General features: G+C 72.0%; 55 protein-coding genes and 1 pseudogene (1 of these 56 running past the window's edge). 17 read left to right on the top strand and 39 right to left on the bottom strand.

Annotation, left to right across the window (positions count from 1 at the left end):
* Positions 1-207 precede the first annotated feature (207 nt).
* Complete coding sequence (locus ADK66_RS15565) at positions 208-1077, top strand: PAC2 family protein (protein ID WP_053655841.1); 870 nt, start codon at positions 208-210, stop codon at positions 1075-1077.
* A gap of 164 nt (positions 1078-1241) precedes the next feature.
* Positions 1242-2033 carry a GntR family transcriptional regulator gene (locus tag ADK66_RS15560; protein WP_053655862.1) on the top strand — a complete coding sequence of 264 codons (792 nt, stop codon included), beginning with the start codon at positions 1242-1244 and terminating at the stop codon, positions 2031-2033.
* Between the two features lie 741 nt (positions 2034-2774).
* Here ADK66_RS15560 and mshC read toward each other — a convergent pair.
* The 16 genes and pseudogenes from mshC to ADK66_RS15480 form a co-directional block, all read right to left on the bottom strand.
* A complete protein-coding gene (gene mshC, locus ADK66_RS15555) occupies positions 2775-4013 on the bottom strand; it encodes a cysteine--1-D-myo-inosityl 2-amino-2-deoxy-alpha-D-glucopyranoside ligase (RefSeq protein ID WP_053655840.1) in 1239 nt (412 codons plus the stop codon).
* Between the two features lie 67 nt (positions 4014-4080).
* A complete protein-coding gene (locus tag ADK66_RS15550; protein WP_053655838.1) occupies positions 4081-4899 on the bottom strand; it encodes an SCO1664 family protein in 819 nt (272 codons plus the stop codon).
* Positions 4896-5480 carry a DUF3090 domain-containing protein gene (locus ADK66_RS15545; protein ID WP_053655837.1) on the bottom strand — a complete coding sequence of 195 codons (585 nt, stop codon included), beginning with the start codon at positions 5478-5480 and terminating at the stop codon, positions 4896-4898. Before ADK66_RS15545 ends, ADK66_RS15550 begins: the two co-directional genes overlap by 4 nt.
* A gap of 257 nt (positions 5481-5737) precedes the next feature.
* Positions 5738-6451 carry an MSMEG_4193 family putative phosphomutase gene (locus tag ADK66_RS15540; protein ID WP_053655836.1) on the bottom strand — a complete coding sequence of 238 codons (714 nt, stop codon included), beginning with the start codon at positions 6449-6451 and terminating at the stop codon, positions 5738-5740.
* Between the two features lie 61 nt (positions 6452-6512).
* Positions 6513-8207, bottom strand: a complete 1695-nt coding sequence (amt, locus tag ADK66_RS15535) for an ammonium transporter (protein ID WP_053655835.1) — start codon at positions 8205-8207, stop codon at positions 6513-6515.
* 26 nt (positions 8208-8233) lie between these two features.
* Positions 8234-9259: an urea transporter gene (yut, locus tag ADK66_RS15530; RefSeq protein WP_053655834.1), complete on the bottom strand. Its 1026-nt coding sequence runs from the start codon at positions 9257-9259 to the stop codon at positions 8234-8236.
* Between the two features lie 17 nt (positions 9260-9276).
* Entirely contained in the window at positions 9277-10194 is a 918-nt protein-coding gene (locus ADK66_RS15525) for an urease accessory protein UreD (protein ID WP_053655832.1), read from the bottom strand.
* Positions 10191-10820, bottom strand: coding sequence for an urease accessory protein UreG (ureG, locus tag ADK66_RS15520; protein ID WP_053655830.1), 630 nt, complete (start codon positions 10818-10820; stop codon positions 10191-10193). The genes ADK66_RS15525 and ureG overlap by 4 nt, the downstream gene beginning before the upstream one ends.
* Before the next feature lie 47 nt (positions 10821-10867).
* Positions 10868-11545, bottom strand: a complete 678-nt coding sequence (locus tag ADK66_RS15515) for an urease accessory protein UreF (RefSeq protein WP_209273235.1) — start codon at positions 11543-11545, stop codon at positions 10868-10870.
* Between the two features lie 22 nt (positions 11546-11567).
* Positions 11568-12131 (bottom strand): urease accessory protein UreE, encoded by a 564-nt coding sequence (gene ureE / locus ADK66_RS15510; RefSeq protein ID WP_053655825.1) that lies wholly within the window; start codon positions 12129-12131, stop codon positions 11568-11570.
* Positions 12132-12193: 62 nt separating this feature from the next.
* Positions 12194-13912 carry an urease subunit alpha gene (locus tag ADK66_RS15505; RefSeq protein WP_053655821.1) on the bottom strand — a complete coding sequence of 573 codons (1719 nt, stop codon included), beginning with the start codon at positions 13910-13912 and terminating at the stop codon, positions 12194-12196.
* 174 nt (positions 13913-14086) lie between these two features.
* Positions 14087-14422: pseudogene (locus ADK66_RS15500) on the bottom strand (urease subunit beta); the annotation flags it as partial.
* 42 nt (positions 14423-14464) lie between these two features.
* Positions 14465-14767, bottom strand: coding sequence for an urease subunit gamma (locus ADK66_RS15495; RefSeq protein ID WP_053655816.1), 303 nt, complete (start codon positions 14765-14767; stop codon positions 14465-14467).
* Between the two features lie 204 nt (positions 14768-14971).
* Positions 14972-16405, bottom strand: a complete 1434-nt coding sequence (locus ADK66_RS15490; RefSeq protein WP_053655814.1) for a sugar porter family MFS transporter — start codon at positions 16403-16405, stop codon at positions 14972-14974.
* A 185-nt stretch (positions 16406-16590) separates the two neighbouring features.
* Complete coding sequence (locus tag ADK66_RS15485; protein ID WP_053655812.1) at positions 16591-17427, bottom strand: undecaprenyl-diphosphate phosphatase; 837 nt, start codon at positions 17425-17427, stop codon at positions 16591-16593.
* Positions 17424-18476 carry an LLM class F420-dependent oxidoreductase gene (locus tag ADK66_RS15480; protein WP_053655809.1) on the bottom strand — a complete coding sequence of 351 codons (1053 nt, stop codon included), beginning with the start codon at positions 18474-18476 and terminating at the stop codon, positions 17424-17426. The genes ADK66_RS15485 and ADK66_RS15480 overlap by 4 nt, the downstream gene beginning before the upstream one ends.
* Positions 18477-18663: 187 nt before the next feature.
* On the opposite strand from ADK66_RS15480, the gene ADK66_RS15475 reads away from it, so the two are divergent.
* On the top strand, positions 18664-19635 hold the full coding sequence (locus tag ADK66_RS15475; RefSeq protein WP_053655807.1) for an aldo/keto reductase: 972 nt from the start codon (positions 18664-18666) through the stop codon (positions 19633-19635).
* A gap of 111 nt (positions 19636-19746) precedes the next feature.
* The gene (locus ADK66_RS15470) at positions 19747-19938 is read left to right on the top strand and encodes a DUF5703 family protein (RefSeq protein WP_053655860.1); all 192 of its coding nucleotides are present in this window, start codon (positions 19747-19749) and stop codon (positions 19936-19938) included.
* Between the two features lie 80 nt (positions 19939-20018).
* On the opposite strand, the gene ADK66_RS15465 is transcribed toward ADK66_RS15470, so the two are convergent.
* Both ADK66_RS15465 and ADK66_RS15460 read right to left on the bottom strand, forming a co-directional pair.
* Positions 20019-20681 (bottom strand): hypothetical protein, encoded by a 663-nt coding sequence (locus ADK66_RS15465; protein WP_053655805.1) that lies wholly within the window; start codon positions 20679-20681, stop codon positions 20019-20021.
* A gap of 58 nt (positions 20682-20739) precedes the next feature.
* Positions 20740-22068 carry a M20/M25/M40 family metallo-hydrolase gene (locus ADK66_RS15460; RefSeq protein ID WP_053655803.1) on the bottom strand — a complete coding sequence of 443 codons (1329 nt, stop codon included), beginning with the start codon at positions 22066-22068 and terminating at the stop codon, positions 20740-20742.
* A gap of 278 nt (positions 22069-22346) precedes the next feature.
* Between ADK66_RS15460 and ADK66_RS15455 the strand changes: the two genes are divergently transcribed.
* The 3 genes from ADK66_RS15455 (at position 22347) to ADK66_RS15445 (ending at position 24311) form a co-directional block, all read left to right on the top strand.
* On the top strand, positions 22347-22949 hold the full coding sequence (locus tag ADK66_RS15455) for a hemerythrin domain-containing protein (RefSeq protein ID WP_053655801.1): 603 nt from the start codon (positions 22347-22349) through the stop codon (positions 22947-22949).
* Positions 22950-23024: 75 nt separating this feature from the next.
* Positions 23025-23996 (top strand): LysR family transcriptional regulator, encoded by a 972-nt coding sequence (locus ADK66_RS15450; RefSeq protein ID WP_053655800.1) that lies wholly within the window; start codon positions 23025-23027, stop codon positions 23994-23996.
* Between the two features lie 69 nt (positions 23997-24065).
* The gene (locus ADK66_RS15445; protein WP_053655798.1) at positions 24066-24311 is read left to right on the top strand and encodes a hypothetical protein; all 246 of its coding nucleotides are present in this window, start codon (positions 24066-24068) and stop codon (positions 24309-24311) included.
* A 59-nt stretch (positions 24312-24370) separates the two neighbouring features.
* On the opposite strand, the gene ADK66_RS15440 is transcribed toward ADK66_RS15445, so the two are convergent.
* Genes ADK66_RS15440 through ADK66_RS15430 form a run of 3 tightly spaced genes read right to left on the bottom strand, consistent with a single transcriptional unit; the run spans position 24371 to position 27479 of the window.
* Positions 24371-24721, bottom strand: a complete 351-nt coding sequence (locus ADK66_RS15440) for a DUF3140 domain-containing protein (RefSeq protein WP_053655796.1) — start codon at positions 24719-24721, stop codon at positions 24371-24373.
* Complete coding sequence (locus ADK66_RS15435) at positions 24721-24927, bottom strand: hypothetical protein (protein ID WP_053655795.1); 207 nt, start codon at positions 24925-24927, stop codon at positions 24721-24723. Before ADK66_RS15435 ends, ADK66_RS15440 begins: the two co-directional genes overlap by 1 nt.
* Positions 24924-27479, bottom strand: coding sequence for an ATP-dependent Clp protease ATP-binding subunit (locus ADK66_RS15430; RefSeq protein WP_053655793.1), 2556 nt, complete (start codon positions 27477-27479; stop codon positions 24924-24926). The genes ADK66_RS15435 and ADK66_RS15430 overlap by 4 nt, the downstream gene beginning before the upstream one ends.
* Positions 27480-27617: 138 nt before the next feature.
* Here ADK66_RS15430 and ADK66_RS15425 point away from each other — a divergent pair, with 138 nt between their 5' ends.
* The 7 genes from ADK66_RS15425 to ADK66_RS15395 all read left to right on the top strand — a co-directional run bounded on the left by ADK66_RS15425 (position 27618) and on the right by ADK66_RS15395 (position 36046).
* Positions 27618-28010 (top strand): hypothetical protein, encoded by a 393-nt coding sequence (locus tag ADK66_RS15425; RefSeq protein WP_053655791.1) that lies wholly within the window; start codon positions 27618-27620, stop codon positions 28008-28010.
* Between the two features lie 152 nt (positions 28011-28162).
* Entirely contained in the window at positions 28163-28423 is a 261-nt protein-coding gene (locus ADK66_RS15420; RefSeq protein ID WP_053655789.1) for a hypothetical protein, read from the top strand.
* 6 nt (positions 28424-28429) lie between these two features.
* Positions 28430-29527: a hypothetical protein gene (locus tag ADK66_RS15415; RefSeq protein WP_053655787.1), complete on the top strand. Its 1098-nt coding sequence runs from the start codon at positions 28430-28432 to the stop codon at positions 29525-29527.
* Entirely contained in the window at positions 29520-32195 is a 2676-nt protein-coding gene (locus tag ADK66_RS15410; protein ID WP_053655858.1) for an FtsK/SpoIIIE domain-containing protein, read from the top strand. Before ADK66_RS15415 ends, ADK66_RS15410 begins: the two co-directional genes overlap by 8 nt.
* Positions 32192-32854, top strand: coding sequence for a hypothetical protein (locus ADK66_RS15405; RefSeq protein WP_053655785.1), 663 nt, complete (start codon positions 32192-32194; stop codon positions 32852-32854). The genes ADK66_RS15410 and ADK66_RS15405 overlap by 4 nt, the downstream gene beginning before the upstream one ends.
* A gap of 99 nt (positions 32855-32953) precedes the next feature.
* Positions 32954-35494, top strand: coding sequence for a CHAT domain-containing protein (locus ADK66_RS15400; protein ID WP_053655783.1), 2541 nt, complete (start codon positions 32954-32956; stop codon positions 35492-35494).
* 42 nt (positions 35495-35536) lie between these two features.
* Complete coding sequence (locus ADK66_RS15395) at positions 35537-36046, top strand: trypco2 family protein (RefSeq protein WP_053655782.1); 510 nt, start codon at positions 35537-35539, stop codon at positions 36044-36046.
* A gap of 92 nt (positions 36047-36138) precedes the next feature.
* On the opposite strand, the gene ADK66_RS15390 is transcribed toward ADK66_RS15395, so the two are convergent.
* Both ADK66_RS15390 and ADK66_RS15385 read right to left on the bottom strand, forming a co-directional pair.
* Positions 36139-37413, bottom strand: a complete 1275-nt coding sequence (locus tag ADK66_RS15390; protein ID WP_053655781.1) for a cupin domain-containing protein — start codon at positions 37411-37413, stop codon at positions 36139-36141.
* A 9-nt stretch (positions 37414-37422) separates the two neighbouring features.
* Complete coding sequence (locus ADK66_RS15385; protein WP_053655780.1) at positions 37423-37728, bottom strand: hypothetical protein; 306 nt, start codon at positions 37726-37728, stop codon at positions 37423-37425.
* 157 nt (positions 37729-37885) lie between these two features.
* On the opposite strand from ADK66_RS15385, the gene ADK66_RS15380 reads away from it, so the two are divergent.
* Positions 37886-38653, top strand: coding sequence for a DUF72 domain-containing protein (locus ADK66_RS15380; protein ID WP_197281527.1), 768 nt, complete (start codon positions 37886-37888; stop codon positions 38651-38653).
* Between the two features lie 42 nt (positions 38654-38695).
* Here the strand turns inward: ADK66_RS15380 and ADK66_RS15375 are convergent, their stop codons facing one another.
* From ADK66_RS15375 to ADK66_RS15335, 9 genes are all read right to left on the bottom strand, one after another.
* Positions 38696-39124 carry a DUF2267 domain-containing protein gene (locus tag ADK66_RS15375; RefSeq protein ID WP_053655778.1) on the bottom strand — a complete coding sequence of 143 codons (429 nt, stop codon included), beginning with the start codon at positions 39122-39124 and terminating at the stop codon, positions 38696-38698.
* A 295-nt stretch (positions 39125-39419) separates the two neighbouring features.
* The gene (locus ADK66_RS15370; protein ID WP_053655777.1) at positions 39420-40292 is read right to left on the bottom strand and encodes a DUF72 domain-containing protein; all 873 of its coding nucleotides are present in this window, start codon (positions 40290-40292) and stop codon (positions 39420-39422) included.
* 48 nt (positions 40293-40340) lie between these two features.
* The gene (locus tag ADK66_RS15365) at positions 40341-40739 is read right to left on the bottom strand and encodes a TraR/DksA C4-type zinc finger protein (protein WP_053655776.1); all 399 of its coding nucleotides are present in this window, start codon (positions 40737-40739) and stop codon (positions 40341-40343) included.
* A 166-nt stretch (positions 40740-40905) separates the two neighbouring features.
* Complete coding sequence (locus ADK66_RS15360; RefSeq protein ID WP_053655774.1) at positions 40906-41553, bottom strand: uridine kinase; 648 nt, start codon at positions 41551-41553, stop codon at positions 40906-40908.
* 41 nt (positions 41554-41594) lie between these two features.
* Positions 41595-42200: a winged helix-turn-helix domain-containing protein gene (locus tag ADK66_RS15355; protein WP_053655773.1), complete on the bottom strand. Its 606-nt coding sequence runs from the start codon at positions 42198-42200 to the stop codon at positions 41595-41597.
* Positions 42201-42460: 260 nt separating this feature from the next.
* Positions 42461-42994: a winged helix-turn-helix domain-containing protein gene (locus ADK66_RS32625; RefSeq protein ID WP_053655772.1), complete on the bottom strand. Its 534-nt coding sequence runs from the start codon at positions 42992-42994 to the stop codon at positions 42461-42463.
* Between the two features lie 51 nt (positions 42995-43045).
* Positions 43046-43534 (bottom strand): rhodanese-like domain-containing protein, encoded by a 489-nt coding sequence (locus ADK66_RS15345; protein ID WP_053655771.1) that lies wholly within the window; start codon positions 43532-43534, stop codon positions 43046-43048.
* 47 nt (positions 43535-43581) lie between these two features.
* Complete coding sequence (locus ADK66_RS15340) at positions 43582-44037, bottom strand: cysteine dioxygenase family protein (protein WP_053655770.1); 456 nt, start codon at positions 44035-44037, stop codon at positions 43582-43584.
* 112 nt (positions 44038-44149) lie between these two features.
* Complete coding sequence (locus ADK66_RS15335; protein ID WP_053655768.1) at positions 44150-44527, bottom strand: hypothetical protein; 378 nt, start codon at positions 44525-44527, stop codon at positions 44150-44152.
* A gap of 112 nt (positions 44528-44639) precedes the next feature.
* On the opposite strand from ADK66_RS15335, the gene ADK66_RS15330 reads away from it, so the two are divergent.
* Together ADK66_RS15330 and ADK66_RS15325 are read left to right on the top strand one after the other, a co-directional pair.
* A complete protein-coding gene (locus ADK66_RS15330; RefSeq protein ID WP_053655767.1) occupies positions 44640-45032 on the top strand; it encodes an ankyrin repeat domain-containing protein in 393 nt (130 codons plus the stop codon).
* Positions 45033-45064: 32 nt separating this feature from the next.
* Complete coding sequence (locus tag ADK66_RS15325) at positions 45065-46015, top strand: DUF3500 domain-containing protein (RefSeq protein ID WP_053655766.1); 951 nt, start codon at positions 45065-45067, stop codon at positions 46013-46015.
* A 217-nt stretch (positions 46016-46232) separates the two neighbouring features.
* Here the strand turns inward: ADK66_RS15325 and ADK66_RS15320 are convergent, their stop codons facing one another.
* From ADK66_RS15320 to ADK66_RS15290, 7 genes are all read right to left on the bottom strand, one after another.
* Positions 46233-46991: a class I SAM-dependent methyltransferase gene (locus ADK66_RS15320; RefSeq protein WP_053655764.1), complete on the bottom strand. Its 759-nt coding sequence runs from the start codon at positions 46989-46991 to the stop codon at positions 46233-46235.
* 431 nt (positions 46992-47422) lie between these two features.
* Positions 47423-47914, bottom strand: a complete 492-nt coding sequence (locus tag ADK66_RS15315; protein ID WP_053655763.1) for a DUF2231 domain-containing protein — start codon at positions 47912-47914, stop codon at positions 47423-47425.
* Positions 47915-48177: 263 nt separating this feature from the next.
* Positions 48178-48918, bottom strand: a complete 741-nt coding sequence (locus ADK66_RS15310; protein WP_053655762.1) for a GAF and ANTAR domain-containing protein — start codon at positions 48916-48918, stop codon at positions 48178-48180.
* A 408-nt stretch (positions 48919-49326) separates the two neighbouring features.
* On the bottom strand, positions 49327-51618 hold the full coding sequence (gene secA2, locus ADK66_RS15305) for an accessory Sec system translocase SecA2 (protein WP_053655761.1): 2292 nt from the start codon (positions 51616-51618) through the stop codon (positions 49327-49329).
* Positions 51619-51705: 87 nt separating this feature from the next.
* Positions 51706-53475 (bottom strand): ABC transporter ATP-binding protein, encoded by a 1770-nt coding sequence (locus tag ADK66_RS15300; protein WP_053655759.1) that lies wholly within the window; start codon positions 53473-53475, stop codon positions 51706-51708.
* A gap of 52 nt (positions 53476-53527) precedes the next feature.
* Positions 53528-54616 carry a zinc-binding alcohol dehydrogenase gene (locus tag ADK66_RS15295; RefSeq protein ID WP_053655758.1) on the bottom strand — a complete coding sequence of 363 codons (1089 nt, stop codon included), beginning with the start codon at positions 54614-54616 and terminating at the stop codon, positions 53528-53530.
* Positions 54609-55507: the 3' portion of a Gfo/Idh/MocA family protein gene (locus tag ADK66_RS15290; RefSeq protein WP_053655757.1), read on the bottom strand. The gene runs 112 nt beyond the window's last position; 899 of the gene's 1011 nt are visible here — the last part of the coding sequence; its start codon lies off the right edge, out of view; it ends in the stop codon at positions 54609-54611. The genes ADK66_RS15295 and ADK66_RS15290 overlap by 8 nt, the downstream gene beginning before the upstream one ends.

Raw genomic sequence — 55507 nt, 5'->3', positions numbered from 1 at the left:
TATTGTGTCAGCCGAATCACGCTGTCCGGTTCGCCACCGTATGACTGGCCCCTGCCGAGGCCGGACCGGCGCGGCCGATGGGCCGCATCCCTGCCCGGCACGTAGGCTGACGGACGTGAAGGACAACAGGGACGCCGCCGTGCACCACGGCCCGACCATCGGGCGCGGTCCCGGTGTCGGCCGCGACGAGCAGGGTGAGGTGACGGCGTGACCGAGTTCGACGGACTGCCGGTGCTGCGGTCCCCGGTGGCGATTGCCGCATTCGAGGGCTGGAACGACGCCGCCGACGCGTCCACCGCGGCCGTCGAACACCTGGAACAGGTCTGGAACGCGCGGCAGCTCGCCGAACTGGACCCGGAGGACTTCTACGACTTCCAGGTCAGCCGGCCCACCATCACCATGGCCGACGGGGAGACCCGCCGGGTGGAGTGGCCGACGACCCGATTCATGGTGGCCAGCCCCGAGGGCACCGACCGTGACGTGGTGCTGATCCGAGGCATCGAGCCGAGCATGCGGTGGCGGACGTTCTGCGAGCAGGTGCTGGAGATCTGCCACAGCCTTGAAGTGGAACGGGTGGTGCTGCTGGGCGCCCTGCTGGCCGACGTGCCGTACACCCGGCCGCTGCCGATCAGCGGCAGCGCCTCCGACGCGCAGGCCGCCGAGCGCTACCAGCTCACCCCCACCCGCTACGACGGGCCCACCGGCATCGTCGGGGTGCTGCACGACGCCTGCACCCGCGCCGAGGTCGACGCCGTCTCGTTCTGGGTGCACGTGCCGCACTACGCCAACAACCCGCCCTGCCCCAAGGCCACCCTCGCCCTGCTGCACCGCGTCGAGGAGGTCGTCGACCTGCCGGTGCCGATGGCCGACCTGGCCGAAGAGTCCGCCGAGTGGGAGCAGCGGGTACGCAGCGCCGCCGAGCAGGACGCCGAACTCGGCGAGTACGTCCGCGAGCTGGAGGAACGGGTCGGCGACGAGGGCATCACCCCGCTGACCGGTGACGAGATCGCTCAGGAGTTCGAGAAGTACCTACGGCGCCGGGGCGGCTCGGCCGGCCCCACCGCCGGCTCCTGGTAGCTGCCTCTCCCCCGTTCGACGCGGGCCTCGGACTTCGTTGTCCGGGGCCCGCTTTTGTTGTTCTCCGGTTCGTGTGCGCAGTCAGATCGTTGTGCGTGTCCGGGGTGGCGCCGTCACACCCTCTAAGGCATCCTAGGAACCTAGCTATGGTTGAGGAGGCGGCGATGCAGATCAATCCCGGGGCAGCCGAGTTCCCGCACCGCCAGATCGCCGCGCAGCTCAAGGCCCAGGTGCGCCGCGGTGACTGGGGTCCCGGCGAACGACTGCCGTCCATCCCGGCCATCGCCGAGATGTTCGGCGTCGCCAAGCAGACCGTGCAGCGCGCCGTCGACCAGCTGCGGGTCGAGGGCATCCTGATCACCAAACCCGGCTCCGGTACGTACGTCCGCGGCACCCGACGTCGACTCAACCGGCTCTCCCGAGGCCGGTACGGCGGCTTTCGCGGATACCACACCGACCTCGCCGCCCGGTACCGTCAGCAACTCATCTCGGTCGGTCGCGCCCCCGCCCCCGCCGAGGTAGCCGACGCGTTCGGGGTCCCCGACGGCACCGACCTGCTCTGCCGCCGCCACCTCGTCCGCACCGACGACTCCCCCGTCGAGGTGGGCGCCTCCTGGTTCCTGCCCAGAGACACCGCCGGGACCTCGCTGGAGCGCGCCGAGGCGTTCGGGCGCCCCCTCTACCAGGAGGCCGAAGAGGCAACCGGGCGCCGCTACGTCTCGGCCACCGACACGATCAGCGCCCGGCAGCCCAGCCGCGAGGAGGCCGAGACGCTGCAGATCCGGCCCGACACCCCGGTGCTGCACCTGCTGCACGTGGCGTACGACGGCCACCGCAAGCCGATCGAGGTAGCCCAGGCCACCTGGCCCGGCCCCATGACCACCCTCACCGAGGAGTACAAGATCCCCGCCCCAACCCCAGACCCGGAGCCCGACCCCGGCCTGGTCCTGGGCTGACTTCGCCCACTCCAGCCGCCCAAAACCAGCACCCCGCCGCGCCCGCAACGACCCCGCTTTGGCACGCCCCGCGCCCCGCGCCCCGCGCCCCGCGCCCCGCGCCCGCTCGCTGCCCCCCGTGCCCCGTGCCCCGTGCCCCGCGCGCTGCTTCCCGCTTCCCGTGCCCCGCTCGCCGTGCCCCGCTTCCCGCTTCCCGCTTCCCGCCTCCCGCTTCCCGCTCCCGCTCCCGCTCCCGCTCCCGCTCCCGCGTCGATCATGGAGTTGTGGTGGCCGGTATGGGCCGTTGTGCACCTTTCGCGGGGCACCACAAGTCCATGATCGGCGGGAGTTCCGAGCCCTGGCGGCCCACTTCCCCGCGATCTTGTGCCTTCTGTCTTCACGGTCGGGACAGATCAGGCCATATCGGCGACCAGAGGGCAAGATCGGCTTCTGAGGGGCGCAACAAGAAACAGCGCGGCGCGGCACAGCGCGGGCGCCCCCTTGATCGACTCGGGCTCCTTGTAATCGGGGTGTCCGGCTGCGGTGGATGCCGCAGTTTCAAGGAACGCGAGTCGATCAACGCTCGGATGGCCGGTCTAGTCGGCGTCTGAGGGCAGCGCTTGGGCTTTTGAGAGCCTTCGGGCGTGACCGACGGCATCTTCAGGCCGGAATCGTGGCGACGGCTGTGCCCGCCCGTGCCGCCGCGTGAATCGGCGCGCGCACGCCGCCGTCAAGCGCAACCTACGCCGCCGGGCCTACGGGTCAGAGGCGGATGCCTAGTAGGGCGTCCATTGTCTTGGCGAAGAGGGCGGGCGCTTCCGGATCTTCTGTCGCTCCGGCCAGCGTCGCGTCGGCCCAGCGGTCGGCTACCGCCAGCGCCCCGGGGGTGTCGAGGTCGTCGGCGAGGCGCTGGCGTACCCCGGCAAGGAGCTCGGCCCCGGACGGCCCGGCGGGCGCTGCGGCGGCCTGCCGCCAGCGGGCCAGGCGCTCCTGGGCGACGGTGAGCACGTCGTCGGTCCAGGTGCGGTTGCTGCGGTAGTGCCCGGAGATCAGCGCCAGGCGGATCGCCATCGGGTCGACCTTGTCGGCGCGCAGCCGCGACACTAAGACCAGGTTGCCGCGGGACTTCGACATCTTCTCGCCGTCCAGGCCGATCATGCCGGCGTGCACGTAGTGCTGGGCGAACGGCGCCTGGCCGGTGAGCCGCTCGGCGTGCGCGGCGGACGCCTCGTGGTGCGGGAACAGCAGGTCGTTGCCGCCGCCCTGCACGTCGATCCGGTCGCCGAGCAGGTTCAACGCGATGACGGCACACTCGATGTGCCAGCCCGGGCGGCCCGGCCCCAGCTCGCCGCCGGGCCAGGACGGCTCGCCCTCGCGTGCGCCGCGCCACAGCAGCGGGTCGAGCGGGTCGCGCTTGCCGGCCCGGTCCGGGTCGCCGCCGTTCTCGGGGAAGATCTCCAGCATCTGCTCACGGGTCAGGTTCGACTCGTAGCCGAACCGGCCGGTGGCGGAGATGTCGAAGTAGATGTCGCCGGTGCCGTCGTCGAGCCGGTACGCGGCACCGTCCTTGACGAGCACCTCGACCTTGTCGGCGATGTCCGGGATCGACTCGACAGCGCCCACGTAGTGCTCCGGCGGGATGATCCGCAGCGCCTCCATGTCCTCCCGGAACAGCGCCGTCTCGCGCATGGCGAGGACCACCCAGTCCTCGCCGTCGCGCTCGGCCCGCTCCAGCAGCGGATCGTCGATGTCGGTGACGTTCTGCACGTAGTGCACCGCACGGCCGGCGTCGCGCCACATCCGCTGCACCAGATCGAACGTGATCATGGTGGCGGCGTGGCCGAGGTGCGTGGCGTCGTACGGCGTGATGCCGCAGACGTACATGCTTCCCGCGCCAACCGGCTCGCTCGGGTGGATACCCTGCCGCGCCGAGTCGTACAACGCCAGCGGCTCGCCCCTGCCCGGCAGCCGTGGCACCTCGTGTCCCGCCCAAGACTCCATGGGCCTCAGCCTAGCCAGCCCTCGGGCCCGCCCGAGTCGCCCCACCGGTGATCAAAATGACAGCGGCTCACATGGGCGGCCAGGGCACCGCCGGCCAGTCCTCGGGTGGCTGCGGGAAGCGACCGGTGTCCCGCAGTCGGTCGATGCGGGCGGCCAGCTCCGCGACCTCGCTGATGGTCAGGTGGTCGGCCAGCTCCGCGCCCAGCGGCCCGGCGACCTGCCCGGCAAGCGCGCCCAGCATCTCCACCGCGTCCGGCGGCAACTGCCGGCCGGCCCAACCCCACAGGACAGTGCGCAGCTTCGACTCGACATGGAAGCTCACCCCGTGGTCGACGCCGTAGATCCGGTCGTCCGCGCCGACAAGCACGTGACCGCCCTTGCGGTCCGCATTGTTGATCACCGCGTCGAGGACGGCGAGGCGGGCCAGTCGCGGGTCGTCGGCGTGGGCGAGGGCGTACGCCGCGCCGTCGTCGTCGCGGGCCGCCGCGATCGGAAACCACCGCGGTGGCAACGCCTCGGCGGGCACGAAGCCGACGAGCGGTTCGGCGTCCTCCGGCTCGTCGATCCAGAGCTGGCAGGAACCCGGGCCGAACGGGCCGTCGCGCAGCACCGTCGGCGGCACCAGATCCCAGCCGGTGGCCTGGGAGACCAGGTACGCGGACACCTCCCGGCCGGCCAGCGTGCCGTCGGGAAAGTCCCACAGCGGACGCTCGCCACGGACCGGCTTGTAGACGCAGCGGGCCGTCGCGCCGTCGAGTGTCAGGATGCCGCGCAGTGTCGTGTTCGACGCGTCGACGAGCCGCCCCTCCAGGTCGAGCGTGCCGTCGCGCAACAGGCGCAGCGCGGCGTCGCCGTCCTGGCGAGGCTGCAAACCGGACGAGGTCACCGGTGGTAACCGTTGTGCCGCGGGCACAGGTGCCCGGCGGGATCCAACGGTTGGCCGCACAGCGGGCACGGCGGCCGGCCCGCGTTCACCACGCGCCGGGCCCGCTCGATGAACTGGCGGGTGGCCTGCGGGGTGAGCCGGACCCGGAGCCGATCCAGGTCCTCGTCCGGCTCGTCGTCGTCATCGTCGTCGTCGGAGTCGTCGTCATCGTCGCCCAGCTCGACCTCGGGCTCCACCTCTCCAGCGGCGATCGCCTCGATCACCACCGTCGCGGTGTCCACGTCGAAGGCCAGCCCGAGCGTCCCGACCCGGAACTCCTCGTCGACAGGCGTGTCCAGTGGCTCGTTGTCGCCGACCACCGGCGCCAGCTCGGGCAGGTCCACCCCGAAGCGACGCTGCGCCTCGGTGAGCAGTTCCTCCAGCTTTTCGGCGAGCAGGGACACCTGGACCTTTTCCAGCGCGACGCTGACCAGCCTGCCGCCGCCTCGGGCCTGTAGGAAGAACGTGCGCTCCCCCGGCGGCCCGACAGTCCCGGCGACGAACCGCTCCGGCGGTTCGAAGGCGTGCACCTGGTGGGTCATACCCACGACCCTATCCGGCCCGTCATCGCGTTGCGCACCCCACCGACCCGAATCGCCGCACGGGCGGCACGCCCGGCGTTCGAGGGGTTGCCACCGGGCGTGGCGGCCGCGCGGACGCCCCGCGGCGAGCTCGCCGCCGCCCGTGGGACACGCGGCCCGGACACGCGGCCCAGAGGCGCGCTGAGGGCTCGTGGCGCGGCCCACCGCCGCCCGTGGGACACGCGGCCCAGAGGCGCGCTGAGGGCTCGTGGCGCGGCTCACTCGGCCGCACCGGCCCCGCCGCCGACGGCGGCGTCGGAGTCGGTCGCGCGGGTCGCCCGCCTACGCCGCTTGCGCGGCGGCGGCACCAGCGTGGCCAGGTCGCCGCCGGTGTCGTTGAGGCGCAGGAGGAACGGCCGCAACGACGTGAACCGGATCGCGGTCACCGAGGCCGGGTCAGCCACGATCCGCTGAAAAAGATCAAGGTGTACGCCGAGAGCGTCCGCCACGATCGCCTTGATCACGTCTCCGTGGCTGCATGCCAGCCAGACCGCCTCGGGCCCGTGCTCGGCGGTGACCCGGGCGTCCCAGGCCCGTACGGCCGCCACGGCACGCGCCGCCATAGCCGCCATCGCCTCGCCGTCGGGAAAGACCGCCGCGCTCGGGTGCTGCTGGACGACGGGCCAGATCGGCTCCTTGGCGAGCTTCTTGAGCGGCTGTCCCTCCCAGCTGCCGTAGTCGCACTCGATCAGCCCCTCCTCCACGGTGGGCGTGGCCTGCGGTAGCGCCAGCTCCAGGGTCTGCCGGCAGCGGATCAGCGGACTGGTCACCACCGCCGCGAGCGGCACGGCCCGCAGTCGTTCGCCGACCGCGCTCGCCTGGGCGCGGCCCGTGTCGTCCAGTTCGACGGGCTGGCGGCCGGCCAGGCCGCCGTCGGCGTTCGCGGTGGTCCGGCCGTGTCGCAGAAGCAGAAGGGTCGCCACGAGGATCACCCTATGACCTGCCGGGGGCCGGTACGCGGCGCGGTGCGGCAACGCCGGCCCGGGTGCCAGGTCAGCGGACGTCCGTGGCGGGCTGGACATCCTGCACGAAGCTGTCCGACCGGTCGGCGCCGTACCCGCCGAGGACGTTCAGCACGGCCGGCACGGCGTCGCGCTCCACCACGACCTCGACGCGGGCACGGTCCAGCAGGTCCTGGTCCAGCCAGTAGCCGCGGGGCAGCGCGCGGGCGGCCGGCTGGGCTGTCGAGACAGTGGCGTCGGAGACGACGATGGAGGTGGCGCCCGCGTCGAGCAGTGCTTCCCGCAGCTCCCGGGTGGTCGGCAGTCGCGCCGGGTCGACAGTCGCGGTGACAAGCCGCACCTGCCGTGCCGGCTGACCAGGCTGGACTGGCTGGGCGGCCGGACCGCTGCGGGCGGGCTGGGCGGTGGAACGGTTTCGTCCCGTCCGGCGGCGCTCGGGCGCGCCGGTGCCGTTGAGCCCGGCGACGCCGCCCAGGTGGTACGCGTCGGTGCCCTGCTGCGCGTGGTCGAGGTTGTCCTGCGTGTCGGTCGGGGCGCGCAGCCCGATGACCGCCTGCACTCCGGCGGCGATCAACCAGCTGAGCACGAACGAGAAGATCACCACGCAGATCACGCCGACGATCTGGTGCCAGAGCAGGGATCCGCCTCCGCCGAAGAAGATGCCGTCCTTGCCGAGCGGGTTGGTGCCGCTGTTGCCGAAGAAGCCGACAAGCAGCGAGCCGAGCATGCCGCCGACGAAGTGGACAGCGAGGACGTCGAGGGCGTCGTCGAGCCGCAGCAGGTACTTCAACCGCAGCGCGGTGTGGCAGACGAGGCCGGCGATCGCGCCGATGGCGATGGCGGACAGCGTGTTGACGTACCCGGCGGCGGGTGTGATGGTCGCGAGGCCCGCGACGGCCCCGGAGACGCCGCCCACGACGGTGCTGTGGCCGTCCTTGGCGCGTTCGGCGACGAGCCAGACGAGCATGCCGGCGGCCGCCGCGAGGTGGGTGTTGATGAGCGCCTGGGCTGCCACACCGTTGGCCTGGAGTCCGTCGCCGCCGTTGAAGCCGAACCATCCGAACCAGAGGATGCCCGCTCCGAGGATGGTCAGCGGAATGGAGTTGGGCGGGGCGGCGGTGTGTGGCCAGCCGCGACGGCGTCCGACGACCATCAGGGTGGCCAGGACGGCGGCGCCCGCCGAGGCGTGCACCACCATTCCGCCGGCCCAGTCCTGGGTTCCGAACCGGGCCAGCAGCCCGTCGGGGTGCCAGAGCCAGTGGGCGATCGGCGCGTAGACCACGATGGACCAGATGGCGATGAACACCACCCAGCCGATGAACTTCAACCGGCCGGCCGTGGCGCCGGTGACGAGAGCGGGCGTGATCACCGCGAACATCATCTGGTACGCCACGAACGCCAGTGTGGGGATGGTGACCTGACCGGCGACCACGTGCAGGTGAGGCGCGGGCGGGACCCCCAGGTCGGTGAGCCCGAACAACTCGAAGTTGCCGAGGAGGCCGCTGCCGGCGTCGTCGCCGAAGGCGATCGTGTATCCCACGAGCACCCAGGTCAGGCTGACGACGCCCAGCGCGATCATGTTCTGCTGGAGCATGGCGAGCACGTTGCGGGTGCGGACCATCCCGCCGTAGAAGACGGCCAGGCCGGGGGTCATGAACAACACCAGGCCGGTGCAGACGAGCACCCAGGCGGTGTCGCCCGAGTTCACCGCTTCCTGAGCGAGCATGGGAGCTCACCTTTCCTCTCGGTACGTCAGACGGTGTGTCGCACCGCGCTGACGACGGACTCCTTGACTCGTTCGTGGTTGGGCACCGGCGCGAAGTGCCGCCGGGGCAGCAACAGCAGCCAGGTGGCGATGTTGAACGGTCCGGTCAGCACCGGGATGCCCAGCGGGGTGAGGACTGTGGCCAGGGCTAGTTGGACGAAGAGGGTGAGCGCGATTCCGAAGAGCGTGTAGACAGTCACGAGCGCGCCGGGGCGGTGCAGCACCGCGCCCACGGCGATCGCCGTCAGGACCGCGTTGAAGCCGAACAGACCCTTGTCGAGGGAGGCCGCGTCGGCGCCGAACCAGAGCGCCAGCAGCGTCGCGCCGACGGCGCCGACCACCGCGAAGAGCGCCGACCAGCGGGAGTTGATCAGCAGCGCGACCAGGATGATCAGCCCGGTGACCCAGCTGTTGATCAGGAAGACCTGGGACACCCCGCGCAGGAAGGTGGGGATCAGGTCCCAGTCGAAGCGACCACCGGTCAGCTGCCCCTCGCCGGGGAACATCGGCTTCAGGTTGGTGAGCACTGTGAACCTGTCGAACTGGTACGCGGCCATCAGCAGCACCCAGGTGGTCAGCACGAACGGCATGGTGAAGGCGGTCAGCCCCCACGTCTTGAAGATCGTGTTCAGGGCCAGGGTGACCACTGTCGTGGCGATCGCGCCGAGCACCAGGTAGAGCCACATGAGCGGCCGGTCGTCCAGGAACGTCGGGACGGCGATGCCGGTCAGAAACGGGCTGAAGCCGAACAGCCCTTTGCGCAGCGAGGCGTTGTCGGCCCGCAGGACAACGGCCGTGGCGGTGCCGACGAGCAGGCCGACGACCCCTCCCCCGAAGATCCGTGGCTGCCCGTTCTCGACGGCACCCCAGGCGACCGCCACGAGGATCAGCAGGCCGGTCAGGGGGTTGTTCTGGAAGACGACCTGCGCCGGCCCGCGCAGGCAGGCGTCGACGAACCCGACAAACGGGTTGCGGTCGGCGAGCCCGTCCCACCCGTGCACCACTGCGGTCACGACATTCTTCCTCTCGGTCAACGCCAGCTGAACGCCGGCGGGAAGGTCCGGCCGGTCACCTCTTCGCGGGCGGCCACGCAGAAGGCGCGTACCGCCGCGCGTACCGGCTCGGTCTCCTGGCCCAGGACCTTGAAGATGAGACCCGCGTCGTTGGGCAGCCGGGTGACGGCGCTGGCAAGTGGGGTCTGCTCGTCCCAGACCGGCGTCGAGGTCCGGTGCAGGACCCGTGCCGCCCGCTCGGGGTCGGTGAGCAGCACGACGTTGCCGAAGATGTGGAAGCGGTCCATGACCCCGACCCGCGCCACGTCGAACTGCCCGGGGGCCACCACGAACTTCTCCACGAACAACTGCCGGCCGTCGGGACGCTCCGCGCGCAGCGCGCTCGAGAAGAGGTCGTACGCGAAGAGTTCGCCGTCACGGTAGTACTTCCGGCCGGGTTGCAGGATCTCGCCGTACAGCATCGTGGCGCTTCCCGCGAGGCGTACCCGGGTGTCGGTGGCGAACCGGCTGGCCCGGTACGGGATCACCGGCTCCGGCAGGTATTCGAGGTAGGTGTCCTCGGCCAAGGTGAACGTCTGGATCTGGGTGCCGTAGTTGGCGTCCATCTCCTGGATCTTGGTGGCGGACTGGGTCACCAGGTGCGCCTGGCTGCCGGGGGCGAGAGCGACGTCCATGTGCAGGCGGTCGCCCTGGAGCACGCCACCGGAGGTGGTGAGGATCATGACGCACGGCAGGTCCGGCATCTCCTCGTCCCAGTAGAGCGCCCGCTGCACGAGCAGCGGCGACTGCCGGAAGAGGTCGCGCAGGATCGTGCGGTCTCCGCGCCGCTCGAACCCCAGGCGCAGGATGCCGACCTTGCCGTTGGACGCTGCGGGTAGCTGGGCCGGTTGGTCCTGGTACGGCTCCAGCTCCCGCGCGCTGTCCAGTGTGATCATGCGACCACTTCGGCGTCGAAGAGCGCGTTGCGACGGATCAGCGAGACCAGCTCGTCGATTCCCTCGCCCGTCTTGCAGTTGGTGAACACGACGGGCTTGCCGTTGCGCATCATGTCCGCGTCACGGGCCATGACACCGAGGTCGGCGTCCACGTAGGGCGCCAGGTCGGTCTTGTTGATGACGAGGATGTCGGACTTGGAGATGCCCGGGCCGTTCTTGCGCGGGATCTTGTCGCCGGCCGCGACGTCGATGACGTAGATGAAGTAGTCGACGAGGGCCGGGCTGAAGGTCAGTGTGAGGTTGTCGCCGCCGCTCTCGATGAGCACGACGTCGCTGTCCGGGAACTTGGACTCCATGTCCTCCACGGCGGCGAGGTTCATGCTCGGGTCCTCCCGCACTGCCGTGTGCGGGCAGGCGCCGGTCTCCACCCCGATGATCCGCTCCTCGACCAGGACCCCGGTCAGCGCCCGCCGGACGTGCTTGGCGTCCTCCGTGGTGACCACGTCGTTCGTGATCACCAGTATTCGCAGCCCGTTCTCCACGAGCCGCGGCACGACAGCCTCGATGATCGCGGTCTTGCCGCTGCCCACCGGGCCGCCGACACCGATACGACTTGCCGACTTCATGTTGTGACCTGTCCTTCTGGGTACGGTTCGGTTCGGGAAATGCGGGTTCAGCTCATGAACATCCGCACGTGGATGTGCTGGTGTGCGGCGGCCAGGACGTCGAGGTGCGGCCCGAAGGTCTGCATGTCCTCCAGCCCAGCGGTGCGCACGTCGCGGTAGTCGTCGCTGACCTTCTCGTTGACAGCGAAGAGGATCGACTGCGCGTCGAGGTGGTCGACACGCATCAACCGGATGGCGGCGCTGAGCACCGTCGACGCCGCGCCGTACTGGTGGGCCGCGAACGCGTCCTCCTCGGGCACCCCGAGGTCGGCGAAGACCACCCCGAGCGCGACCGGATAGGTGACAGGCGTTCCGGCCGCCGACTCGTTGAGCCGCTTCTTGAGCAGCGTCTCTCCGACGATCCGGGTCGCGGCCTCGGCCAGCTTGCGCCCCATCCGCACGGACATGGTCCGCATCTCTTCGTTGATCTTGCGCTGGTGGACGGCGTCGTCCGCGGACCTGATCCGGTCGAGGTCCCCGGTCAGGGCGGCCCGGTGCGCGGCGAGCAGTGCCACGCCGTCTCCGGTGGCGGCGAGCCGGGTGACAGTCCGGACGTAGTCCTGAAGGGTCGTCCGGTCGTGCACGACGCCGTGCTCGACGGCCATCTCCAGGCCGCTGGAGAAGGAGAACGCGCCGACCGGGAAGACCGAGTCGCCGAATTGGAGCAGCTTCAGGGTCTCGGCCATGGTTCGCACCGTCCGGCCCCGCTCAGTTGAGGTCGGCGGGGAGGTGGGAGTGCGGCGTCGAGTCGGCGCCGCCGAACAGTCGCCGCGACTCGTGCGGCGCCAGGTACGCGATGATCTCGGTGCCGGGCACGAACTCGTGCGTGATCCCGGTGAAGGCGTGGGTGCGCATCACCGAGTCCATGACCTTGCGGTCCACAGTGAGCGGAACGTACATCCTGGTGTCCTTGACGACGGCCGGCCAGTGCTGGTTGCCGATCGCGTGGCCGAGCTCGACTGCCGAGCGGATGAGCAGCTCGGCGGACTCGCCGCGCAACTTGTCGAGGTGGACCACCATCACCTCGCCCAACTGCACCCGGGCCACCACCGCGGTGGCGGTCAGGTCGTCCCAGGCGAGGACGTCGCCGTCGCGCAGCCGGACGCCGCGGGCCAGCGCGACGGACAACTCCGCCCCGGAACTGGTCATCTTGCGGATCCGGCTCTTCTGGGCGTCCCACTGGTCGAGGACCAGGTCGTCGATGCGCGCCTCCTTGAGCCGCAGCATCCAGTCCGGCTCGTTCATGTTGCCCAGCACCGTCTCGACGAGCACGGGCGTCTCCTTTCGGTAGGTGCGCCGCAGCCGCGCACGGCGGCGCAGGCGTGCGGGGGATGTCAGCTGAAGAAGTAGAGCTGGCCCAGGGGCAGCGTCCGGGCCGGCGGCACTGTCGCGTGCACGCCGTCCATCGTCACCGCGAAGGTCTCCGGGTCGACCTCCAGCTTGGGGGTACGGTCGTTGCGGACCATGTCCCTCTTGGTGAGACCTCGGGTCCGGTACACGGGAATGACCTGCCGTTGCAGGCCGAGCTGCTCGGCGACGCCGGCCTCGTGTGCGGCACGGGACACGAAGGTCACGCAGGTCTTGGCGATCTGGTTGCCGAACGCGCCGTACATGGGCCGGTAGTAGACCGGTTGCGGTGTCGGCAGCGAGGCGTTCGGGTCGCCCATGATCGACCAGGCGATCATGCCGCCCTTGAGGACCATCTTCGGCTTGGTACCGAAGAAGGCGGGCTCCCAGAGCACCAGGTCGGCCATCTTGCCCGGCGTCACGGATCCCAGCACGTGCGAGATGCCCTGGGTGATGGCCGGGTTGATGGTCATCTTGGCGACGTACCGCAGCACCCGGAAGTTGTCGTTGGCGCTGGAGTCCTCGGCGAGCTTGCCGCGCACGGTCTTCATCTGCCCGGCGAGCTGGATGGTCCGCAGCCAGGTCTCACCGACGCGCCCCATGGCCTGCGAGTCGCTCTGCATCATCGAGATGACGCCCTCGTCGAGCAGGACGTCCTCGGCGGCGATCGTCTCGGTCCGGATACGGCTCTCGACGAATGCGACGTCGGAGGGGACCTTGGGGTTGAAGTTGTGGCAGACCATGATCATGTCGTAGAGCTCGGACTGACTGTTGATGCCGTACGGCACCGTCGGCGTTGTCGAGCTCGGCAACACGTTCATCTGGCTGGCGATCTTGATGACGTCCGGCGCATGGCCACCGCCGGCGCCCTCGGTGTGGAAGGTGTGGATCGTGCGGCCCTCGAACGCCGCGACGGAGTCCTCCAGGTAGCCGCTCTCGTTGAGGGTGTCCGTGTGGATGCTGACCTGCACGTCGAACTCGTCGGCGACGTCCAGGCAGGCGCGGATCACCGCGGGCGGCGCACCCCAGTCCTCGTGGATCTTGAAGCTCGGCGCGCCGGCCATGATCTGCTCGACCAGCGGGGCGCGGCCGGTGCTGTTGCCCTTCGCCATCAGACCGATGTTGATCGGGATGTTCTCGAAGGCCCGCATCATCGCATGGATGTTCCAGGGCCCGGGGGTGATGGTGACGCCGTTGCTGCTGTCCGACGGACCGGTGCCGCCGCCCCACAGGGTGGTGACGCCGTTGCTGAGGGCGGCGTACGCCTGCTGCGGCGCGACAAGGTGCACGTGCGCGTCGATGCCGCCCGCGGTCAGGATGAGGTGCTCGCCGGAGATGGCGTCGGTGCCCGGCCCGGTCACCAGTTCGGGCGTGACACCCTGCATGATGTTGGGGTTTCCGGCCTTGCCGATGCCGGCGATCTTGCCGTTCTTGATCCCGACGTCGGCCTTGACCACGCCGAGGGTCGCGTCGACGATCGTCACGTTGGTGATGACCAGATCCAGGCCACCCTCGGCGTTCGTGTACTGGTTCTGCACGCCCATGCCGTCGCGCAGCGTCTTGCCCCCGCCGTACATCACCTCGTCGCCGAGGACCCGCAGGTCCTTCTCGATCTCGATGTACAGGTCGGTGTCGCCCAGCCTGATCTGGTCGCCCGTCGTCGGGCCGAACATTCCCGAATACTCTTGCCGAGATATCTGGCTCATCGAATCATCTCTCCTGCCCGCGGCTGCCAGCCCTGCGGGATAGTGGATCTACTTTTTCTTGCCCTTGGAGTCGTCCTGCTGCTCCGGGCCGAACTTGAAGCCGCGCGTCCTGGCGTTGTGGATCGCCTCGGTCCGGTCCGGCCGGTAACTCGGGGCCGACTGGCTGCCGGTCCACCCCTGCACGAGCCCGTTGAACCCGTAGACCCGCTGCACCCCGGCGAAGGGGATCAGCTCCACCGTCTTCTTGTCGCCGGGCTCGAAGCGGATGGACGTCGTCGCCGGGATGTTCAGCCGCTTGCCGAAGGCCGCCTCGCGGTCGAACGCGAGCATGCGGTTGACCTCGAAGAAGTGAAAGTGCGAGCCGACCTGAATGGGCCGGTCACCGGTGTTCTGGACGACGACTTCCGTCACCGGCCGACCCTCGTTCAACTCCAGCGGCTGGTCGCTCAGGATGTAGCCGCCGATGGGTCGCAGATGCTTCGAGTTGGGCCCGGGATGCTGCTTGGTCATTTCTGCTCCGCCTTCCTGGAGACCGCGTCTGCGCTGGTGCGCCTACTGGATCGGTGAGTGCACAGTGATCAGTCGGGAGCCGTCGGTGAACACCGCCTCGACCTGGAGCATGGGAACCATGTCCGCCACGCCCGGCATCACGTCGTCGACGCCCAGCACCGTGCGGGAGTCGTTCATGACCTCTTCGACGGTCTTGCCCTCACGGGCGCCCTCCAGCGCCGCCGCGCAGATCACCGCGACGGCCTCCGGGTGGTTCAGCTTGATCCCCCGGGCCTTGCGGGCATTGGCGACCATTGCCATCGAGAGAATCGTCAGCTTGTCGAATTCCTTCGGCGTCAGATGCACTGTCCTGGTCCTTCGTGACTGTTCGATCGGGAACACCAGCCGGCGGACCCACCTCTGGGACTCGCGCCCGGTATGTCCTCTAGCCTGCGCTATGTAGGCATAGGTCGGTTTTATGCCTTATGAACCGACCGTACGCCTCACCACTGCGCACCGAGTCAGAAACCCGGAACCAGAACGAGTTGTGCGATCCAGGCCATCCGGCTGTCACCGGGAGCGGTGCGGATGGCGGGCGCTGGCGTCGGATCGCCACATCTGCTGGATCTGTTCGAGGGTCTTGCCCTTCGTCTCCGGCAGGTACCGCCATACGAACAGGAAGCCGAGCACGCAGGTGCCGGCGAACAGCGCGAACACGCCCGACCGCCCCAGGGTGCTGAGCATGGTCAGGAAGAACTGGGTGATGAGGTACTCCGAGCCCCAGTGCGTGGCCGACGCGATCGCCACGCACCTGCCCCGGATGCGCCCCGGGAAGATCTCGTTGATGACCGTCCAGGCGGTGGGGCCGATCGACATCGCGTAGAACGCCACGAACATGACCACGCCGATGAGCAGGAAGATGCCCGCGTCGGTGGGATGGTGCCCGGTCGCCCCGGCCGCCTGCGCCGCCGGGTCCATCTTCGCGAAGCTGACGCTCACCACGACGAGCGAGACCGCCATGCCCAGCAACCCGACCAGCAGCAGCGGACGGCGGCCCAGCCGGTCCAGGAAGGCCACCGCCACAAGCGTGAAGAGTGAATCGACAGCGCCGATCGCCCAGGTGGTGGCGGCCAACTGCTCCTGCGGGGTGTGGAAACCGGCGGCCGAGAAGATCGGATCGGCGTAGTAGATGATCCCGTTGATTCCGGTCAGTTGCTGGAACAGGGCAAGGCCCACACCCAGCGCCAGCGGGCGCCGCCACTGTCGCGAGAGCACCTCCCGCCAGCCCGCCTTGCCGGCCGCGAGGCTCTCCTCGATGGCGTGCAGCCGCTCGGGCACCTTCCGCTCCGGCACCGTCGCCGTCAGCGACGCCTGTGCCCTGCGTTTGTCGCCCCGCCCGACGTACCAGACGGCCGAGTCGGGGATCACTGTGGTGACCAGGGCGAGGGCCGCCCCCAGCAGGACCGCCGCCGCGAGCAGGTAACGCCAGGAGTTGCCCGCCTCGAACAGTTCGTCGGCCAGGTAGCCGATGAAGATCGCGAACGTGGTGGAGAACTGGTAGACCGCGAGCAGGCTGCCCCGGATCCGCTCCGGCGCGGCCTCCGCCGCGTACATCGGGCCGGCGACCGAGGCCACCCCGATGCCCAGACCCAGGATCAGCCGCGCACCGAACATGACCCCGATCACCGGGGCGAACGCCTGCGCGATGGTGCCCGCCCCGAACGCGACGGCGGCCACCCACAGCGCACCCCGGCGACCGATGCGGTCGGCGAGATGGCCACCGAGCAGCGCGCCCACGAGCGCACCGGGAGTCACCCAACTCGCCGCCACCTCGACGGCGAAGGTGTCCGCGTCGAAGGTCTGCCGGATGTCGCGCAACGCCCCGCTGATGACGCCCTGGTCATAGCCGAACAGCGCGCCGGAGAGCACCACGATCGAGAGGACCGCGACGAGGTTGCGGCGTGGTGGTCTCCCCCGCCCGCGCTTCGCGCCGCTGGCGGCCACGGTCGCCCCTCTCCCGCGAGCTGACGGCACGTCCCGTTCGAGACGTCACCCCCGACAGGGAAAGAGTAGGTGCGCTCTGAGCTACTTATCCGAAATGCGCAGAATGCACGACGGCATCGTCCCCGAACGCACACCGGCCCCCGAACTCACTGCGGAGGTCGGAGGCCGGCGGGAACGCGCAGGAATCAGGTGGCGCTGACCGTGCCCGTCAACAGCAGCGCGAGGACCAGGGTGCCCAGGGCCACCCGGTACAGCACGAAGACGTACAGGGTGTGGTGGGCCACGTAGCGCAGCAGCCAGGCGATTGCCGCGTACCCGATGCCGAAGGCGAGCACCGTCGCCACGATCATCTGCGCCACCGAGGGCGCCGACGTGCCCGGAGCGGACGGCTCGAAGACGTCCCCGAGGCTGAACACGCCGGACATCACCACCGCCGGGATGGCCAGCAGGAACGAGTACCGCGCCGCCGCCTCCCGGGTCAGGTTGAGCAGCAGACCGGCGGTGAGCGTGCCGCCGGAGCGGGACACCCCGGGGATCAACGCCATGGCCTGGGCGAAACCCATCACCACGCCGTCCTTCATCCGGAAGTTCTCCAGGGTGCGGGTCTGCCGACCCCAGTACTCGGCGAACGCCAGCACGAACGCGAACACGATGAGGGTTGTCGCCACCACCCACAGGTTGCGCCCGACCGTCTTGATCTGGTCCTTGAAGAGGAAACCGAACAGCCCGATCGGGATCGAGCCGACGATCACGTACCAGCCCATCCGGTAGTCGAGGCTGGAACGGACGGACTTGTCCCTGATCCCGACCAGCCACGTCCGGGTGATCCGCCAGATGTCCTTGGCGAAGTAGATCAGCACGGCCGCCTCGGTGCCGAGCTGGGTGACAGCTGTGAACGACGCCCCGGCATCACGGTCGAAGAAGATCGCCGAGGTGATCCGCAGATGCCCCGACGAACTGACCGGAAGGAACTCCGTCAGCCCCTGGACGATGCCCAGGACGATGGCCTCGACCCAGGTCACTCCCCAACTCCCGAAAGATCGAACGCCTCGGCGACGGTACGCAGGGTCTGCACGCCGCTGTCCCGGTCGGCCACGAACAGGCTCACCGACAGCGTCGTCACCCCGGCCGCGGCGTACTCCCGCATTCGGTCGGCGATGCGCTCCTTCGGTCCGAGCAGCGACGTGCGGTCGATGAACTCCATCGGCACCGCGGCGGCCGCGTCGCGCTGCCGCTTGGCCAGGTACAGGTCCTGCACCTCGCGGGCGGCGTCGCCGTAGCCCATCCGCGTCGCGAGCTGGTTGTAGAAGTTCTGCTTGCGGCTGCCCATCCCGCCGACGTAGAGCGCGGCGTACCAGCGCACCAGCTCGGCACAGGACGCCACATCGTCGCCGACCACCACGGGCACCGACGGCACCACGTCGAAGCCGGCCAGCTCCTTGCCGACCTTGGCCCGCCCGGCGGCGACCGCCGCGAGGTGCTCGTCGGCGTACTCCGGGGCGTAGAACACGGCAAGCCAGCCGTCGGCGATCTCGCCGGCCAGCTCCAGGTTCTTCGGACCGACGGCGGCCAGGTAGATCGGGATGTGCTCGCGGGGCGGATGGAAGCTCAACCGCAACGCCTTGCCGGGGCCATCCGGCAGCGGCAGCGTGTAGTGCTCGCCGTCGTACGCCACCTCCTTGCGGGCGATGGCCAGCTTGACGATGTCGACGAACTCGCGGGTCCGCGCCAGCGGCTTGGCGAACCGCACCCCGTGCCAGCCCTCGGACACCTGCGGGCCGGACACGCCGAGACCGAGCCGGAACCGGCCGCCGGACAGCGCGTCGATGGTGGCGGCGGTCATCGCGGTGGCCGCCGGCGTACGCGCGGGGATCTGCATCACCGCCGCGCCCACGTCGATCCGTTCGGTCTGGCCGGCCATCCAGGCGAGCATGCTCGGCGAGTCGGAGCCGTAGGCCTCCGCGGCCCACACCACCGAGAAGCCGAGCCGGTCCGCTTCCTGGGCCAGTGCCAGGTGATCGGCCGGTGTGCTCCATGCTGTCTGGTATCCGAGGCTTAGCCCGAGTCGCACTGGTCCTCCCCCATCCGTGGCACAGGTCGCACCAGGTTACGCAATGCCGCAATCGGGCCTCGTCACCGGCTCACCGCCAATGATCCCCCGCCGGTCGGGGTGCCCGACGCAGGCGGAACCGGCAGAACCGGCAGAGTTGACGGGAGCGAGGATATCCGTGGCGGCAGGTTCGAAATAAGGTTCACCCATGCAACAGCGACCGCTCGGCCGAAGCGGGCTGGCGGTTTCGCGGCTCGCGCTCGGCACCATGACCTGGGGTCGGGACACCGACGCCGACGACGCGGCCGCCCAGCTGAAGAGTTACCTGGACGCGGGCGGCAACCTGATCGACACCGCCGACGTGTACGGCGACGGCGACGCCGAGTCGGTGATCGGGTCGCTGCTGGGCACCCTCGTACCCCGCGACGAGCTGTTGATCGCCACCAAGGCCGGGTTACGCCCCGGCACCAATCGCCGCCGCGACGGCTCCCGTGGCCACCTGCTGCGCACCCTGGACGCGTCACTGCGCCGGCTCGGCACCGACCACGTCGACCTGTTCCAGGTGCACGGATACGACCCGGACACCCCCCTTGAGGAGACCCTTGCCGCTTTGGACCACGCGGTGGCCAGCGGCAAGGTCCGCTACGTCGGGGTGTCGAACTTCTCCGGCTGGCAGACCGCACGGGCCGCCGCCTGGCAGACCGCCTGGCCGGGCCGCGCGCCGGTGGTCGCCGCCCAGGTGGAGTACTCCCTGCTGGAGCGGGGCGTGGAGCGGGAGGTGCTGCCCGCGTGCGGCGCGCTCGGCCTCGGCGTGCTGCCCTGGTCGCCGCTGGGCCGAGGTGTGCTCACCGGCAAGTACCGGCACGGCCGTCCGGCGGACTCCCGGGCCGCCTCGCCGCACTTCGAGCGGTTCGTGTCGACGTACCTGGAGCCTCGCTGCTCCAGCATCGTCGAGGCGGTGGCGACCGCGGCCGGCGGGCTGGGCGTCTCGCCGCTGGAGGTGGCGCTGGCCTGGATCCGGGACCGGCCCGGGGTGACAGCGCCGATCCTCGGCGCCCGCACCGTCGGGCAGCTGCTCGGCGCGCTCCAGGTGGAACGGATCACCCTGCCCGAGGAGATCACCACGGCGCTCGACGACGTCTCCGGCGTGCCGGTTGGCTACCCGGAGCGCGACGGCTGACCCCGGCGAAGCGTCCTTCAGGTCGAGATGCGGGCGTCGGCGCCCCGACGCGTCGTCGGTCACCCCGCAAGGGGGTGGCGAACGGCCGCTGGGCTGGGCAGCATGGGTGGCATGGACTACGAATACGCGCCGCTGCGGCTGCCGCCGAACGTCGACCGGTTGACCGCCGCGGCGCAGCTGGCGATCCAGGCGGAGTTCTCCGGATGGGAGTTGGCCCGGGTACGGCTGTTCCGCGACGGGACCCGGCAGGTGGTGCTGCGCCGCCGACGGGTCAACCAGCCGCAGCCCGGCCTGTCGTACTGACGAGGGCCGGCCACCCGGAACGGACGACGACGCGCCCGGTGCCCCACCGCGTAGGTGGGGTGCCGGGCGCGTCGCGTCGTCTAGTGCTGGTGGCCTGCGTGATCGTGGTCGTCGTCGAGCTCCAGGAACGGGTGCTCGTCGAGCCGACCGACCAGCCGGTCGTCGGCAGCGGGCTGGAACGGGCCGACAGCGTCCTCGTCGTCGAACGACTCCAGGTCGACAGGGGTGCCCACCTCGCTGACCATCACCACCCCGTCCAGAGGCTCCAGCTCGGGCACGTCCAGCGCGCCGAGCGAGCCGTCGCCGCTCTGCAGCAGCTCAAGGACCGCCTCGCCGACACCCTCCACCGGCGCCGGCTCGTCGTCCTCCGGGGTGCCCTCGCGGCGGGCCGCCTCGGCCGCCCTCAGCAGCGCGGCCACACTCGGCACCCGGTAGTCGCGGCGCTGACGTACCGAGATCACCCGGGGGTGCGGGTCGCTGGCCTCGCCGCCGTCTGCGCCGCCGAAGCGCTCGTCGGCCTCGTCCGGGTCGATCGAGTCGACGTCCCACGGCGTCACCTCGCCGAACGCGTCGAGCAACTGCTCGTCGTACGCGAAGGACGCGTTGTTCAACGCCACGTACGCCTGCCAGACGTCGTCGTCGTCGACGCGGCCCTGCGCGGCGCGTACGGCGGCCAGGTGGCGGCGGGCCGCTTCGATGACGCGCTCGAGAGCGGCGTCCAGCTCACCGTGCTGGTCGGTCATGTGGGGCAGTCCCTTCACGATGGGGAGGTAACGCGCGGGGTGCGGTTACCGGACACGGCTAGCAGGTGCGCAGGAACCGGTCGAGAACCCGCACGCCGAACTGTAGTCCGTCGACCGGAACCCGCTCGTCGATGCCATGGAACAGCGCGGAGAAGTTCAGGTCGGCGGGCAGCCGCAGCGGGGCGAACCCGAAGCAGCGGATACCGAGCTGGGAGAACGCCTTGGCGTCGGTGCCGCCGGACAGCATGTACGGTACGGGCCGCGCGCCCGGGTCCTCGGCGCGCAGCGCCGCCGACATGGCCTCGACCAGGTCGCCGTCGAAGGTCGTCTCCAGCGCCGGCTGCCGCTGGATGTACTCGATGGCGATGTCCGGGCCGATCAGCTCGCGCAGCTGCCGTTCCAGCAGCTCGGACTGGCCGGGCAGGCTACGGCAGTCGATGGTGGCGGTGGCCCGGCCGGGAATGACGTTGTCCTTGTAGCCGGCGTCCAACCGGGTCGGGTTCGCCGTGTTGCGGATCGTCGCGCCGATGATGTTGGCGATCGGGCCGAGCTTGGCGATGGCCGTCTCCGGGTCCTCCGGGTCGAGTTCGACGCCGAGCAGGTCGGAGACCTCCTCCAGGAACGCCCGCACGGTGTCGGTGACCACCACCGGGAAGCGGTGCTGGCCGATCCGGGCCACCGCTTCGGCAAGCGCGGTGACGGCGTTGTCGTCGTGCATCATCGAGCCGTGCCCGGGGCGACCCTTGGCGTGCAGCCGCAGCCAGTCGATGCCCTTCTCGGCGGTCTCGATGAGATAGAGCCGCTGGCTGTCGTTCACCGAGTAGGAGAAGCCGCCGACCTCGCCGATCGCCTCGGTGCAGCCGTCGAAGAGGTCCCGGTGATCGTCGACAAGGAAACGCGCGCCGTAGTCGCTGCCGGCCTCCTCGTCGGCGGTGTACGCCAGCACGATGTCGCGCGGGGGTCGTACGCCGGTGCGCTGCCAGTGCCGCACCACGGCGAGCACCATGGCGTCGAAGTCCTTCATGTCGATGGCGCCCCGCCCCCACAGGTAGCCGTCGCGCAGCTCGCCGGAGAACGGGTGCACCGACCACTCGTCGGCGTCGGCGGGTACGACGTCCAGGTGTCCGTGCACGAGCAGCGCGCCCCGGCTCGGGTCGGTGCCGGGGATGCGGGCCACCACGTTGGCCCGCCCGGGCGCGGACTCGTGCAGTACCGACTCGACGCCCACCTCGGCGAGCTTCTCCGCCACGTACTCGGCCGCGCGGCGCTCGCCGACGCTCGTCGCGTTGTCCCCCGTGTTCGTGGTGTCGATGCGCAGCAGGTCGCGGCAGAGGTCAACGACCTCGGCGGTGGGGTCCGGTCGGGCAGGGGCGGCGTCGCTCGTCATCGCCCCTTCATACCAGCCCGGGCCGCCCGGCGGGTCGTCGCACCGGCGCGATGCGACCGGGCACGCAGGTCGGCGCGTCGACGCCGTACCGACCGCCATCCAGGTCGACGGATCAACGCAGGCAGGAGGGCATCCAGGGCCGCGGATCGACGCGAGCGGTCCGGGCATCCAGGGCGGCGGATCCGCCCGACGGTTTCGCGGCGACCGGGTACGGGTACCGCCGCCCACGACCGCACGTCCCCTGCCGGAGCTTCCGCCCGCCAGTCGAGGAGGGCACCATGTCCGCCGTCTCCCTGCCACCGTTGCCGCCGGCACCCGACGAGGGTTACCGGCCCGGTGGCCGCAGCATCGCCGACATCGTGGACCGCGAGCACCGGCAGCTGCTGGCGCTGCTGGACCAGCTGGCCGGCTCGGCAGGCGCTCAGCGCGACGGGCTGGCGGTGCTCACCGCCGCACTGTCGCGGCACCTGTCGGCCGAGGAGCAGTACCTGCTCCCGGCGGTACGGGCGGCGCTGCCGGAGCACGCCGGGCGCGTGGACGAGGAAATCGACGGCGACGCCGGCCTGCTGACGGCGTTGAAGGGGCTTACCGACGAGACGCTCACCGAGGTCGCCGAGCGGGTCCGCCGGCACGTCGACGGGGTCGGCGGGCTCGTCGCCGAGCTGCGCGCGGTGGCCACCCAGGAGGAGCTGATCCGGCTGGGCAACCGGTTGGAGATCGCCGAGGAGGCGGCGCCGACGCGGCCACATCCGGGCACCCCGGGGACGCCGCCGTGGAACCGGATCGTCGAGCCGGCGGTGGGTGTGGTGGACAAGGTTCGTGACGCGGTGACCCGTCGCCCGACGTACCTGGCGGACCTGCCGGAGCCGCCGCGCGACTGACCTCGGCAGTGCATTCAATCTCACCGATCCGCTTGGCCTCTTCCGCAGGCTGCGGCGTGGTCCTACCGTCACCGTATGAACCTGGAGCTGCGACACCTGCGGGTGGTCTGTGCGATCGCGGAGACAGGGAGCGTGACCAAGGCGGCGTCGGCGCTGGGGCTCGCCCAGCCAGCGCTCACCGCCCAGCTCCAGCGGATCGAACGGACCCTGGGCGGGCCGTTGTTCGACAGGGACCGGCGCGGGGCACGACCCACCGCGCTCGGTGAGCTGGTGCTCGCCCGCGCCCGGGTGCTGCTACCGGCGATGAAGGGCCTACAGGACGAGGCGGCCCGGCTTGCCGGCGCCAACACGGCACCCCGCGGTTACCGCCTGGGTGGGGTGAACAGCCCGATCCTGGGCAGGTTGGTGCACCGCCTGGCCGCCGAGCAGCCGCCGGCCCAGATCACCACGTACGCCTCCTGGTCGGTGGACGAGCTGGCGCAGTTGGTGGCAGGTGGGCGGTTGGACTTCGCGCTCGCCGGCGTGTGCGGTGACGCCACCCCGTCGGCCGAGTTCGGGTTGAGCTGGCGCGAGGTGGCCGTCGACCCCGTGCTGGTGCTGCTTCCCGAGACCCACCCGCTCGCCGAGCGCGACGAGGTGCGGCTGGGCGACCTGCGGCACGAGCAGTGGGTGGCCGCGCCCGGCGACGGCTGTTTCAGCGACTGCTTCGCGACCGCCTGCGCCCGCGCCGGCTTCACACCTCGCAAGGTGTACGAGACCGACATCCGCGGCTGTGTGGACCTGGTGGACGCCGGCGTGGCGGTGGCTCTCTGCCAGGCGACGTTCCGGCCGGTGGCCGGCCTGGTGACCCGCCGGCTGGCTGGCGTGCCGTTGCGGTGGCGGTTGCTGCTGGGGTGGCACCCCGACTCGCTGGCGGCACGCGACGCCGAGTTGCTGTTGGCCACTGCCAAGGCGGCGTACACCGACTCGCTGGCGCCGCACCCCACCTACCTGGACTGGCTGGTGCGCAATCCCGGGTTCGGCGTCCGGCAGCCCAGCGAGGTCTGACCCCGCGCCGGCCCGGTACTGGCCGGCCCGTGGCGGTGCGAACGGCCGCTGTCCGGGTATCTGGCGGACATGACCGATCTCTACCCGCCCGCCGACGACCGGGAGCTGCTTCGCCAGGCGGCCGCCGCGCACACCGCCGCCACCCGCGAGGTGGAGGCGTTCCTGCGCCGGTTGCCGGCGGTGCCCGACCCGGCCGACGTCACCGAGTACGCCAACCTGCTCACCCGGGAGGACCAGACCCGTGGCGACCGGGACGCCGCCGCCGACGCGGCCGGGTTGACCATCGCCAGCCTGGAGTCCGACAAGGGCCAGTAGCCGGACGCGGAAACGGTGCCGTCCCCGCCGGGGACGGCACCGTCGCGCGTGGACCGCGCTCAGCGTTCGACGAGTGGATCGTGGCCCAGGTCGAGCAGGGAGTGCCGCCAGCTGTCGTCGGCGTTGCCGCGGGGCGGCTTGGCGTCCATCAGCTCGCGGATCCGCTCGACGGCCTCCCGCATCACCTCGATGTCGTCCGGGGTGAGGTCGACCTTGCGCTTGTTGAGCACCTTGAGGATCTCCCGGCCGGGCTGGGGCAGGTCGAGGTCCGGGTTGGACCCGAACGCCTCCTCGCCGGAGCCCCGGGTCAGCAGCCAACTGCGCAGCTTCTCCGACGGGACGTTCACCTCGGCGTGGAAGTCCTCCCAGAGCACTTCCACCTCGGGGTCGAGCCGCGTTTCGCGTACCATCAGGTCTCCTCTCGCCGCGGCGGCCCGGCCGTCTCCGGGTCGTCGTCCTGGTCGGTCTTCGGGTGCAGACCCTCGGCCGGCACCCGCGTACGGCGAGGGTTCGCGGTCGGCGAGGCCAGGATCGGGTCGGGATGCTCGTCGTCGTCCGGCGGGTCGGCGGGCCGGTGCGCCCTGTCGTCCTCCGGTTGTCGTTCCGCCGGGGTCATCGTGGATGCGAGGTCGTGGCGGCGGTGTAGCCCCGCTCCCCCGCGCGCACGTCGAAGGCGAGCTGCCCGTCGCGGGCGTCCACGACGACCTTCTGCCCGGGCGAGATCGCCGACTCCAGCAGCATCCGGGACAGGTGGTTGTCCACCTCCCGCTGGATCACCCGGCGCAGTGGGCGGGCGCCGAACTCCGGCTGGTAGCCGTGCTCGGCGAGCCAGTCCTTGGCGGCGGTGGTGAACTCCACCTGGATGTCCTGCGCGTGCAGCCTGCGGCGGGTCTCCTCCAGCAGCAGTCCGGTGATCTGGCGCAGCTGCTCGGCCTCCAGCCGCCGGAAGATGATGGTCTCGTCGATGCGGTTGAGGAACTCCGGACGGAAGTTCTCCTGGAGGCGGCGCATCAGCCGCTCCCGCAGCTCGTTGCTCTCCTGTTCACTGCCCGGCGCACCGGTGCCGAACCCGACGCTGCGCTGACTGCCCGTGATCAGCTCGGAGCCGAGGTTGCTTGTCATGATCAGTACGGTGTTCTTGAAGTTCACCGTCCGGCCCTGACTGTCGGTGAGCCGCCCGTCGTCGAGCACCTGGAGCAGGATGTTGAACACGTCCGGGTGGGCCTTCTCGATCTCGTCGAGCAGCACGACCGCGTACGGGCGACGGCGTACCGCCTCGGTGAGCTGGCCGGCCTCCTCGTAGCCGACGTACCCGGGTGGGGCGCCGACGAGTCGGCTGACAGTGTGCCGCTCCTGGAACTCGCTCATGTCCACCCGGACCATCCGGTCGGCCTCACCGAACAGCGCCTCGGCCAGGGCGCGGGCCAACTCGGTCTTGCCGACGCCTGTGGGGCCGAGGAACAGGAAGCTGCCCATCGGGCGGTCCGGGTCGGCAAGCCCGGCCCGGGAGCGGCGGACCGCCTCGGCGACGGCGGTGACCGCGTCGTCCTGGCCGACCACCTTCTCGTGCAGGTGCCCCTCCAGGCGCAGCAGCCGGTCCCGCTCCTCCTCGGTGAGCTGGCTGACCGGAATGCCGGTGGCCCGGGAGACCACCTCGGCGATCTCCCGGGGACCCACCTCGGGCACCTGCGAGGAGTTGCCGTCGTCACCGTTGGCGCGGCGGATCTCCTCCTCCAGCTCGCCGATCCGGTCACGCAGCGCCGAGGCCCGCTCGTACTGCTCGTCGCTGACTGCCTGTTCCTTGTCCCGGCGTACCTCGTCGAGCTCGCGTTCCAGATCCCGCACGTCGGAGGCGGGCGTGCGGGTGCGCAGCCGGACCCGGGCACCGGCCTGGTCGATCAGGTCGATGGCCTTGTCCGGCAGGAACCGGTCGGTGACGTACCGGTCGGACAGTTCGGCGGCGGCGACGAGCGCCTCGTCGGTGAACCGCACCTGGTGGTGGGCCTCGTACCTGTCGCGCAGGCCGCGCAGGATGGCGATCGTGTCGTCGACGTCGGGCTCGGGCACCAGCACCGGCTGGAACCGGCGGGCCAGCGCGGCGTCCTTCTCGATGCTCTTGCGGTACTCGTCGAGGGTTGTCGCGCCGATCACCCGCAGCTCGCCCCGGGCCAGCGCGGGCTTGAGCATGTTGGAGGCGTCCATGCCGCCCTCGCTGCCAGCCCCGCCGGCACCGACCAGGGTGTGGATCTCGTCCAGGAAGATGATCAGTTCGTCGCGGTGTGCCCGGATCTCGTCGATCACCTTCTTCAGCCGCTCCTCGAAGTCGCCCCGGTAGCGGGTGCCGGCCACGAGGCCGGCCAGGTCCAGCTGGACCACCCGCTTGCCGAGCAGGGTCTGCGGCACGTCACCGTCGCAGATCCGCTCGGCGAGACCCTCGACGATCGCGGTCTTGCCGACGCCTGCCTCACCGATCAGGACCGGGTTGTTCTTGGTCCGCCGCGACAGGATCTCCACCGCCTGCTCGATCTCGTCGGCCCGCCCGATCACCGGGTCGATCTGGTCGGCGCGGGCCAGATCGGTGAGGTCCTGCCCGTACTGGTCCAGGGTGGGGGTGCCGCGGTCGGGCTTCGGCCCGTTCATCGGCCCGCGCTCGGCGTTGGCGGCCTGCAACGACTCGGGCTGGATCCGGCCGGCGGCAAGCATCCGGCCGGCCGGCGACTCCGGGTTGAGCGGCAGCGCCATCAGGATGTGCTCGGGGCCGATGTAGTTGGCGCCCATCGCCCGGGACAGCTGGTGGGCGTCGAGCAGCGCCCGCTTGGCGGCGGGGGTCAACGACAGGTTGGGCGGCACCTCCCCGCGCGGCGCGCTGTCACCCTTCCCGCCGAGCGCGTTGAGCAGGGTGTCCGGGTCGGCGCCGGCCCGGCTCACCAGATCCCGCAGGGGTTCGCGTTGCAGCGCCGCCCAGAGCAGGTGGTCGGTGTCCAGGTCGTTGCTCTGCCGTTGTGCGGCACGCCGGGCCGCGTCGGCAAGCATCTCCCGCGCGTCGGCGGTCATGAGTCGGGTGATGTCCACCCGGTGTGGCGGCCGGCGTCCTCCCTCACCCCGGCCGAAGTACCGGGCCAGGAACTCGTCCCACGGGTCGGAGCCAGCGTCACCGGGTCCCATCATGTCTGTCCTCCGCAATCGGGCGCGGCATGGTCGGCAGGGGCTACCCGGCACCCGGCGCGACAAACGCCCCGGCGGCGACACCCCGGCGTTGTGGAGTGGCGACGGCCCGACGCCGGCCGGTGGTGGCAGGCTTGCGGGATGGATGAGAACCCGCTGCTGATCGTGGACGGCGCCAACGTGGTGGGCTCCCGCCCGAACGGGTGGTGGCGGGACCGGGCCGGGGCCGCCGCCCGGCTGCGTGACTCCCTCGCGCCGGTGGCCGCGACCGGCCTGGCCGCCCGGCTGGACGCACCGGTCGAGGTGGTGCTCGTGGTCGAGGGCGCCGCGCGGGACGTGCCCGGCATCGACGACGTCCGGGTGGTCTCCGCCCCCGGTTCGGGCGACGACGCGGTGGTCGAGTTGGTGCAGGCCGCGCCGCGCCGCCGCAGGCTCGTGGTCACCGCCGACAGGGAGTTGCGCGAGCGGGTCACTGCGCTGGGCGCCGAGGTGTACGGACCCCGGTGGCTGCGCGAGACCCCCGCCAACAGGTGAGAAGTTCTCGGACTGGGACTCCCACAGAACGGACTCCCGGCACTTCAGGGCGGCAACCGGACACCCGGGCAGGAACACCACCAGGGCGGAGGTTTTCCCACGATCGCCGATAGGCTCTAATGGAGGCCTCCCCGCCCCCAGGAGGTTGCACCGTGGCGAGCGTCGCCGAGCTGAAGGCTGCCATCGATGTCGCCCTCCAACAGATCGGTGACGGGCAGACAGCCGTGCAGGCCGCCGGGGAGAAACTGTCCGAGGCCCAGCAGACACTCGCGGGCGCGCTTGAGGGCAGCGGCCACGAGACGGTGGAGGCGGCCCAGGCGTCGCTGAGCCAGGCCAGCCAGGAGCTGGAGGAGTGTCTCGCCGCGACACTTGTCGCTGTCGAGCAGGCGCAGCTCTACGTCGCCACCCTGTAGGCGGCCGTGTCCATCATCGAGGACGTCGGCGGGCAGGTCCGCGCCGCCAGCGAGGAGTTCCCGGTGGGGCTGCTCGGGCAGGCGCTGGAGAAGTTCGGCCTGGCCGCGGAACGGCTGCGCTGGGTCCGCCAGGAGTCGGCCAACCCCATGGGAGTGCCCGAGCTGTCCGCAGCCACCGAGCACGCCGAGAGCGCCAACTACGCGCTGCGGGTCGCGCAGGAGCAGCTCTCGGCGTACCTGGCCGCGATCGGGCTGGCCGCCGACGGCGCTCCGCCGCCCCGTCCGGAACGCCGCGACCCGCGCCACGACGCGCCGCCGTCGGCGGAGCCGACCACAGTGACGCCGGAGACCTCTGAGCAGGTCCGGATGCGCCGCTGGTGGGCGGTGCGGGTGGCGGAGCTGACCGGCGGCAGCGACGGCGGCGCCGACGAGCCCGACGAACGGCTCGACGACTCCCAGGAGCTGCTGCGCCGGGTCGTACGCGGGGTGCGCGCCGGTGACCGGGACCGGCTGCGCACCGAGCTGCGCCGGGCGTCAGCGGACGTGGGCCTGGGCATGGCCGCGCTGGCCCCACCGCTGCTGCGCGAGCTGGCCGGTGAGCTGCTGGGGCATCCGCCGCGCGCCGCCGACCTGGGGCGGCTGCGCGGTGAGCTGGACGGGCGGGTCCGCGACCTGCTTCCCGGCCTGCCACCGCCGGTGCTGGAGACGCTGCTGACCCGTGTGTGCCGGATGCCGCCGCCGCGATCCTCCGGCGAGCCGCCCCACGCCGCCGACTCGGCGGTCACCGCAGGCGTGGCGACCGGGCTGTTGCTCGCCCGGCTGGGCCGGGACCTGTCCACCGGTGGGCAGCCACCCTCCACCGGCCCGCAAACCGCTACCGGCGCGCAGCGCACCGCCAGCCCGCACAACACCGCCAGCCCGCAACCCGCCGCCGACGCGCCGCGCACCGCGAGCCCGCAGCCGGCGGGTGGACACCGGGCCAGCGGCGCCCGGCAGCGTCCGGGCGCCTCCCCCGGCGGTGGGGAGCGGCAGCACTCCGCCGGCCTGCCGCGTACCGGCAGTCCGTGGCGGGACGCGCCGGCACGCCGGGGCTCCGATGGCTGACCGGCGCGGCCAGCTCGCCGCCCGGGTCCGGGACACGCTCGCCGAGGCGCTGGGCACCACCCGTACCCGGCTATCCGCCGCCCAGGCCGACCTGACCACCGGGCGGGAGCTGTTGACCCGGGTCCGCCGTGCCGCCGCCGCCGTGCCGGAGCGGGTGGGCGCCCAGCGGGACCGCCGTCTCGCCGAGATCGACAGCCGGTACGCCTCTCGGATCGCCGAACTGGCCCGCCTCGCCGCCGACGCCGCCCGCCGCGAGGCGCCCGGCTGTGCCGGTGCCGACTGGCCGGGCTGGCAGCCCACACCCACCCGACGGGCCGAGCCGCCCGGCGCGCTGCGGATCGGCACGGTCCGGATCGACGACGTCGACCCGGTGCCCGCGCTGGTGCCGCTGCTCGACGCCGGGCACGTCCAGCTCACCGGCGACGACCGCGCCGGCTGCGACGCCGTCGTGTCCGCGCTGCTGCTGCGGGCCGCCGGCCGCGCCGAACCGGGTGCCATCCGACTGATCGGGTACGACCCGGAGCATCTCGGCGGCGGCCTGGCCGGGTTCGCCCCTCTGGGCACCGCGGGGCTGCTCACCTTCGTCGGCCCCGGCGGGTTGGGCCCGCTGCTCGACGACCTGGTCGAGCAGATCCGCCGGATCAACGAGACGGTGCTGGCCGGTGAGCACGGCTCGCTGCGCGACCTGGCCGGGGCGACCGGCCGGCGTCCCGAGCCGTGGCGGGTGGCGGTGCTGCTCGGCGGCGACGAACTCAACCGGCACGAACGCGGGCAACTCGACAGGGTGGTCCGCACCGGAGCCGCATGCGGGGTGCACCTCGTGGTCCGGGGCGTACCGCTGCCGGACGACCCGACGGTCACCCGCGTGGTGGCCGACACGTCAGGCACCCGGATCGGCGGCCCGTCCGGCCTGCCGGTACGCCTGGACCCTCCGCCACCGGCGACGCTTGTCACCGAGACCTGCCGGGCGGTCGCCGCCCAGGTGAACGCCGGGCCACCGCCGACCCCCTTCGACGACCTGCTGCCACCGCCCGAACTGATGTGGCGGGAGGACTCGGCGGGCGGCCTGACCGCGCCGATCGGTTCGGGGCCGCACGGCCGGCCCGTACGGCTGACGCTCGGCGACTATCCGCCGCACGCCCTCATCGGTGGGCCGTCCGGCACCGGCAAGACCAATCTGATCTTCGCCTGGATCGGCGCCCTCGCGGCCCGCTACTCCCCCGCCGAGCTGGAGTTCTATCTGCTGGACTTCAAGGAGGGGGTGTCCTTCGCCCGGTTCGCCCAGGGCCGGCGTGACCCGAGCTGGCTGCCGCACATGCGGCTGGTCGGCATCAACGTCAACACCGACCGGGAGTTCGGGCTGGCGCTGCTGCGCTTCCTCACCGAGGAGCTGCGCAGGCGGGCCGACGCCGCCAAGAAGCACGAGGTCACCAAGCTGGCCGAACTGCGCGCTGTCGACCCGACGGGGCACTGGCCACGGATCGTCGCGGTGGTCGACGAGTTCCAGATGCTGCTGGCCGGCCGGGACGTGGTCGCCCGGGAGGCCGCCGACCTGCTGGAGGACCTGGCCCGGCGGGGTCGCTCGCAGGGCATCCACCTGGTGCTCGCCTCCCAGGACGTACGGGGCATCGAGGCGCTGTGGGGCCGTCCGGCGCTTGTGGCCCAGTTCGCGTTGCGCATCGCGCTGCCCAAGGCGCTACGGATCCTCGCCGAACGCAACGACGCGGCGCAGTCGCTGCCGCGCTGGCACGCGGTGGTCAACGCCGAGTCGGGCATGGTGGAGGGCAACGAGATCGCCCAGATCCCGGCGGCCAGCGACTGGGAGACGTGGAGCACCCTTCAGCACCGACTGTGGCGGATGCGCCCCTCCGACGCGGCGCCGGCCCGGCTCTTCGACGGCGACGCGGTCCCCCGGCTGGCCGAGGCGCCGGACTTCCGGGCGCTCGACGTGCCGCCGGACGGGCGTACGCCCCGCAACCCGGTGGCCCTGCTCGGCGAAATCATCGACGTGCAGGCCCGGTCGGCGGCGCTGCGGCTGCCCCGCGCACCGGGCCGCAACCTCGCGGTGCTGGGCACCCGTGTCGACGAGGCGTGCGCGGTGCTGGACGCGGCGGCCCGGTCACTGGCCCGCCAGCACCCGCCGGGCACCGCCCGTTTCTCCATCGCCTGCCTGGACCCGGACGCCGACCCGATCGCCCGCGCGCTCTACGACGACCTTGCCGACGACGCCGCCTGGTACGACGAGGAGACCGTCGGCGAGCTGATGGCCGAGACCGCCGACGGGCTCACCGGCCCCGGCAGCCCGCACTATCTGCTGCTGTTCGCCGTCGACGCGGCCGCCGGGGCGCTGGCGGCGCGGGCCGGACGGCGTACCGGCCTGGAGCAGTTGCGCCGGATCCTGCACGACGGGCCGGAGCGGCGGACCCACGTGCTGGCCTGGTGGCGGGGCGTGGCCCGGATGCGCGCCGACCTGGGTGGCCCGGCCGCCCGCACCGACCAGATCGGCGCCTGGGTGGCGCTCGACACGCACGGCGGCGAGCTGGGCGCGTCGCTCTATCCGGGCACCGGCGGCCCGGACTGGTATCCCCGCCCGTGGCGAGGGCTCTTCTTCGACCGGGCGGTGCACCGCACCGGACAGGTGATCATCCCCTATGGACCGGCCCGATGAACCAACCGGTGACAAGTGAGACGTACGCGGCGCAGCTGCGGCGACTGGCCGAGTTGACAGCGCGGGTACGCGAACAGCGCGCCGAGGCGCACACCTGGTACGAGCGGCAGTGCGCGGCTGCCGAGCGGGCCGTCGCCGACGCCACCGAGCAGGTGCGGCTCGCCGAGGAGGAGCTGATCGCCGCCCGCGAGGAGCAGGAGCGCGTCGACGCCGAGGTGGCGCACCTGTGGCAGCAGGTACGGACGCGGCTGGGCGTCCGGCGGCTCGCCGGGCCACCCGTACCGGCCAACGGCAGCGGGGCGACCGACCCGCAGCTGCTGCTCGGCCGGGCGCGGGACCTGCTCAACCGGGCGGGGCAGCCCGGTGAGCTGCCCGGCTCGGTCAACCCGCTGCTGGCGCTGTGCGGCGTGGCCGGCGCGGTGCTGGCGTACGCGCTGGGTGTGGGCGCGCGGGCGCTCGGCGTCGGGTACGGCGGCGACCTGGCGGTCGGGTTGCCCGTGTTGGCGCTGGTGGTGACGCTGTGCGGGCCGCTCATCGGTCTGGTGCCGGCACGGGTGCTGGCCGACCGCCGGCACGCGGTGCTCAGTCCGCGCCCGATCCTGGTGGTGCTCGGCGCCGGCCTGCTCACGACCGCGCTGCTGCTGGTGCTCGGCCGCTGACGGTCGACCACCGCAGCCGGGTCTGTCCACATCAGGCTGTCGCATAGCCGACCGCCGCGAAGGCCAGTCGGGGCCGGAACTCCGGATACGGTACGCGCGATGGTCAGCTTCTTCCTCAGCTATCACCGCGACGACAGTTTCGTGGCGCGGCTCATCGACGACGCGCTGACCGTCCGATTCGGGCACGAGGGCGTCTTTCGCGCCGGTTCGGACGACGACGAGGCCGAGTTCGGGCGTTGGGTCGACCGGCTGGATGTGGCGGCAGTGATCGTCGTGATCGGATCGGGGTGGCGCAGCGGCGCGGACCGTTCGGTGAGGGCCCCAGACATCGTCGGTCGGCAGATCGCGAGGGCGTTCGCGTGGGGCGGCCCGGTCGTCGGCGTGCTGGTGGACGACACGGAGCAGCCGGCCGAGGAAGAGCTGCACCCGTCGCTCCGACCGCTCGCCGATCTGCGGTTCTGGCGGATCCGCCTGCCGAGCGCCTATTCGGACAACCGTCGTCTCGTCGACGCCCTCGCCGTCAGGTTCGGAGCAGGCACCGGTGCCGGCGGGCCCGAAGTGCCCGTGCTGCTCGACGAGGCGCCGGTGCGGCCGGCCATGCCGTCCCCCTCATCCGCGGCGGCCGTCGTCTACTCGACCCTTGCGGGTGATCTGGAGATCGTCGAGCCGGGCACGCCGGGCCGGTCGTCATTCAGCGACCCCACCACGTATTCCGCGCGGTACGAGGTGGACACCGACGGGCACCAGGCCCTTCTCCACGTCCCACTGCCGTCGAAGGACTTCGGGCGCGACTTCCGGGCGTCGATCGCCGTCGAATTCCGGGTGACCGACCCGGCGCAGGTCGTCCGATGCGCGGTGTCGGACGCGGTGCCCCCGCTGCGCGCCTTCTTTGTGGACACCTGCCGACCGGTCACCCGGCGGTTCGACGTCGACGAGATCGGCGACGCCGAGACCGCCGTCCGGGAGTTGCTGGGTCCCCACCTGCTCGCACCGGGCGGATTCACCCTCCAGGCGGTACGCACCCGGCTGAGCATCGAGCGCGAGATCGATCCCTTCCAGACTTCGCCTCGGCGGATAACACCCGCCGCGAAACGTCCACGGCTGCGCCCGCTCAGCCGCAGGGTCCGCCGTCATCGTCGGCCAGCGGGCAACACCCGGTTCACGGGGCGCGTGACCGGTCCGGGTGCGGTCTTCGGGGTCGCCGTCGAGGAGCCTCAGCGGCTGCTGGTGGCACGCGCGCCCGCCCAGGTGCCCGTGAGTCAGGACCTGAGCGTCGACGTCCGGTTCGTCACCGAGGGCCAGCCGGTGCACCCGGACGCCGCAACCGCCCGGCTGAAGAGCCTCGTCGTCCTCGACGCCGGCACCCCCGTCACCGTCACCGTGCACGCACCCGCCGGCCTGCACGCCGAGGGGCCGCTCCAACAGACGGTGCTGATCCGGCCGGGTGAGGACCCGCCGCCGCTCCGGTTCGGCTTCGGCGCGCGTACCCCCGGATTGCATCGCGTCGACGTGACGGCCTGGGCCGGCGGCACCTTCCTCGCCGAGGTGTCCGTCGACGTGTCGGTGGCGACCGGCGGACCGTTTAGGGACGGGCAGCCGAGGGGGGCGTCGTTGCCGGCCCCGCACGCGCGGCCGGGCGAGGTCACCATGGAGGTCCGGTTCGACGGCACCCGGTACACGTTCCAGCTGCGCTCCGACCACGGTGTGCTGTTCGCACCTGTCGTCGAGTCGGTCACCAACACGCCCACGGCGGCCGTGGAGAACGCCATCCGGGAGCTCCAGCAGGTGGCCCGGGGCGGCTCCCGGGACAGCCCGGCAATGACCCGCCAGGTCATCCGGTCCGCCGGCATCGGGCTGTGGTCGGAGCTGGTGCCCCGCGAGATCCAGGACCAGTTCTGGCAGGTCCGGGGCAGCATGAGCGCCTTCACGATCGCCACGGACTACGACGTGGTGCCGTGGGAGTTGCTCCATCCGCTCAGCGCCCAGCAGGACGCCGGTTTTCTCGTCGAGCAGGTCCCGGTGGTACGCCGCACCTACGGGCAGCACGCGACCACGGCGATCGGCCTGGACAACCCGCGTTTCGTGCTCCCAGCCAAGGCGCCCACCGGAGCACGCGAGGAGGTCGCGGCCATCCGGGCGATCCTCGGCGCGGACGACGGCGAGCCGATCACCCGGGCGGACGAGCTGCTCGACCTGATCAACTCCGGGTCGCTCGGGGCCCTCCACTTCGCCTGCCATAACACGTTCTCGGCGGACGGCTCGTTCATCGACCTGGACGGCGGCCGGATCCGGCCGGCCCTGCTGACCGAGGCGAGCATCCGCAGACCGCTGCAGGACTCCGTACCGCTGGTCTTCATCAACGCGTGCCGCAGCGCGGGCGTGGCCCCGACGTACACCCGGATGCTCGGGTGGGCGCAGCAGTTCATGGCCTCCGGGGCCGGCGCGTTCGTGGGCACGCTGTGGGCGGTGCGCTCGGAGAGCTCGGCCCGCTTCGCGACGGCGTTCTACCAGGCGCTGGCCGAGGGCGAGACGCTCGGCGCGGCGGCCCTCGCGGCGCGCACCGGGCAGCAGGACGACCCCCTCGACCCGACCTGGCTGGCCTACACCGTCTACGGCGACCCGTTCGCCACCGCCGCCTGACCGGGCATGCGGTCCCACCCACGCAGAAGAGCAGGTGCGGCAATGGACGTGACCGACGACAGCGTGCCCGTCGACGAACTGGTGTCGGCGGTGCAGAACGCGGTGAAGCGCGCGGGCATCTCCAGCACCGACGCGGACCGGGACCTGCGCGTCGCGTCGGTGCAGCTGACCCTCAGCGCCGTCGCCACCACGAAGCTGGGCGGTGGCCTGGACTTCCGGGTGCCGGTGATCGGTTGGAAGGTCAAGGTGGGCGTCAGCCACTCCCGGCAACGCACCCACACCATCGACATCACCCTCGTGCCTGAAGACCTCGTCGGCCAGCACGAGGTGCGCGACGCCGCCGTCGAGGAGACCCTCGTCGACGCGATCACCGCGATCCGCGCGGCAGTCGCCGCCGGCACCCGGGGCGACGACCCGCTGGTGCTCAAGGCTGGCACCGTGGAACTCGTCTTCGGCATCACCGACGAGGGCACGATCTCGGTGGGCGCGGAGGGCGAGCTGACCGACGAGGTCACGAACACGCTCCGGATCGAGCTCGTCGCGGCGGGCTGAGCCGCCGGGGCCACGCCACGCTCAGGCCGGGACCGGCGCGCTCCGGCCAGGACCACGACCGCCGCGCGCGGGCCGGGGAACGGACGCCGCGCTCAGGCCGGGACCAGAACCGCTTCGCGCAGCAGTCGGCGGGCCAGGGTGACCCGGTCGGCGTCGTCGGGCAGGCCTGGCAGGTCGCCGACCCGGGTGACGGCTCCGGTGAGCAGCGCGCGGGCCGCCGGCTCGCAGGCGACCGGCAGGGTGATGGTGCGGTCGAACAGGCGCAGCGCCACGGTGTCCGGCCCGTGCGGCACGAGCTGCCAGCGCAGACCGGGGCGCGGGGCGAGCCGGGACTCCGCGTCCAGGGCGTCCAGCGCGGCGGCCTGGGCCAGCGGACGGATCGGCGCCGGACGGGCGGCCGACCAGGCGCGCTGGCGCAACCGGCCCGCGACAGCGCCCGGGTCGGCGCGCAGCAGCCAGTCGCGCAGCGCCTCCACCGTCTCGGTCAGCTCCGGCTCGATGGCCTCCGGGTCGGCGACGTCGGTGCCGAACGGCAGGCTCGCGCGCAGCCGCTGGTCCTCGGCGGCCAGAGCCAGCAGCTCCTCGACCAGGGCGTAGCGGGTCAACGCGCGCACGCCCACTGTCAGGTGCAGCGAGCTGGCCTCCTGCGCCTGGGCGCTGTGCAGCCAACCACGCGGCAGGTAGAGGGCGTCGCCGGGAGCGAGCACCACGTCCAGCGCGGCGGGGCCCTGCGCGGTGGCGCCCACCTCGTCGGCACGGCCGCCCCAGGGCTGCTTCTCCAGCGGGTCGGGCAGCACCGGAGGGTGGATCTGCCAGTGCTTGCGCCCGTCGACCTGGAGCACGAACACGTCGTGGGTGTCGTAGTGGGTGGCGAAGCCCTGGCTGCCCGCCGGCGTGAGGTAGGCGTTGACCTGTAACGGCTGGTTCAACGCGAGCCCGAGGTCACGGGCGAAGTCGACGACCGGCGGCCAGATCCGGTGCAGGCCCTGCAACACAAGTGTGGCGCCGGCGGCGTACTGCTCCAGTACCCGCTCGTCGAGCACCTGGTCGCCGATCTCGGCGCCGGCGCCGCCACCGCCTGTGAAGCGGGCCGCCGGCACGATCTGGCCGTCCTTGGCGACGCGCAGGAACGGGGTACGCAGACCGCGTCGGCTCAGCAGCTCGTCGGCGTCGGCGGGGCTGAGCAGGTCGGTGAAGCCCGCCGGGTCGGGCAGGTCGGCGGCGCGGGACAGCAGCGGCGTGTGGCCCCAGTACGCGGCGGCGAACTTGGCCGGCTCCACCGAGACGCAGCGGGCCAGCGCCGTCGTGGCGTCGGCGGACGGAACCGCCGGGCGGCTGTGGCCGCCCGGCGGGTCGAGATCTGTCACGACGGTGCCCTACCGGGCGCTGCCGTCAGCGCCACCGTCCTGCTGGCCGGGGGTCGCGCCACCATCGGCCGGCCCCTCCGCGCTGCCATCGGCACCACCGTCGTGCTGACCGGGCGTCGCGCCACCATCGGCCGGACCCTCCGCGCCGCCGTCCGCGCCACCGTCGTGCTGGCCGGGGGTCGCGCCACCATCGGCCGGACCCTCCGCGCTGCCATCGGCACCACCGTCGTGCTGACCGGGCGTCGCGCCACCATCGGCCGGACCTTCCACGCCACCGCCACCGGTGGTCTGCATGTCGTCATCGTTGAGTGCCATGGGAACTCCCTCGGATGTGCCGCCCCGCCATACGCCGGGGTTCGTCGTGCAGCGGGTGGTACCCCACACGCGATCTTCTCTAACCCACACCGTAGACGCCGAAACGGGGCGACACGGGCAGTTCACCGACGGCGGGTCCGGGTGCCAGGATGGGGTGGTGATCCTGGTGGGCACCTCCGGTTGGCAGTACCGGGACTGGCGCGGCCGCTTCTATCCGCAGCAACTGCCCCAGCGGCTCTGGCTGGAGCACTTCGCGGCCGGCTTCGCCACCGTCGAGGTCAACAACGCCTTCTACCGGCTGCCGGAGCGGGACACGTTCGCCGCGTGGCGGGCGCGAACCCCGGCGGACTTCTGCGTCGCAGTGAAGATGAGCCGCTACCTCACCCACATCAAACGGCTGCGCGAGCCGGCGGAGCCGGTGGCCCGCTTCCTCGGCAGGGCCACCGCGCTCGGTGACCGGCTCGGCCCGGTGCTGCTGCAACTGCCACCGAACCTCCGGGCCGACGTCGATGCGCTCGACGCGACACTGCGGCTGTTTCCCGCCGAGGTACGGGTGGCCGTCGAACCGCGGCACCCGTCGTGGTGGACCGACGCCACCCGTGCGGTGCTGGAGCGCCGGCGCGCGGCGCTGGTCTGGGCCGACCGGCTGGGCCGCCCGGTCGCCCCGCAGTGGCGCACCACGGACTTCGGCTATCTGCGGCTGCACGAGGGACGGGCGCGGCCGTGGCCCCGCTACGGCCGCGCGGCGCTCGGCTCATGGGTGCGCCGGCTCACCGACGCGTTCGGCGCGGACGAACCGGCGTACGTCTATTTCAACAACGACCCCGGTGGCGCGGCCATCGTGGACGCTGTCGCCTTCGCCGCGCTCGCCCGCAAGGCCGGTCACCCGGTGTCCCGGGTGCCGTCGCCCGCCTCCGACGACTGAGCCCGCCCGACGGTCGTCGGGCGGGCCTCCGGCCGCAGCGTGTCACGGCAGCATCGTGGCGAGATCCTTGGGCATTGTGTCCTTCACGTCCTGCCACTCGCCCTGGGTCACGTGCCGGCGCAGGGTGTCAAGCACCACCTGTGCCACCCGCTCGGGGCCGCCCTGCACGTCGTACGGGAACCCCTGGCGGACCTCGTAGAGGAAGTCGTCCCGGTTGAGCTTGATCGGGACGTCCGACGGGTTCCATCCGTCGAAGTAGATCCCCCGCACCAGGACCGGCAACTGCTGGGCGAACTCGACGCTCTCGTTCACCGGCAGCCGGTCACGCAGCAGGTGCAGGACGGTGCGCAGCGCCGCGTACGACTGGTTGCGCCGCTCCTTGGGCCACCCGTAGGCGGACTCGATGTCCTTGAGGATCAGGTTCGTCTTGTCCAACGAGGACTCGAACGCCGAGATCATCGTGTCAGCCATCGGTCGTCCCCCGTTCCGTGATGTCCCACCGTCTGTCGTCGGCGCGTCGCGGCGGTCCCGCCGGCCCACGACGGGCCCGTATCGGGCTGCCCTGCGGGGCGCGTCGGGCGTTGTCGGCAGTGCCGACCACGCGCAGGACGGCGCCACGCCGCCGATCGCTCACCACTCGAACCGTCATCGGTGTCACCTCCGTGTCGTCTCCGGCGCACGGTCGCCACCGGCGACCCCACGCACCCCTCCACCGTGCCGGTCGGACGGGTGAGCCGGCCCCACCCGGATCGGGTGAGCCGGCCGGTCAGGCGGTGTCGAGGAGCCCGGCGAGGGTCTTCGCGTTGGTCTGGGCGTAGTCCCGATAGCAGTTGTTCATGAGTACGTGGGTCTGCCCGGCCTCGTCGGCCAGTTCGCGCAGCTTCGGCGCCCAGTCCGCCAGCTCCCGTTTCGAGTAGTGGTAGCCGAACTTCTCGTGGATGTCCTTGCTTGTCCACTTGTCGCTGTGGCCGTGAAAGCGCATCACCGCGAGGTCTCCGGTGGCGGCCAGCACCGGGGGCACCGACGAGCGGTGACCCTGCGGCATGTCCACGCAGACGTACGACAGCCGGTGCTCGCGCAGGAAGGCGAGCGTCTCCTCGGCGTTGTCGCCGTCGAACCAGGAGGCGTGCCGGAACTCGTAGACCGGGCGCAGTGGCGAGCAGCGCTTGGCCACCTCCAGCAGGTACTCCTTGTTGGCCCGCTTGATGGTGAACCAGGGCGGGAACTGGAACAGCAGCGCGCCCAGCTTGCCCGCCTCGACAAGCGGGTCCAGTGCGGACAGGAAGCGCGTCCACACCTCCTCGTACGACTGCGCGGGCAGGTCGTCGGGGTAGACGTTCTTCTTGTCGGTGTCCGGCCGCAGGTCCTTGTACAGCGCGTTGACCCGGGTCGGATGCCCGGTGAGCATGCTGAACGCCTTGATGTTGAACGTGAAGCCCGCCGGGGTGCGCTCTGCCCACAGCCGCGCCGTCGCCTCGGCGGGCGGCGAGTAGTAGGTGGCGTCCACCTCGACCAGCGGGAACTGCCGGGCGTAGTAGGCCAGGCGTTTCTCCGGGTTGTCCGCCGTCTGCGGATACCAGCCGGAGTCCAGCAGGGTGCGGTCGGTCCACGACGCGGTGCCCACGAGAATGTCACCCATGTGTTGAGTCCATCGTGTCGCGGACCGACCGGCAACCGCTGGCGTCGCTCAGGCTGCCCGCCGCTCGCGGGTCTGCTTGCAGGTCACGCACGTGGTGGCGGCCGGGAAGATCTCCAGCCGTTCCACGGGGATCGCCGCCGAGCAGCCCTCACACCAGCCGTACGTGCCTTCGGCGAGCCGACCGAGCGCGTGCTCGTACTGGGCGCGCCGGTCCAGAATGGTCCGCAGCAACGACTGGGCGGTGTCCCTCTCGGCCGTCTTGGTGCCGCTGTCGGCCTGGTCGTCGCCGGCGGTATCACCGACCTCCACCAGGCGCAGCACCTGGCTCTGGAGAACCGTCTGCTCGTACTCCGCGGTCAGCTCGTCGTAGCGCGCCTGAAGGGAAAGCCGGATCTGGTCGATCTCCGTCTGGGAACGGCCCGTACCGACCGTGTCGTGGACGAGCATCGCTGCCTGCCTTTCCTGGGCCTGGTGGCTCAATGTGAACCGGGTGCCGGCGGCGGAAAGCCCCGGTCACGGTCGCATCCGGTACGCGGGCGGTCACCCGCGCTCTGTGAGCCGGGCGAGTACCCGCCGGAGGTGCCGGCCAAACCGGCGAAATTGTCGTCTCGTTTCAGCCATCGACGCCCGGTTCGACGAGCGCGGGATGTCGAGGGTCGTCGGCCCGTACCACCACGTCGGCGAAGCTTGCGGGGACGACCTCGTCGGCGTACCTGTCGAAGGCCGGAAGCGTCCACTCCTGGGACGGCCCGGTGCGTCGGCGCAACGCCGCAGACGACAGCTGAAGGTGGACTGTCACGTCGAAGGGCAGACCCCCGCCGAGCAGCAGCGCGCCGCTGACAAGGACCACACCACCGGGCGGCAGGTCGACGTACCGGGCCCGGCTGGCCCGGTCGGCGGTGGCGTCCCACAGCGACGGGAGCAGTCGGCCGTCGCCGCCGGGGCCGGCCGGGTCGAGCACCTCACGGCGTAGCCCCGGCTCGTCGACCCAGCCCTCGTAGTAGGAGTCCGGGTTGGTCCGGCCGAGTTCGAAGCGCAGCGAGGCGGGCCGCAGGAAGTCGGCGGCGCGGACGTGCAGCACCGGGCGTCCCCGGGCGCGCAGCGGGTCCACCAGAGCCTCGGCCAGCTCGTCCGGGCCGGCGGCGGGGGCGCCGTCGACGGCCACCCGCAACCGGGCGGGCTCGGCGTCGGTGGCGGCGTCGACGAGCCGGCCGGTCAGCTCCGCGACGAGCAGGTCGGGCGAGATGGGACGGATACGCACCGGACCATCCTGCCCCGCGTCGGACAGGCGGAGGGCGGCGGTCAGCCGGTGCGGTCGATGGTGACGCGGGCGTCGTCGGCCAGCCGGTAGCCCACGCCGTAGACGGTGGTGACAAGGGGGACGTCCACGCCGACCTTGCCCCGCAGCCGGCGGACGTGCACGTCGACGGTACGCACGCCGGCATGCTCGTAGCCCCACACGGCGTTGAGCAGTTGCAGCCGGGTGAACACCCGCCGGGGGTGGGCGACCAGGTGCAGCAGGAGGTCGAACTCAAGTCGGGTCAGCGGCAGCGGCTCGCCGTCGCGCAGCACCGACCGGGACGAGGCCAGGATGTGCAGGGCGGGGATGGTCGGGGTGAGCGCCCGGGCCGGCGACCTCGTGGCCGGTGGCGAATCGGGGCGGCGCTCGGCCGGGACCGCGTTGACGACGACGCCCTCACCCTGCTCCAGCATCTCGCGGGCCGCCTCGAGCAGCCGTCGGGCCGGTGCGGTCAGCGACTCCTCGCAGGCCAACGGAATGGACAGCGTCACAGTGAGCATCGGCGCCACGGTGCTCGCCGGGCGGCGCTGACCGCCAGGGGGTCGACCGGGAACCGCGGGTTGGGACGTATGCCATCCGGCGCGCGACGAGGCGGGGCTGACCGACATGGTCCTCCTTGGGCTGGTCCGGGTATCTCCCCACGGCCCGGGACGCCGCTTCATCGATGCTTCCCGGCGCCTGAGCGAGGGTCAAGAGGCGGCTGCGTTGCATGAATGTGACAATTGACGAACACATCGCAGCCAGACGCTCGCTCTGCGTGCGACGTCAGATGATTACAGCAGAGCCACCGGGATGCCCCGATACGGGGGTCCCCGTCCTGTTCAGCGGTTTGTCGCGAGCCGCCTCCGCTCGGCCGCCCGCCCGCTGGTCAGCGCGTGTGGTCCACGCTGATCCGCGCCTCGTCGGCCAGCCGGTAGCCCACCCCGTGGACGGTGGTGACCACCTCCACGCCGTCCAGCTTCGCGCGCAGGCGACGTACGTGCACGTCCACGGTGCGGAGGACCGCGTGCTCGTAACCCCAGACGTTCGACAGCAACTGGAGGCGGGTGAAGACGCGGCGCGGGTGCTCGGCCAGGAACAACAGCAGGTCGTACTCGATGCGGGTCAGCGCCACCACCCGCTCACCGCGACGGACCGCCCGCGAGCCGGCCAGGATGCGCACGTGGTCGAAGTCGGCGGTGGCGGCGGGCGGCGGCTCCGGGACGACGGCGGCGGTGTCGGTCGCGCTCATCTGCCCCTCGCCCGACTCGGCAAGCTCGCCGAGCAGCTGCACCAATCGGGCAAGCCGAGGGCTCAACGGGCCGGGGGTGAGATCCAGCGTGATGGTCAGGGTCGGGCCGGTGCGCTGACGGTTGGGGCGGGCCACCGGGTGGGGACGCGCGGGGATGGCGACGACGGACATGGTGCCTCCTGAGATGGCGGTACGCCCGCCACGCCCGGTGCGGCGTGACGGTCAGCGGCGCGCCCAGCCGGCGGTGACCGGAGACGCGAGGGGGGACGCGTGGTGCAGCGGGGTCGGGCCGAGGGCCGGCAGGCCGGCGATCCGCCAGGCCGCGAAGCCACCGTCGACGTCGGTGGCCCGGTGCAGCCCGATGTCCTGCAACGCGGCGGCGGCGAGCGACGAGGTGTAGCCCTCCTGGCACAGGATCACCACCGGCACGTCGTAGTCGACGGCTTGCGGCAGGCGGGCCGGGCAACGCGGGTCGAAGCGCCACTCCAGCACGTTGCGTTCGACAACGAGGGAGCCCGGCACGACGCCGTGCGCGGCCCGTTGTGCGGCCGGCCGGATGTCGACAAGCAGGGCACCGGCCCGGTACGCCAGGTGCGCCCGCTCCGGGTCGAGCCGGTCGAGCCGGGCGCGGGCGGCGGCCAGGATCTCGTCGATGCCGCGGGAGCCCGGCGGCGGCACGGGAGCCGGACAGTGGTCGGCGATGACCTGCATTATCGGGTTCCTTCCGGTGACGGGGGTTATTCGATGCCGGCTGTCGTTCACCAGGACCGGCCGGCCTCGGCGACCTCGGCGGCGCGCAGGCGACCGTCGACAAGCTCGTAGCGGGTCATCCGGCGCAGCGCCGGCCGGTAGACGTGCACGCTCACCGCCGGCGTCGAACCCCTGTTGGTGACGACGTGCACGTGCCGGCTGCCGAAGCGGCGACCGGAACCGGCGGGCAGCAGCCGGGGACGCAGTCGCCCTCCGCTGACCGTCTCCTCGGTGAGCGCTCCGGCGACCACCCGGAACGCGCCTGCGGAACCCCCGTGGTCGTGCAGGTCGGTGCCCTGGCCGGGCAGCCAGCTCAGCGCCCACACCTCGTGGTCGACGCCGGTGGCGAGCCGGGCGTACCAGCGCTGCACGCTGTCGAATCGCAGTGCGACCGGCCACCTGGTCGGGTCGGCCCATTCGGCGGCGACGGCCAGCAGGTCGGTGTCCGTGTGGTAGTGGATCATCGGTGTTTCCTCGCGGGTCGTTCGACGGGGTGCCTCCGTACTCTAGCCGTCAAACCCTATAGGTTTAGTAGGTAATTTCAGATGCCGGGACGCCTGACTCCAGAGCGCGGATTCAGCGCAGCACCGGCGGGTCCACCCGGTAGCCCGGCACCGACGGCCACCGCACTGTCAGCACCGTCGAGGCCAGCTCGGCGTACCAGGAGTGATCCACTCCCCGCGCCCACACCACGTAGTCACCGGGCGCGGACAACCGCACCGTCCGGTCCGGCAGCTCGACCCGGAAACACCCCTGCACGAGAACGAGCAGCGTGGTCCGACGCTCCCCGGTGGCCCACCGGGAACGCGCCTCCCCCGGCCGGTGCACACCCCACTTCACCTCGACGTCGGTGCTGTGCCGGATCTCCCCCGGCGGCGCGAAGTGCCCGAGCAGCCAGCCCGCGTTGCCGGCGCCATCGACACCCGCGTTGCCCACGTAGACCGTCTCACCCATCGGACCCCTCCCCCGCCTGCCCCTGGCCTGCGCGAACGCGGCCCATCGGCCGGGCCCCGACGCACCTGCCGGCCGAGCAACCTATCAGGACGCCGACGGCTAGCCTGGACCGGTGACCGACGACCTTGACGCCGAGACCCTCGCGTTCGCGCACCGGATGTTCGACCTGGCCCGCGCGGGCTCCACCGAGGAACTGGCCGCCCAGATCGACGCCGGCCTGCCGGTCAACCTCACCAACGACAAGGGCGACACGCTGCTGATCCTGGCCGCCTACCACGCCCACCCGGACACGGTGGCCGCCCTGCTGGACCGCGGCGCCGACCACACCCGCACCAACGACCGGGGGCAGACCGCGCTCGCCGCCGCCGTGTTCCGCAGCAGCGCCGACGCCGTCCGCGCGCTCCTCGCCGCCGGGGCCGATCCGGCGTACGGCAACCCGTCGGCGGCCGACACCGCACAGTTCTTCAACCTGCCGGACATGGCCGAGCTGCTCCGGGCCGGCTGACGCCGACACCGATCGACCGGTATACAGGGGCGATGGAAGGTCCCCTGCCCGAACAGATGCGCGCCGCCGGCACCTCGTTGCTGGCCGCGCTCGACCCCCCGACCCGCGCCGCGGCCGGCTACGCGTTCGACGACGAGGACGCCCGCCGCTGGCTGGAGTACCGGCCGCGCCCCCGCCCCGGCGTCAGCCTCGCCGACCTGGACACCGCCGGGCGCAAGGCCGCGCACCGGCTCCTGGCCACCGCGCTCAGCCCCTCGGCGTACGCCCAGGCGATGGCGATCATCGCGCTGGAGGAGGTCCTCGACCGGGCCGAGGGATGGCGACGCGGGCGACACAGCGGCGACTACTGGGTGGCAGTCTTCGGTGATCCGGCACGCGACGACCGGTGGGCGTGGCGGCTGGAAGGCCACCACCTGTCGGTGACAATGACCGTTGTGGACGACCAGGTCTCCCCCGCCCCGATCTTCTTCGGCGCGAACCCGGCCGCCGTCCGCTACGCCGGGCGCCCCGTCTCCCGACCGCTCGGAGTCGAGGAAGACCTCGCCCGCGCCCTCCTCGACGCGCTCGGACCGACCGAACGGGCCGCCGCGATCATCGCCGACGAGGCTCCGGCGGACATCATCAGCGCCACCCGCCCCCGCGTCGACGGCCCACTGGAACCACTCGGCGTACCTGCCGACCGGCTCGGCCCCACCGGACGCGCGCTGCTGCACCAGGTCGTCGCGCTCTACCTTGACCGGCTGCCGCCCGAACTGGCCGCCACGGAAGCGGCCCGCCTCGACGCCGGCCAACTGCACTTCGCCTGGGCCGGCCCGACCCGACCGGGCCAGCGCCATTACTACCGGGTGCAGGGCGACGACCTACTCATCGAGTACGACAACACGAGCGACGACGGCAACCACGCGCACACTGTGCTCCGCCGGCCCGCGAGTGACTTCGGCACCGACGTCCTGGCAACCCACCACAAGTCCCACCCCCACTAGCCCGTCCGCCAAGCCGAGCAGGCCAGGGCCGCCGCACCCCGCCCCGGTCGACCCGCGCTGCGCCGTCCCGCCTCGCTGTGCCCCGCCTCGCCCTCGCCCCCATCCTGCCTCCCCCCACCCCGCCCCGCCCCCGTCGATCATGGAGTTGTGGTGGGCGGCGTGTCCTGGTGCGCCGCTTTTGTCAGGCACCACAACTCCATGATCGACGGTGTGGGGGTCAGGGGCGGGTCGCTTCGATGAGGAAACGTTCAGCGTGGGCCACGAAGGAGCCGTCGGTGGTGATGCGGCGATGCAGGGCCAGCAGCGCGGGACGGTGGGCCTGCACCGTGAAGCCGGGCACCGTCCAGATCACCTTGCGGAGAAACCAGACCACCGCGCCGATGTCGAAGAAGACCGCACGCAGCCTGGCCCGCCGCAGGTCGATCACCCGCAACCCGGCGGCCTCAGCGTCGGCCGCCGCCTGCTCGGGGTGCCGCGATGCCGGCGCTGGCAACGGGCCGAGGATCGCCTCGCTCAGCTCCCGCATGGTGCCCGGCCCGATCTGCTGCGACAGGTACGTCCCACCCGGGCGCAGCACCCGCGCCGTCTCCACCCAGTCGGTGCGTACCGGATGCCGGCTCACCACCAGGTCGAAGGAACCGTCACGAAACGGCAGCGCCGACTCCGGGGCGACGGCCACCACCGTCGCGCCGACCCGCCGCAGTGTCCGGCGGGCCACCCTGACGTTCGGCGGCCACGCCTCGGTGGCCACCAGCACCTTCGGGGGACGTGGCACCTCGGCGAGCACCTCACCTCCGCCGGTGTCCACGTCCAGCGCGGCGTCAGCTCGGGTCATGTGGTCGGCGACCAGCCGCGCGTACCGCCAGGGCGGCCGCTCCTCGGTGGCCCGGCCGGCCAGCCAGTCGAAACCCCAGCCGTCGACCGGCGCGGCGGCGGCTTCGGCGATCAGATCCTCGACCTCGCGGGCGTCGTTCATGGCGGTCAGCCTCGCCGGATGGCGTCCCGACCGGCAAGCCATTTGCCTCCGGCTGACCCGCCCCACCAACCTCACACCATCCAGCCGCACCGCACCCGCTGGTCCGAACCGAGCCTGACAGAGCCGGGCCCAGACGGGCAGGACCAGGCAGGACCGGGCCGAGCCTCACCAGACTGGGGGCGCACCGAACTAAGCCGAGGCGGGTCACCGGACCGATCCAGCCGGCCCTACCCGAGCTGACCGGAGCCAGCCCGGCCGGGCGAGCCGAACAGGGCCGGCCGGACCGGGCGAGCCGAACAGGGCCGGCCGGACCGGGCGAGCCGAACAGGGCCGGCCGGACCGGGCGAGCCGAACAGGGCCGGACCAAGCAGGCGACGGCGCTGTCGTGCCGGAGGCGGCCCGTCGGGTCGGGCCTGGTTGTGGTGGGGCGGTCAGGAGCGAGGGGGGACGATCTCCACGGTGGAACCGGCGAGCGCGTCGAAGCTGCCGGCCTCGGTCCGGCCCGCGTCGAACTGGCGCATGAGCCGCGCGCCCAGGTGCACACCGACCCCGCCGATGGCCAGGGCGACCAGTTCGGCGATCAGGATCGCGACCGACGCGCCGCGCTGCGGAGACTGTGCCCGGACCAGGCAGGCGACCAGGAACATGCCGGCCATCGCCGTGTTGGCCAGGTTGAAGGCGATAGCGGTACGACGGGTACGGTCGCCCGGCACGTCCCACAGGTCGATCATGCCGGCCACCACGGTGAGCGCGGCGGCGACAAGCGCGGCGACGCCGGTCCAGTAGCCGACCTCACCGAGGAACGCAGGCCCTCCGATGACGTCGGTGAAATCGAAGACGGCGGCGCTGACAAAGAGCCCCATCGGGAACGTCACAAGCATCGGTTGGATCGGATGCCCCTGCACCCGCAGCCGGCTCTGCATCGGTCCTCCCCAGGTTTGTGCAGCTCAGGAATTCAGAGTGCTACCCGGGTCATCCGATTGTGAAACGATTCCGCCCCGCTCACCACCGACCGGGACAACGGGCACGCCCACCCCACACATTGATCGACTCGATTTCCTGGAAATCGGGGTGTCCACATCGCAAGGACACCCCGATTTCATGGAACCCGAGTCGATCATGGGCGCGTGCGGCGGGCGCGGCAGGCGCTCAGCGAGCGCCCGCCTACGCGGCGGACGCTTGGCGGTCAGCTCTCGCGGGGACGGGAAACCGTGCGGACGAGACGTTCCGCCACCTGGCGCAGCGGGATGTCCAGCGACGAGGCGGCGGCACGCAACACACCGAGGGCCTCGGCCGGCGGGCAGCCGCGCTGCGTCATGATCACACCCACGGCCTGTCCCACCACCCCGTTAAGCAGAAGCTTGGCGTCCCGCTCGTCGGCGAGCACCTGCTGCCGACCCCGGTCGCGTACGGCGGCAAGCAGCAGGCCAGCGTGTTCGGCGAGCAGCATCGCTGTCAACTGGTGCTGCGGGGTGAGCACGTCCGGGGCGCCGGCGTACAGGTTGATGGCCCCGATCACCTGGTCGTCGATGTCGACAGGTGCGGAGATGACGCCGCGTACGCCGAGGTCACGGGCACGTGCGGTCCAGGCCGGCCAGCGCGCCTCGGCGGCCAGGTCGGCGGCGAGGATCATCTCGCGGCGCTGGATAGCGCTCATGGCCGGCGAGTCGGGCCCGTGTCGCAGGTCGTCGAGGCCGGCCATCCGCTCGTCGGAGGCGGCCACACCGGCCGGCTCGCCGGCCCGCAGCGCGGTGAACCCACACCAGCGGACCCCCGCCACCGCATCCCGCGTGACCCGGACCAGCGCCAGCAGGGCCTCATCGAAATCGGTCAGCGCGATGAGGCCGGCGGTCAGTTCCCGCAGCAGCGCGGCCGTCTCCAACACGCCGAGCCGTTCGACCACCGGTTCCCGCGTGTCCAGGTTCACCGGCGCACTGCCCTCGTGCGCCCTCGCGTGCGTCCCGCCGACGTCGTCACGTGTGCCATCGTCTGCTCTCTTCCGACTTGACCGACCCGCCCTACTACCCTCGCAAACCGGGATCGAAACGGCGAACCCGGGGCCTGCCCGGCACGCCGGACGTGCCGCGAAGACCTGAACGCGCAACGCACGAGCCGCAACCCCGAATCCCAAACAAAGGGCACGACAGTAACCCGGCGGCCGTCACGGCCACAACGCCGACCGCCCTGCGGGCGCACGACCGAAACCCGATGACGTACGGCCACAGCCTCGGACGCCAGGCAGACGCGCCGCGACGACCCGCAGCGGAACCCCGACCGGCACACGAAAGCGCGACCGGGGCCCCCTACGGGCGATGGGCGGGGAAGGCAGGCCGAGTCAGCGGGGGGCGCCGCTGAGCCGCCGTCCCACCGAGGCAATGAGCCGGTCCAGCTCGGAGCCGAACGGGTTGTCGTGCACCAGGTACGTCCAGGTGGCGGTCGGCCGGACCAGGGTGCTCTCCTCGGGCTCCCAGTCCTCGTCGAATTCGGTCTCCTCGAATGTGGCGAGGGTACGGGCTTCGATCTCCGGCACGAGGTTGTTGAACGCCGGTACGGCCGCCCGGTGGAACTCGTCGAGCGGGTCGAGCCGGCCCAGCGCGCGCAGGTGCACACCTTCGCGGACCTCGGACAGCTCGGCCAGGTGCTCGGCCCACAGCCGGTCCAGGTGGTAGAGCGCGATGGACCGGGCGGCGCGGGCGAGCAGGTCCTCGTCCATCTCGCTGGCCTTCTCGGGCATCTTGTCCAGCAGCATCAGCGCGGCCACGTCGCTGGTGAGCAGGCGCTCCCGGCGCTCGGCGAGGGCCTTGCGCTGCTGCTCGATCACCACGCTGTAGCGCCAGGTGTTGCGGTGGATCTCGTGGTTGACACCTTCGGCGACCCGCTGGGCGTGCTCGACGGCGTAGTCCACCTGCTCGTCGGTGACGAGCCCGTCCGCGTTCATCCGGGGCGAGGCCGGCACCGAGTCGGCGGCGTGCCGCACGACCAGGTCGTCCTCCAGGCTGACGAAGAAGACCGAGCCACCGGGGTCGCCCTGACGGCCGGCGCGGCCGCGCAGCTGGTCGTCGACCCGGCGGCTGTCGTGCCGGCCGCTGCCGATCACGTAGAGCCCACCGAGCTCGGCCACCCGCTCCTGGTCGGCCTGGTCGCTGCCGCCGAGCCGGATGTCGACGCCCCGACCGGCCATCTGGGTGGAGACGGTCACCGCGCCGTACGCGCCGGCCTCGGCGATGATCGCCGCTTCCTCGTCGTCGTTCTTGGCGTTGAGCACCACGCAGGGCACACCGGCGGCGTTGAGCCCGGCGGCCAACCCTTCGGACTCCTTGACGTCCAGCGTGCCGACAAGCACCGGCCGGCCCTTGGCGTGCCAGCGCTGGATCTCGTCGATCAGCGCCTCGTCCTTCTCGGCGCGGGTGGCGTAGATGCGGTCCGGCTCGTCCTCGCGGACACACGGGGTGTTCGGCGGGATGACCGCGACCTCAAGGCCGAAGAACTCCCGCAGCTGGTCGCCGACAAGCACCGCCGTGGCGGTCATGCCGCACACCTTGGGGTAGAGCGCGATGTACGCCTGCACGGCGATGGTGCCGAGCACCTCACCTTCGGCGGTTGCGTCCAGGCCCTCCTTGGCCTCGACGGCCGCCTGCAACCCGTCCGGCCAGCGGCGGCGCTGGGCCACCCGGCCGCGCATCTCGTCGATCAGCTCGACCGAGCCGTCCCGGACGATGTAGTCCACGTCGCGGTACAGCAGGGCGTGCGCGTGCAGCGCCACGTTGACCGCGGAGAGCTGCGCGACGTGCTCCTCGTCGTACAGGTCGATGCCGAGCTTGGCCTCGACGGCGGCCAGGCCGGTGGTGGTGAAGGCGACGTTGCGCCCGTCCTCCGCGACCGTGTAGTGCCGGTCCTTGCGCAGGCCGCGGACCAGCGCGGCGGCGGCGTGCACCGGGTCCTGCTCGCCGGGTACGGCGCCGGCGAGGACCATCGGCACCCGCGCCTCGTCGATGAGGATCGAGTCGGCCTCGTCCACGATCGCGGTGGTCAGTGCCGGCTGCACCCGGTCGGCCACGTCGGTGACCAACTGGTCGCGCAGGTAGTCGAAGCCCGCCTCGCTGACCGAGACGTACGTGACGTCGCACGAGTAGGCGTCGCGCCGCTCCTGCGGGGTGGACGCCTCGTTGACCCAGCCCACGGTGAGGCCGAGCAGTGTGTAGACGGGTTGCATCCACTGGGCGTCGCGGCGGGCCAGGTAGTCGTTGACGGTGAGCACGTGCACCGGCCCGTTGCCGAGCCGGACGTGCCCGTACGCGGCGATCGTGGCGGTCAGGGTCTTGCCCTCACCGGTGGCCATTTCGGCGACCTTGCCGGACAGCAGCGACATCGCGCCGAGCAGCTGCACGTCGTACGGCCGCTGGTCGAGGCCCCGGCGGGCGGCCTCGCGGCCGACGGCGCAGATCTCCTCGTACCCGGCGGCGACGCCGGCGGCCTCGGTCAGCTCGGCGTCGTCGAGCGCGACGAGGTCATCCTCGCGCGCCGCGATCGCCGGCAGCAGCTTCTCCAGCGGAGCAAGATCCACGGTGTGACCGGGGCGCTGCAGGAACCGCCGGAACTTGCTCTTGAACCGTTGCGACACACCCATGAGCGGCAACGGTACGCGATTCGAGCCGCCTTCTGCGGCCCGGCCGGTCGGTCATCTGCCGGCATGTCGGTACGGAACGCCCGCGGATCAGCCGACCAGCAGTTGGTGGGTGGCCAACTCCCTGTACAGAGGGTCGGTGGCGGTCAGTTCGGCGTGGGTGCCCACGGCGCTCACACGGCCGCCGTCGAGGACGACGATCTGGTCGGCGTCGACCACCGTGGCGAGCCGGTGCGCCACGATCAGCAGGGTCCGACGGACGGCCACCGCGTCGATGGCGCGGCGCAGGGCTGCCTCGTTGCGCGCGTCGAGGTTGCTCGTCGGCTCGTCCAGCAGCAGCACCGGGGGGCTCGCAAGCAGCGCTCGGCCGATGGCCAGCCGCTGCCGTTCGCCTCCGGAGAGCAGTACCCCGCCCTCCCCCACCTGCACGTCCAGGCCCTGCGGGGTGCGGTTCGCCAGGTGGCTCAGGTTGACCTCGTCGAGGACCTGGTGCAGCCGCTCGTCGGTGGCGTCCGGGGTGGTGATCAGCAGGTTCTCCCGGAGCGTGCCGGCGAGCACCGGCGCCTCCTGCTCGACATAGCCGAGCCGCGCCCGCAGCACGTCGCGGGCCAGTTCCCGCACGTCGGTGCCGTCGATGCGGACCGCGCCGGCGCTCACCTCGTAGAAGCGTTCGACGAGGGCGAGCAGCGTCGACTTGCCGGCGCCGGAGGGGCCGACAAGCGCGGTACGGGTGCCGGCGGGCACCGCGAAGCTGACGTCGTGCAGGACCTCCTGGCCCCCCGGGTAACCGAACCCCACCCGGTCGAACTCGATCATCGGGGCGGGCTGGCGCGGGGTCGCCGTGGCGCCTCCGGACGTCGGCCGGTCCGCCGCGCCCTCGGCGGGCACGGCGAGGATCTCCTCGATCCGTTGCAGCGCACCCAGGCCGCTCTGCAACTGGGTGTACGCGTTCAACACCTGGGCGAGCGGCAGGGCCAGGAAGAACAGGTACATGACGAAGGCGACCAGGTCGCCCACGGTGATCGCGCCGGCGGCCACCCGCGCCCCGCCGATGCCGAGCACCAGCAGGAAGGCCCCCTGCACGGTGATCGCGCCGATCGGGCCGACCACCGCCTGCACCCGGGCCACGCGCAGCCCCGCCGAGTACGCCTCCCGGGCGCTGCCGGCGACGGTCTCCGTCTCCCGGGCCTCGGCCCGGCTGGCACGGATGGTGCGGGCCGCCGAGATGGCCCGCTCGACCGCCGAGGTCATCTCGCCGACCCGCTCCTGGGCGGCGCGGGCCAGCGCCCGCACCCGGCGGGCGAAGGTGGCCGCGAAGCCCAGCCCCAGCCCGACCCCGAGCAGCGTGACGCCGAACAGCAGCGGGTCGAGAAGCACCATCGCGGTGCCGGCGCCGACCACCATCACCGCACCGGTGACCGTCTCGAAGAGCCCGGAGGTGACCACCGCCCGCAGCAGTGTGGTGTCCGAGCCCACCCGGGAGAGCAGGTCACCGGTGCGCCGGCTGTCGTACTCGGTGATGGGCAGTCGCAGCAGATGCGCGGCCAGCCGCCGGCGGGTGGTCAGCACCAACCCTTCGGCGGTGCGTTGCAGCAGGTAGTTGCGCAGCCCGCCGATGGCCGCGCCGAGCAGCACCAGCACGACAAGCACCGCTACCAGCCCTGACACGCCCTGGCCGTCGGTGACCCGGTCGAGCACCGACCGGGTGAGCAGCGGCTGGGTCAGCGACGCCCCGGCGCCGGCCAGCGACAACAGGCCCACCACGACGAGGGTGCCGCGGTGTTCCCGCAGGTACGGCAGCAGGGCGGTCAGACCGACGGGACGGTCCTTCGAGGTGCTGCCGTCCTTCGGGGTGCTCATTCCGGAAACGGTAGCCCGCCGACGCACCCGAACAGCGCGCCGCGGCGACGGGTCACACGGCCAGCACCACCTGCAACTCCTGGCGGCGGCGTTCGGCCAGGTCGGTGAGCAGGGTGGCCGCGTCGTCGAACGGCACCACCGCCGAGACCAGGTGCTTACCGATGGCGTCCCCGTACGCCCGCAGCAGGTCGATGGTCTCGGCCGACAGCCGCTCCCGGTCCCAGGTGGGCGCGAGGCCGCGCGGCACCCTGCCGATCTGGGCGCAGCGCAGCGCCAGCCCGTTGTGGTGGAACTCCTCGCCGAGACGGACTGCGTCCGCGCCGCCCTGGTAGAAGGCCAGGTCGATCACGGTGCCCTGGGGGCGCAGCAGCCGCAGCGCGAGCTGCAACGCCCACGCCTGGCCCCGGCACTGGAACACCACGTCGGCGCCCCGGTCACCGGCGGTGTGTGCCCACCGGGTCTTGAGGACCACCGCCGGGTCGTCGGCCTCCGGGTCGAGGGTTTCCAGTCCGAGTGCCTCGGCGACCTGTCGGCGCTGCTCGGTGGGGTCGAGGACCACCACGGAAGCGGCGCCGTGCCGCCGGGCCAGCAGGGCGGTGAGCAGCCCCACCACGCCGGCGCCGATCACGGCGACCCGCCGGCCGCGTACGCCGTCGCCGAGTGACCGCACGTCGGAGCCGTGCAGGTCGGCGGCGGCGTGCAGCAGGCCATTGGCGCAGATCGGGCCCATGTGGGCGACGTACACGCCGAGCAACGGGTCGAGGTCGTCGGGCAGCGCCACGAACCGTTCGGCGACCGGGTCGGCGAGCCAGCCGGTGCGGTGCCCGTACGTCATGGCGCCGACAGTGCCCACGGCGACCGCCGGGGTGGCGCTCTCCACCACGCGGCCGACCTGCATGTAGCCCAGGCGGGTCACCGGGTACGGGGTGCTCGCCTCGCCCGGCTGGAACAGGCCGAGGTCGGCGTTCCAGGTGACGTGCAGGTACGGGTTGGTGCCCTTGACATAGCTCAGCTCGGTACCGGCGGAGACTCCACTGAACAGGGTCTCGACGCGGAACGTGCCCGGGCGCAGCTCCGCCGCCTCCTGCTCGACGATCTCCACCCGGCCCGGCGCGCTGACCGTGACGACCCGCTCACGCATCGACCGTCACCCCCGTGGTGAGCAGCGGCGAATCGGCGGGCGCGGTGAGCCGTACCGTCGCTCCGGTCCGCGCCGAGTCGGCCACCGCGAGGGCCAGACGCTGGGTGCCAAGGGCCTCGGCGTACGGGACGCGGACGTCGTCGCCGATTCCGCGTACCGCGTCGACGAAGGCGCGGTCCACGGCCACCCGGGCGGCTTCCGGATCGGCGGGCAGGTGCCGTTCGCCGTCGGCGTCACGGATCGACAGGCCGTCCTCGGTGAGCGACAGGGCCAGCCCGTCGGCGAGGATCTCCAGCCCGGCCCGGTGCTTCCAGCCCAGCACGCAGGCCGCGCTGAGGGTGCCGACCGCGCCGTCGGCGAAGCGCAGCGCGGCGGTGGTCACCGAGTCGATGTCGGCGCCGTCGACGGGCGGGGGCGTGCCGTTGCCGTACGCCGTGACCTCGGTGACCTCGCCGGCCAGCACCCGGATGAGGTCCAGCACGTGCGCGGCCTGCTCGACGACCGGGCCGCCGGAGCGGTCCCGCACCGACCACCAGGCAACCGGCGGAACCTTGTCCAGCCAGGCGCCGCTGACCATCCGAACGGGACGCTCGGCGAGCAGCTCGCGGGCCTTGTCGACCACGCCCAGGTAACGCCAGTGGTGCCCGACGGCGGTACGCAGCCCACGTCGGGCGACGAGGTCGGCGATGCGCTCGGCGGTGACCAGGTCGACGGCGACGGGCTTCTCCACGAACATCGGCACGCCGGCGTCGATCACCGCCTCCTCGGCGGGGCCGTGCGCGAACGGCGGCACGCAGACGTACACCGCGTCCGGCGCGGCGGCCAGCAGCTCGGCGACGTCGCGGTGGACCCGCCCGCCGTGCTGCGCGGCCAGCGCCGACGCCGCATCCG

This window comes from Micromonospora sp. NRRL B-16802, assembly GCF_001279555.1.
Lineage (GTDB): Bacteria > Actinomycetota > Actinomycetes > Mycobacteriales > Micromonosporaceae > Micromonospora > Micromonospora profundi.
Note: the sequence above shows the minus strand (reverse complement) of the source record. Positions and strands in the feature narration are given on the sequence as shown.

Excerpts from the sequence above, each read along its gene's own strand:
- ADK66_RS15560 (WP_053655862.1), top strand. The coding sequence starts at position 1,242 with ATGCAGATCAATCCCGGGGCAGCCGAGTTCCCGCACCGCCAGATCGCC.
- mshC (WP_053655840.1), bottom strand. The coding sequence starts at position 4,013 with ATGGAGTCTTGGGCGGGACACGAGGTGCCACGGCTGCCGGGCAGGGGC.
- ADK66_RS15545 (WP_053655837.1), bottom strand. The coding sequence starts at position 5,480 with ATGACCCACCAGGTGCACGCCTTCGAACCGCCGGAGCGGTTCGTCGCC.
- amt (WP_053655835.1), bottom strand. The coding sequence starts at position 8,207 with ATGCTCGCTCAGGAAGCGGTGAACTCGGGCGACACCGCCTGGGTGCTC.
- ADK66_RS15525 (WP_053655832.1), bottom strand. The coding sequence starts at position 10,194 with ATGATCACACTGGACAGCGCGCGGGAGCTGGAGCCGTACCAGGACCAA.
- ureG (WP_053655830.1), bottom strand. The coding sequence starts at position 10,820 with ATGAAGTCGGCAAGTCGTATCGGTGTCGGCGGCCCGGTGGGCAGCGGC.
- ADK66_RS15515 (WP_209273235.1), bottom strand. The coding sequence starts at position 11,545 with ATGGCCGAGACCCTGAAGCTGCTCCAATTCGGCGACTCGGTCTTCCCG.
- ADK66_RS15505 (WP_053655821.1), bottom strand. The coding sequence starts at position 13,912 with ATGAGCCAGATATCTCGGCAAGAGTATTCGGGAATGTTCGGCCCGACG.
- ADK66_RS15475 (WP_053655807.1), top strand. The coding sequence starts at position 18,664 with ATGCAACAGCGACCGCTCGGCCGAAGCGGGCTGGCGGTTTCGCGGCTC.
- ADK66_RS15470 (WP_053655860.1), top strand. The coding sequence starts at position 19,747 with ATGGACTACGAATACGCGCCGCTGCGGCTGCCGCCGAACGTCGACCGG.
- ADK66_RS15465 (WP_053655805.1), bottom strand. The coding sequence starts at position 20,681 with ATGACCGACCAGCACGGTGAGCTGGACGCCGCTCTCGAGCGCGTCATC.
- ADK66_RS15460 (WP_053655803.1), bottom strand. The coding sequence starts at position 22,068 with ATGACGAGCGACGCCGCCCCTGCCCGACCGGACCCCACCGCCGAGGTC.
- ADK66_RS15455 (WP_053655801.1), top strand. The coding sequence starts at position 22,347 with ATGTCCGCCGTCTCCCTGCCACCGTTGCCGCCGGCACCCGACGAGGGT.
- ADK66_RS15450 (WP_053655800.1), top strand. The coding sequence starts at position 23,025 with ATGAACCTGGAGCTGCGACACCTGCGGGTGGTCTGTGCGATCGCGGAG.
- ADK66_RS15445 (WP_053655798.1), top strand. The coding sequence starts at position 24,066 with ATGACCGATCTCTACCCGCCCGCCGACGACCGGGAGCTGCTTCGCCAG.
- ADK66_RS15440 (WP_053655796.1), bottom strand. The coding sequence starts at position 24,721 with ATGGTACGCGAAACGCGGCTCGACCCCGAGGTGGAAGTGCTCTGGGAG.
- ADK66_RS15435 (WP_053655795.1), bottom strand. The coding sequence starts at position 24,927 with ATGACCCCGGCGGAACGACAACCGGAGGACGACAGGGCGCACCGGCCC.
- ADK66_RS15430 (WP_053655793.1), bottom strand. The coding sequence starts at position 27,479 with ATGATGGGACCCGGTGACGCTGGCTCCGACCCGTGGGACGAGTTCCTG.
- ADK66_RS15425 (WP_053655791.1), top strand. The coding sequence starts at position 27,618 with ATGGATGAGAACCCGCTGCTGATCGTGGACGGCGCCAACGTGGTGGGC.
- ADK66_RS15410 (WP_053655858.1), top strand. The coding sequence starts at position 29,520 with ATGGCTGACCGGCGCGGCCAGCTCGCCGCCCGGGTCCGGGACACGCTC.
- ADK66_RS15405 (WP_053655785.1), top strand. The coding sequence starts at position 32,192 with ATGAACCAACCGGTGACAAGTGAGACGTACGCGGCGCAGCTGCGGCGA.
- ADK66_RS15400 (WP_053655783.1), top strand. The coding sequence starts at position 32,954 with ATGGTCAGCTTCTTCCTCAGCTATCACCGCGACGACAGTTTCGTGGCG.
- ADK66_RS15395 (WP_053655782.1), top strand. The coding sequence starts at position 35,537 with ATGGACGTGACCGACGACAGCGTGCCCGTCGACGAACTGGTGTCGGCG.
- ADK66_RS15385 (WP_053655780.1), bottom strand. The coding sequence starts at position 37,728 with ATGGCACTCAACGATGACGACATGCAGACCACCGGTGGCGGTGGCGTG.
- ADK66_RS15375 (WP_053655778.1), bottom strand. The coding sequence starts at position 39,124 with ATGGCTGACACGATGATCTCGGCGTTCGAGTCCTCGTTGGACAAGACG.
- ADK66_RS15370 (WP_053655777.1), bottom strand. The coding sequence starts at position 40,292 with ATGGGTGACATTCTCGTGGGCACCGCGTCGTGGACCGACCGCACCCTG.
- ADK66_RS15365 (WP_053655776.1), bottom strand. The coding sequence starts at position 40,739 with ATGCTCGTCCACGACACGGTCGGTACGGGCCGTTCCCAGACGGAGATC.
- ADK66_RS15355 (WP_053655773.1), bottom strand. The coding sequence starts at position 42,200 with ATGTCGGTCAGCCCCGCCTCGTCGCGCGCCGGATGGCATACGTCCCAA.
- ADK66_RS32625 (WP_053655772.1), bottom strand. The coding sequence starts at position 42,994 with ATGTCCGTCGTCGCCATCCCCGCGCGTCCCCACCCGGTGGCCCGCCCC.
- ADK66_RS15345 (WP_053655771.1), bottom strand. The coding sequence starts at position 43,534 with ATGCAGGTCATCGCCGACCACTGTCCGGCTCCCGTGCCGCCGCCGGGC.
- ADK66_RS15340 (WP_053655770.1), bottom strand. The coding sequence starts at position 44,037 with ATGATCCACTACCACACGGACACCGACCTGCTGGCCGTCGCCGCCGAA.
- ADK66_RS15335 (WP_053655768.1), bottom strand. The coding sequence starts at position 44,527 with ATGGGTGAGACGGTCTACGTGGGCAACGCGGGTGTCGATGGCGCCGGC.
- ADK66_RS15325 (WP_053655766.1), top strand. The coding sequence starts at position 45,065 with ATGGAAGGTCCCCTGCCCGAACAGATGCGCGCCGCCGGCACCTCGTTG.
- ADK66_RS15320 (WP_053655764.1), bottom strand. The coding sequence starts at position 46,991 with ATGAACGACGCCCGCGAGGTCGAGGATCTGATCGCCGAAGCCGCCGCC.
- ADK66_RS15315 (WP_053655763.1), bottom strand. The coding sequence starts at position 47,914 with ATGCAGAGCCGGCTGCGGGTGCAGGGGCATCCGATCCAACCGATGCTT.
- secA2 (WP_053655761.1), bottom strand. The coding sequence starts at position 51,618 with ATGGGTGTGTCGCAACGGTTCAAGAGCAAGTTCCGGCGGTTCCTGCAG.
- ADK66_RS15300 (WP_053655759.1), bottom strand. The coding sequence starts at position 53,475 with ATGAGCACCCCGAAGGACGGCAGCACCTCGAAGGACCGTCCCGTCGGT.
- ADK66_RS15295 (WP_053655758.1), bottom strand. The coding sequence starts at position 54,616 with ATGCGTGAGCGGGTCGTCACGGTCAGCGCGCCGGGCCGGGTGGAGATC.